Here is a 57,671-nt window from a genome sequence, read left to right as displayed (position 1 = left end):
AAAAGCAGCCATTTACGTGTTTTACTATTTCTTTTAGCATGATTTTCTACTTTATTCATGAGAATTTTTCCTTTAAAGCCTTTGCAGCCTCGCTGGGCAAGAAACTATTAAAATCACCATTAAATTGGGCAATTTCTTTAATAATACTAGATGCAACATAACTATTTTCCGGTTTAGTAAAAAGCATGACTGTACTAATATCATTTGCCATTTTTCTGTTCATTTCCGCAATCTGTTGTTCAAATAAGAAGTCTGTAGTGTTTCTGACTCCCCGCACGATAACATTTGCGTGTAAATCTCGTGCTACATTAACTGTCAGCTGATCAGGCTTTAGCAGGACTTCAACATTTGGCAGGTTTTTAACAGCAGCTTGGCATAATTTTTGCCTTTCGTTATCCTTAAAAAGATATTTTTTAGCCGTATTAACCATTACTACTACGTAAACTTTATCAAAAATTGCAGCTGCCTGCTCAATAACATCAACATGTCCATTAGTAACAGGATCAAAACTGCCCGGAAAAATTGCTACACTCATTATTATTTTTTATTCCTTTCGATAAAAACGGATAATAGTTTTACCCAGGTGCTTTTCTTTAATAAGCTCAAAACCCGCAACTGCTGCTAAATCAGTCCGATCATCTGTTTCAGCTACTATTATTGCTCCATGATGTAGCAAAGCTAAATCACGCATTTTTGCCATATCAGACGCAATTTTTTGCTTAGCATATGGTGGATCCAAAAAAACTAAGTCAAATTTCTGTCGATCTTCAGCCAATTTACTCAAGGCGGCTTTACTGGACATTTTATATACAGAGAAAAGGTTTGGCTCTTTGGTCAAGGCAACATTTTTGCGAATAATTGCTACGGCCTGGTAATTAATGTCTATTATCACAGCATGCTGACAACCCCGCGAAACGGCTTCTATTGCTAAAGCACCACTTCCACCATATAGATCAAGAACTTCACCACCAGAAAAAGATTGACCTAATGAATTAAACAGTGACTCTTTAACTTTATCACTAGTCGGTCTTGTCTTTTGACTCTTTAAAGTAAATAAATTTCTTTTAGCATATTTTCCAGAAATAATTCTCATAATAGTTGTTCTGTATTTTCCTGACGTTCTTGTAACTTTCTTTCAGCATCTGCTGCTAAAGCCGTAATTTGTTTTTCAATATGATCACTTGAAAGATCAATTTGATCCCATTTTGATTTTTCAACCCTGTCGACAAAATCAAGTGCATTCAGATTCCGCATAACTTGCTCGATTTCATTTTGATTTACATATAAAATACAATAACCTAATTTTTTAGAAAAATATACTATATCACCATAATGCCTTAGCTTATATTGATTGCTGACTGAATTTAAATAAACAATAATGCTCAGTCTTTGGCTAATATTTTTATTGGTTAAGTCTTGCTTGATGCTCATTTAAAACTTCCTTCTTTTTCGATTCGTTCATTTGCTGATATGTTCAGTACAATCCCAATAGCAGCCGATAAGATAATTAAGGAAGAGCCACCGTAGGAAATAAAAGGTAATGTGACCCCGGTTATAGGCAATAGACCAAGCACGGCCCCTACATTAAACAGAGTTTGAATAAAGATAATTGTAGTAACTCCAAAACATACCAGAGCATTGAATTGAGAACTGGCATGGATACCAACTTCCATGATACTCCATATCAGATAAAACATAAGACTTAGTATGACTAGAGCACCAATAACCCCAATTTCTTCTGCAATTATAGCTAAAATAAAGTCTGTGTATGGTTCCGGAAGATAGCCCCGTTTTTGCATGCTATTGCCCAATCCTACCCCGAGCAAACCACCATTATGAATAGCATAATACGAATTAACTAGCTGCGCACCACCCTTTTGCTCAAGTTCAAAAGGGTGCAGAAAAGACATAAAACGGTGATACTGATACTTATTTTGTAAGAAAGCAGGATTCAATTTGATAACCAGGAAGATAAACAAATATATTCCAACTGCAATACCAATTAAGCATAATACTGCATTTTTAGCAGGAACACCAGAAACAGAAAACATGATAATCACAATCATGGCTAAAATAGCAGTACCGCCAAAATCCGGTTCAAGTATAACCAAAAACATCATAAAAGCAGCTAAGATTGCTGGCCTATATAAATTATGAATAATTTGGCCTTTTTTAAAAGCTCCATCATGACGGTCTAAAAAATATGCTAAATAAATTATCAGCGAGAGTTTGGCAATTTCTAATGGTTGAATCTTTATTATCTTTAAATCAATCCAGCCAACAGAACCATTTACAGCTGCGGCAGATCCCTTAAAAATTTTCAAGAGAATTAGGTAAATGAGCAGCAAAAAACTAAGACCTAAAAACCAGATAACAAATTTGCGACTCTTAAAAATTTCTAGTTTTAAGAAAAAGCACAGAGCACAGCAGACAAAAACGGCAAAGACGGCATACAGAGCCTGGCGAATACCATATATTGCCGGGTTAAAGCCATTAACTAATAATATGTCCGAACTAGCCGAATAAACCATTACTATTCCAAAAACGACTAAGAGAATATAAGGTATGAAAATATTGTAATTTAAATGGTGAAGTTTTTGCCGCACTAGCCGACCTCTCCTTCTGTAACTTAATCTACCTTTATTATAAGCATTATAAAACAAAAAGAGCACCACTTCATCAGTGAGTGCCCTTCTAAAACATTTATTTATTTTTTATTACGTTTCTTATCAGCTTTTTGTCTTTCTGAAGTATTGAGAATTTTCTTTCTTAATCTAATTGAATCAGGAGTTACTTCACAGTATTCATCATCATTTAAAAATTCAATAGCCTCTTCTAGAGTTAAGGTCTTAGGAGTTCTAATTGCAGCGGCATGGTCTTTACCTGCAGCACGAGTGTTTGTTAAGTTCTTACCTTTAATAACGTTGACCGCAATATCACGATCACGAGAAGATTGGCCAACAATCATCCCTTCATAAACTTCTACTCCAGCACCAATAAATAATTCACCACGTTGTTCAACAGTTTGTAGAGAATATGTAGTTGATTTGCCCTGGCTAATTGACACCAAAGCACCATTTTGCCGGCCCGGTTCCCAATTTTTGACAACTGGCTTATATGAATCAAAACTGTGGTTCATAATGCCGTAGCCACCGGTTTGGGACATAAATTCATTATTGTAACCAATTAAGCCACGAGAAGGAACCAAAAAGTCTAAACGGGTTTGATTATTTCCAGTTGAAGTCATATTCTTCATCTCACCTTTTCTTTGTGAAAGAGAATCAATGACAGAGCCAACATATTCATCAGGAGTATCAACCTGGACAGCTTCAAATGGTTCACACATTTTGCCGTCAATTTCACGATAAATTACCTTTGGTCTTGATAATTGTAATTCAAAACCTTCCCGTCGCATTTCTTCAACTAAAATTGAAAGGTGCAATTCACCACGACCAGATACAGTCCAGGCATTCAATTGGTCTGTCGGCTCAACTCTTAACGACACATCGGTACGTGTTTGCTTTATTAGTCGATCCTCTAACTTCTTAGGCGTAACTTTATCACCTTCACGACCAGAAAATGGTGAGTCATTGGCAACAAAGTCCATTTGCAAAGTTGGCGGATCTATTTTAAGAAGTGGCAATGCTTCCGGATTTTCGGCAGAAGCAATAGTCTCACCAACAAAAATATCGTTAATACCGCTAATGGCAATAATATCCCCTGCTTTAGCTTCAGTAATTTCATTACGCTTCAAACCGAAGAAACCAAATAATTTGGTAACCCTAAAGTTTTGGGTAGAACCGTCACGCTTCATCACAGTGATATTATCGCCAACTTTAACTTTACCGCGATAAATACGGCCAACGCCAATTCGACCAACATAATCATCCCAGTCAAGCATTGTAATTTGGAACTGCAGAGGCTCATCAGCATTGTCAATAGGCGCAGGAATAGCCTTAATAATAGTGTCAAAAATAGGATTCATCGTTTCTTCCTGTTTAGCAGGATCTGGATCATAGGATGAGGTACCATTCAAGGCCGATGCATAAACGACTGGAAAATCAAGTTGTTCATCGTTAGCACCAAGTTCGATAAATAATTCCAAAACTTCGTCAAGAACTTCTTTCGGACGAGCACCAGGACGATCAATTTTATTGATAACCACAATGGGCTTAACTCCAGCCTCTAATGCCTTTTTTAGTACGAAACGAGTTTGCGGCATAGTTCCTTCGTAAGCATCAACCAGCAATAAAGCACCATCGACCATATGCATGATTCGTTCAACTTCACCACCAAAATCGGCATGTCCTGGAGTATCCAAAATATTGATGGTAGTGTCACCATATTTAACCGCAGTATTTTTAGATAAAATAGTAATACCACGCTCACGCTCAATATCGTTGGAGTCCATTGCCCGATCTTCCAGAGCCATATGTTCAGGGAGAGTGTCGGATTGCTTCAATAATTGGTTAACCAAAGTAGTTTTACCATGGTCAACGTGCGCTATGATAGCTATATTTCTAATATCGTTTCTTCTTTTTTCTGACAAAAGTATTCCTCCTCCACTCCTCAATAAAAAAACTGTGACGTGGTCACAGTTTCGGCGGCACGTCAAAAACATGCTGATCGAAGTGTTTCATATCTGTATATTTACGCTCATTGATTTTACCACCTAACTGTTTAAGGGTCAACGTTTATCCCTCTTTTTCAAATTAAAAATTTAGTATAGAATAAAAAGCAGACAAATTAGTTTATTTTATGTTACAAATATAACTATAAACTTTTATGAAAGAGTGAATGTAATTGATTTTAATGAAAGATATTACCCGAGATGGAAATCCGGTATTACGCAAGGTAGCCAAACCACTAACTTTTCCTTTAAGCGAACATTATCAAAATTTAGCAAAAGAAATGATGGAATATCTGATTAACTCCCAAGATCCTAAAATTGCCAAAAAGCACCAATTACGTGCTGGCGTTGGTTTAGCCGCACCTCAAGTTGGTGAGAGCGTCCAGATGGCCTCATTGTTAGTACCAAATGATCAAAATGAAATAGTTTTCAAGGAAACTTTTGTTAACCCGGAAATTTTGTCCGAATCTGTCAGACAGGCTTGTTTAAGCGAAGGTGAAGGCTGTCTGAGCGTTGATAAAGTAATTGATGGCTATGTGCTCCGTCCTGATAAATTGAAAATTCATTATTATACTGTTTCTGGTGAAGAAAAAACAGTCCGGTTAAAGGATTATCCTGCAATCGTAGCGTCACATGAAATTGAACATTTGCGGGGTCATCTTTTCTATGACCGCATCAATAAACAAGACCCATTTAAATTAGATGAAGATACCGTAGTCATTTATTAATTTTTCACAAATATTTATGTCGTCAGCTATTGTTTTGACGGCTTTTTTAATAAAGCTGGCAAAACTTGATTCTATACTTGTTTTTGCATGTATGGTAGAATTTTACTAGCTATTGGAAGCTTTAAGCTGTCCAAAATTAGAACGTTTTATTAACTGAATAAGGAGAATACAAATATGATCTACAAAGTTTTGTATCAAAAAGACAAGGTTGTCAATCCTAGACGGGAAACAACTAAAACTCTTTACCTTGAGGCAGAAAATTTGGTCGCCGCAAGGACTATGGTTGAGGAAAATACCCCCTATAATATTGAACTCATCCAAGAATTAGCCGGCAATTCACTGACTTACGAAAAGGAGCATGCTGATTTTAAGCTAACTTCTTTTGAGAGTAAGAAGTAATATCTGTGCGAATAAAAAATAATGAAGTTGCCGTCGTCGCAATCGGGGGGTTGCACGAAATAGGCAAGAATATGTACTGTGTACAGTACCAAGACGAAATTATTATTATGGATTGCGGGATTAAGTTCCCTGAAGATGATCTCCTTGGTATTAATTATGTGATTTCTGACTATTCTTATTTAATTAAAAACCGCAAAAAGATTAAAGCTCTAGTTGTTAGCCACGGACACGAAGACCACATTGGCGGAATACCATTTCTGCTTGAAAAGATTCCGGAAATTCCCGTATATGCCACCCCATTTGCCTTAGCTTTAATTAAGGGCAAACTTGAAGAGCACGGCATTTTACGAACAACAGAATTACACGAAGAGCACGAGGACACTGTACTTAAATTCAAGAAATTAACGGTTACTTTTTTTAGAACCACTCACTCTATTCCGGATACCTTAGGCATAGCTGTTCATACCCCGCTAGGTGCAGTCGTATTTACGGGAGACTTCAAATTTGATTTAACACCGGTAATGAACCAACCTGCTCCGGATTTTCAAAAGATGGCTAAATTAGGTAACGAGGGAGTTTTAGTTCTATTATCCGATTCAACTAACGCTGAAGTCACCCAATTTACTAAGTCCGAGCGTTTTGTAGCTAAATCGCTGCATGACATTATTACGGGGATCCACGGTCGCATAATTTTTGCTACATTTGCCTCTAATCTTTACCGCGTATCGACTGCTATCCAGGCAGCAATAGATACTGGACGTAAAGTTGCCATTTTTGGACGCAGTATGGAAAACGGTGTGCAAAATGGCATTGATTTAGGCTATTTGAATGTTCCTGATGGTTTGATTGTAGATGCTAATGAAATAAATCACACACCAGCTGAACAAGTGATGATTCTATGTACCGGCTCACAAGGCGAACCTTTAGCTGCTCTTTCCAGAATAGCAAATGGAACCCACAGACAAATTAGTTTACAGCCCGGCGATACAGTGATTTTTTCTTCAAACCCAATACCTGGCAACACGTTAAGTGTCAATCATTTGATTAACAAGTTAATGGAAGGTGGCGCCAGCGTGGTTCATGGCCGCATTAATAATGTCCACACCTCAGGACACGGTGGTCAAGAAGAATTAAAAATGATGGTTCGTCTAACAAAACCTAAGTACATGATTCCGGTTCACGGTGAATACCGCATGCAGGTCATTCATACTGAATTGGCACAAGCAGCAGGAGTTCCAGCCGCAAATACATTTGTTTTGGAAAATGGTGAAGTCATTTGTTTTGGACCAGAAGGCTCCCGCATAGCTGGTCATATTCCAGCTGGCGATGTCTATGTTGATACATCTGGCACAGCCGATGTAGGCAATGTCGTCGTTCATGATCGCCAGGTCTTATCCGAAGACGGTTTAGTAGTTGTAGTGGCAACAGTTGATTACAAGCACAAACGTGTCTTAGCTGGACCCGATGTCTTGAGTCGAGGCTTTGTTTATATGCGGGAATCTACTGAATTAATCAACCAGGCTCAAAAGCATATTTATCACATTATAAAGTCTGAAATGGACAAAACGGAGCATCCTAAAGACAGTGTAATTCGCAATGCCATTATTACTAACCTTTCTGATTTTCTATATTCTAAGACAAAAAGACGGCCGCTGATTTTACCAATGTTAGTTGAGAAAAAATAACGAAAAGCCCTTTTTAAGGGCTTTTTATGTAATGAATGAAATTTTATGGATAACAAATTAAAAATACATCTTTTGGTTAATGAAGTAGCTGGTAACGGGCGTGCCAAAAAAGCACTCAAGAAAACCACAGCTTTATTAATCAATGAAAACATTAACTTTGACTTGCGAAAAAGTACTTATGCTGGGGAAGCTATTTATATTGCGCAAGAATATGGTGACCAAAAGCACTCACCCACGGAAATTTTGTTAGTAATCGGTGGTGATGGTTCTCTTAATGAGGTGCTAAACGGAATTAAAAGATCCCAAAATCCGAAAACTCCTATTGCCTACCTACCTGCAGGAACAGGTAATGACTTTGCGCGCGCTGCTAACTTAACTAATGATCCGAAAGTTATTATAGATCATTTACAACAAGAATTTAAACCAGAGCGGATAGACTGCGGGACTTTTATTTTTCCTGATATTGCCCCTAATAAGAAGTATTATTTTGCCAATAGCTTTGGCATTGGCTTTGACGCATTTGTCAACCATAATAGTAATATTTCAAAATTGAAAAAGGTTCTGAATCATCTTAGTGAAGGTAAATTAATTTACGGCTGTAATGTTTTAGCAACTGTTACCAAGCAAGATACTTTTATTGTCGATATTGAAAAAAATGGTCAAAAATTCCATTTTGACGATGCTTTCATGGTTACCACAACTAATCATCCCTATTTGGGCGGAGGTCTGCCCCTTTTACCCAGTGCTAGAATTGACAGCCATAAAATATACACCGTGGTGGTTGAAAAATTTAGCTTAGCCAAATTGATTAAACTATTTATCAACCTCCTTAAAGATGGCTCACATGTCAATGACCCTCAATTTCATTATTTTGAAACTAATAAAGTTAAAGTAACAACAATAAAAAAAGAATATGCCCAAGTAGATGGGGAAGAAATTAAACGTAATATTTTTAACATTAATTTTTCTGTTTCAAGTTTTAATCTTTTACGCTAAAAAAATTAGTTTTGTCACTACCAAGAAAACACAAAAAAACCGAGCATTTGCTATGCTCGGTTTTTTTGTGTTTGACTACATTTGCCTTAATAAGATATACACTTTTTAATATCAGTCATTTAGACCGCTAGTTATTATTACCTTTTCACAATTTTATACTTATAGCAATTAAAACTCATATGATCAAGCAGTTGACTTAAACTACGCTTTTTAAAGTGTTTATCTGAAGTTAAAATCGAATAGCGACCTCCTGCGTCAACTAAATTATCTTGAGTTAGTTTGAAGCCATTATGTTTGTAAAATAATAATCTATTGATCCTTTGAGTGTAGTTTTTTGCTGTTTTAATAACTGGTTCAATGTCTAAAACAATTTCCTGACCTGGATGGTTTCTTTTCATTAGATTTAAAATCTCACTGCCATAGCCTTTGCCACGCCAGATTGGATCTACTGCCAAATAGCCAATATAAATGATTTGCTTCGCATAAGTCCAGAAAATTAAGCCTATAAAATTTTTCTGATCATAAATGGCCTGAAAATTTACTCTTTTTTGCAGATCCATTGCAAGCAAGCCAATAATTGGAAACCGCTCCTTTTTTGGAAATGCACTTAAATATAATTTTTTTACTTTAAAATAATTTTTTGTTCCCCATTTAACATTTTCAAACGTTAAAATAAATATCACCTTTCTCTAACTTAAAATGCGTCAAATGAACCGTTTTTGCGCTCTTTTTTTATACAATAATTGAAAATTAAAATGCCAAGCAAGAACCAAATTACATTTACCACTATAAATAACATCAGTTTCGACAATGAAACTCCATGGCCAAGAAATATTTGCCGCACTATTTCTATGCCGCCCACGTAAGGAATAACCTCCTGAAAAGCATTATATACTGAAAAATAAACATTTGACAACATTAGCAATAAAGCCTGCAAAATAGTAGCCCACTGTCCCATTCTTTTAAGTCTAATGGAGCCAGAAGCAAAAATCATTCCGATGCCAAACATTCCTAAGTTGGAAATTAAGGAAAAAGCAAACGTCAATAATATAGCTTTTAATAATTCCGCTACTGTAAACATTGAAAAAAACGAGGCTACAAGTCCTATAATTAAGAGATAGATCCAAACAAATAAGTTTTCTGCCAAAGTTTGAATAAAGTATAGAACCCACAAGGGAAAGACGGATTGAGTTTCACTTTCAAGCAGACCCGTTCGCTCATCAGTCTCCACCCCGTTACTACATTCACCCAATGAGGCAATACCAATACTCCAAAACAAAAAGCCAACAATGGTAAATAAAACCCCTTGTTTGGTACCATATGCCTGGCCCAACTCCCAACTGGGCAGGGTTGGTGAAAAGGATAACAACTAAGAAACCTCCGGCATATAAAACAAGCGAACTAATAGCAGAATTAACATAACGAATTTGTAGTTTTAGCTCTAAATATAATTGTATCAAAAAAATATTAAATAGCTTTTTGATTTTTTTCATTTTGTTTCCTACTTTCGCTTATAAATTCCACGGTACTCAGAAATTAGGTCATTTTCGTCCATTTTATGTTCAATATTTTTCTCTATTTGGCCATCCCTTAAAAAAAGATAATGATCAACAACTCCAGAAAGCATCTGAGTGTCATGCGATGAAATAAAAATAATATTGCCATTCTTATTTTTTAAATCAAGAATAAAAGAGGCTAAATCCTCTTGAGCAGCTATGTCCAAACCGTTTGAGGGTTCATCTAAGAGTAAAACTTCTGTTCCCATTGCTGCTCCCACCAAAATAGCAGCTTTTTTCTTTAAGCCAGTGGACAAGTTCTGAAAAAAAGTATTAAGTTCATTTGAAAAATTAAAATCTTGAGCCATCTTACGAATATTATTTTCCGTTCTTTTAGTACTAATTCCCTTAAGTGAGGAAAAGTACATTCCGTTTTCAAGTGTATTCAGTCTATACATAAGACCCCTCTCTCCGGATGCAACGAAACTTGTGTGCAAGCAGGCCCACTTAAAATAGGATCCTTTCGTTTGATCATTCCTGATCGTGCCCTCAGTTGGTTCTAGTACTCCTGCAAGTAGTCTTAACATAGTTGATTTTCCCACACCATTAGGTCCAACCAAACCAATTACTGTAGGTTCCAAAGGGATTTTAATGTTAATATCATGTAAAACTGGCTTTTTACCGTAATTTTTCTTTACCTGATCAAAAACTATTGTCATAGACTTTGCTCCCCCCAGATTAAAATAAAATAATATTACTAATTTAATCATTATATTTTAAAAAAAAGCAATGAAAACTATATTTGAAAAATATTTTTAATTAAGATATGAAATATTTACTTGTAGTTGCGCTAAACGCATTATGGTGTCGATTAAAGTTTGTCTGTCAGCTTTAGCACTAATAGCGCCATTTTGGAGATTAAAATCAAATTCCGAAGTTAACGATATATCACCAATAGTTGCGATCAAATCAACGTCACTTGCACTAGGGTCAAGCTTGAAAAGTGAACGACCGTCATCACTAACAATAAACTTTTCTTTTGCAGTTCTTTCTACAAAACAATAAACTGACTCATTAAAAGAATCACGATAAATTGTTTCAACTTCCAGAGTATTTTGATCCATTAGTAAAACATGAGTATGATTATTAACCCACAATTGCAGAGTATTTTTAAACTCATTCAAATCAGCATTTTTTCCTATCATAGCGAATTTTTACCCCGCTCTTGTTTCTAACTTGATATTTTGCATCCCAATCATAGGATCTATCTGCCCAGAGTATATCAATTCAGGTGTCAAAATATAATTCGTTTTCTCAGGATTTATTTCTTCAGAATTCGGTACAACATCTTGGTCACTTTTAGCTGGAATTTGCTTCTTAGTTTCCTTGGGCTCAACTTTTAACACCGCTTGTAATTTAGTAGTTAAGCCAGTCTTGCGATCGTTACCTGAAGTAGTCAAAGCCATTTCATAAGCACGGGGGTCACCAATTAAAACCAGATTTTTTTCTGCACGGGTAACGGCAGTATATAACAAATTACGCTTAAGCATGACATAATTTTGCATAGTCAGACTAAGGATAACTAAAGGAAATTCAGAACCCTGGGCTTTATGAATAGTAATTGCATATGCTCTAGTTAAATCGAAAAGATCCTTTTTGCTAAAAGTAACTTCCCTATCATCGAAATCAGCAACCATACACTTTTGCGAATTTTCGTTATCAATTCCTAGAACTTTACCGATTTGACCGTTATAAATATCTTTTTCCGGATTATTCTGCAGTTGTAGAATACGATCACCTATACGAAAAATCTCGTCATGTACTTCCAGAACTTTACTGTTAGGCTTAGCTGGATTCATAATTTCCTGAATTACATTATTCAAATTATTTACTCCGCCATCACCCTGATACATAGCTCCTAGGACTTGAATATCATCGGGATTGAACCCTTTTGCCAAAGCCCGCTCAACAATCTGACTAACTACGTGAGCAACTTCATGAGGTGGACAAGAAATGAAGGAATAGTTGCTGGTTTTCTGAAATAATTCTTGCACATTTTTACCCATATTAATGTCATGAGCAAGTGTTATAATGCTGGAATCATCACCTTGACGGTGGATTTGCTTGAGAACTGTAGTGGGAAAAGCTTGTGATTTGATCAAATCAGCAAACACATTTCCTGCACCAACAGAGGGTAACTGATCCTTATCTCCAACAAAAACAATATGTTTAGTTTCATTAATGCTATAAACCAATTGTTTAAACAAAAACATATCTACCATTGACATTTCATCAATGATTAAAATCTCACCATTTAACTCGTTCAAATCAGTTGCATCATTTTCTCCAATTCCTAGTCCTAATAATCGATGGATAGTTTTAGCTGTAATTCCAGTAATTTCTTCCATTCTCTTGGCTGCACGACCTGTAGGTGCTGCTAGCAAAAATGGTGGATCCGTACTATACAAAGATGAAGCAGGTATTTTAGCTAAATCACGCAATGCTAACAGAATACCGTTAATGATAGTTGTTTTACCTGTTCCTGGGCCCCCCGTTAAAATTGAAATGGGATTAGTCAGCGCATTTTTAATCGCTGCTTTTTGAGTATTATCATAATGAATTTTCAACTTGGTTTCAGCGTGAGTAATAGCAAGGTTTAGTTCTTTTTCACTGTAATTTGAACTCTTTTGCTTTTTTTCCACTAGATTTTTCATTGCGTTGGCAATATCAGTTTCAGTTTCATATATTTCTTGCAGCGCTGCATTTTCACCCATTACCACCACTTTTCCTTGATGCTGGAGATTATTAACGCAATCAGCTATAACATCAAATTGCTCAACTTGAAGCAATTTACTAGCCTCTGTTAGCAACTGTTCCAGTTTGATGTAGGTATTACCTTCTTTAGCAACTTCATCAAGTAAAATTTGAAAAATAGCGCCATTAACTCTTTTAGGATCTGCGGAACTAATTCCTAGTTTACTACCGATTCGATCGGCACTTTTAAACGCATAGCCCGTAACTTCAGCAATAGAAGCATATGGATCTTCTTGCAATTTGGTTAGAGTGTCACCATGATAAAGTTGGTAAAGTCTACCAGCTACTTTTTTATTTAAGCCAAATTGCGCTAATTTTAGTACAGTTTCAGAATAAGAATCCATTAAGCTGACACCATTTAGCAGACTATCTTTTTGTTTTTTGGTTAATGACAAAGTCGCTACTTTTTCAGGTTTTTCTTTTAAAATTGTTAGTGCATCCATTCCTAAGTCTGAAATTATTGCACTGGCTGCCTTTTTACCGATTCCCGGAAATTTACTTGAACTCAAGTAGCTGATTAAACTGCCTTTTTCATGAGGTAAAGCCAGTTTATAGTTATCTGAGCGAAATTGCAGGCCAAACTTATTATGAACAATTAGCCTGCCAGAAAAGCTATAAGTTGCACCAACTTGGACATCACCAAAATTACCGGTAACTTTAATTTCATCACGATCGTATTTTTCTAGTTTGCCAATTATGGTGACATCAAGTATCTTATATAGATCCTGGTCATTTTCAAAAACTATTCTGTTAATTTTTCCGGTAAAAGTTGTCATTTTTTCTTTCTCGCATTAGTTATTAATTTTAGTGCAGAAGCATACTTTTGCTCTTCTTGGGCAAAAACTTTGGGATCCTGCGCTTTAGCTTTGGCAAAATACTTTTCTGCTTCTAGACGGTTTTGTGTCAAACTTGTGATTCCCAGCATGAAATTGACTTTTGCCGTCCTTTGCTCTTTCCTGATTTTTTTATAACTTGACTCTGCCTGATTGATTTCCCCAAGACTAAGCCAAATATCTCCTATCAATTCACACGTCTTGGCATCTCTTTGTTTAATCGTTAAAGCATAAGCAAGTGCTTTTTGCTTTTGTCCAATTTTGAAAAAAACGAGAGCCTTTTGGTATAAAACTAAATCATCGTTGGGAATCTGGTTAAGTATATTTAAGGCCTTTTTAAATTCACCTTGCAAGTAATAGCACACTGCCAAATCATAATCTAAATCCTGCGGATGAGTAACCAGATTTTTAGCCTTTTCTAATAACTCCGTAGCTTGATCGCTGCTACCCTGTTTTATTAAATAGGTGGCCAATTTTAAATAGTTTTCACTGTTATCTGGCTTTTCATCAATGTGAGTAATTAATTCGTGTATCTTTTTTTGAACAACTTCGGAATTACTTGCTGCTTTTCTTTTCTCTATCATAATGAATCTGAATTCACCATTTTTCTACCTAAAAATCCTGTTTCGTTCCAAACTAAAGCATCAAAAGTCTTGCCTTTATCTTTTGTTTCTAAAATCGTCAGACTGGTATTGCTTAAGCCGCCGTTGCGCCTGATATCTGACAGCGGATAGCCTAATAATCCTCCCATAATTGCCCCTAAGGCCGCACCGTGACTTACGGCAATTACTTTATCATCCGCCTTAAACTTCAGCGCAATATCATGACCAAAACTTTTACCGCGAGCAATGACTTCAGAATAATTTTCTCCACCTATACTGTGACCGTCATATTTTTCGGGATGATCCCAAATATCAGTTACTTGCTTGGGGTAATTAGTTTGAGCTTCGGTGAAAGTGAGACCTTCCATTGCTCCCAAATCGAATTCGCGCAGACGATCATCTATTTTAACTGCAAGAGGACAGCTCAATGTTTTTACTAAGCCTTCCGCTGTAGCCTTAGCTCTTTTTAACGGACTTGAATATATTCCGGCAAATTTGGTGCCAGCTAAAAAACCGCCTAATTTTTGAATATCAATTAAGCTTTGGGGTAAAAGTGGTGAATCACCGTGAGCTCCTTGAAAACGTCTTTGTAAATTCCATTCTGTTTTACCATGTCTGACAAAATAAATTTGCATTCATTAATTACTCTTTTCTATAGCTGTTGCTATCTAGTTTATCATTTAATTAGTTTAAAAGAAAAACGAACACAAATAAAAAAGAAAATGCACGACACATTTTCCTTACTCATTTATATTAGACTAATTGCAGTTGCTGCTCATTCTGGTAAGCGCAGTCGATATTACCGCCGCCTAAACACTCTTCACCTTGATAAAGCACAAGTGCTTGTCCAGGAGTTACAGCGCGAGCCGGCTCATCAAAGTATACTTTGGCCCTGTTTGCTGCAGCATCATAAGAAACTGTCACGCCGACATCTGGTTGACGATAACGGAACTTGGCACTGCAATGAATTGTAAAATCATGCTTGGGCTGTCCAGTAAAAAATGACATGTCACTAGCTTCTAATTCAGTGGCATAAAGTAGCTTGCTGTCATAACCCTGCTCCACAATCAATTGATTTTTTTGCAAGTCTTTGCCGACAACAAACCAAGGGGCTGTAGATTCTTTAGTTGAACCTAAGCCTAAACCGGATCTCTGACCGATTGTATAATACATTAAGCCAGCATGATGACCAACTACTCTACCATCTGGCGTAATCATTTCACCAGACTGGGCAGGTAAAAATTCACTCAAAAACTTACGAAAGTTTCTTTCCCCAATAAAGCAAATACCAGTGGAATCTTTCTTTTTCGCTGTAGCTAAACCATTTTCTATTGCAATTTCCCGGACTTGCGGCTTTGTGAGATTGGCTAATGGAAAAATAACGCGGCTAATCTGTTTTTGATTTAACTGACTTAAAAAATAAGTTTGATCCTTATTACCATCTTTAGGACGCATCATGTGTGTGATGCCATTTTTATCAGTTATAGTTTTTGCATAATGCCCCATTGCAATATAATCTGCGTCCAGATTGAAAGCAAACTCTAAAAAGGATTTGAATTTAATCTGACTATTACACATTACATCAGGATTTGGCGTGCGCCCTTTTTTATATTCATTTAAGAAATACTCAAAAACTCGCTGCCAATACTCCTTTTCAAAATTAATTGAATAATAAGGAATACCAATTTGATCAGCAACTTTTTTAACATCTTCATAATCGTCAGTAGCTGTACAAATACCAGAATCATCGGTATCATCCCAGTTTTTCATAAAGACACCAATTACGTCATATCCTTGTTTTTTCAAAAGAAGGGCGGAAACTGAAGAGTCTACCCCGCCACTCATTCCTACAACTACTCTTTTATTTTTCTTTTCCAAATTAATCAATCCTTCACAGCGACAATAATTTTACGTTCCTCAAGATCTTTTAAGATATAATTTAAAAGTTCCACTGTGGGAGCCAATTGCTTATTTTTAAAAATATTGACCTTTTGCAAGCCATTTCTATCAGTAACGACCATTGTTAAACGGGTCATTTCCTTGTTAATGGTCATTTTTAACTTTGTTGGGGCGTTATATGGTGAATCATTATAAAGTGGATGCTCATAATTAAAATTACCCTTAACAGTTTTAACAAAACCGGCATCAATCAGTGCGTATAATTTCAAGTCGGGACTAAGCGTAAACTTGCGTGTATCACCATTAATCATAACCATATTTGCCATAATATTACCTCACTTACTTATAATAAGCATATCTTTTTAAAAAAGCAATTTTTTTATTTGTTTTGTATTTTACCCACAATTTTAACCAACTGACTTGCAAAAGCAGAAACTTCTTCCTCAGTAGTATAACGTCCAAATGATATGCGAATTGATTCAGATATTCGCGGAGAGTTTTTACCAAAACAAGCCACTAAAACATGGGAAGGCTCAAGTGTTCCTGCGGTACATGCAGAACCCCCTGAAACCGCAAACCCAGCCAAATCTAAGTTTGTTTGCAGAATAGTCGTATTGACATTAGCAAAATGCAAGTTCAAAACATGATGAGAATCAAATTTTCTAGTTCCACCATTAACTTGATACTCAATTTGAGCTTGGTCAAGTTTATTTAAAATAATTTTTTGCAATTTCTGATAATTAGCCTGGAGCTTGTTCTTATCCACAGCTGCAATTTCATTAATAGCTTCTCCAAAACCTGCAATTCCTGGAACATTCTCGGTTCCAGCCCTGCGTTTAGTTTCCTGTTCCCCACCATAAACTAAAGGTGGTAGTTTAATAGAATTTTTTTCATATAAAAATCCCAGAAACTTAGGACCATTGATTTTATGAGCAGAAGTGGATAATAAGTCGATATTCATTTTAGCAACATCAAGATTAATGTTTCCTAATCCTTGAACTGCATCTACATGAAAATAGGCATTACTTTGTCTTACCATTGCACCAATTTCAGCCAAAGGATTGATTGTTCCAACCTCATTATTAACTGCCATTACAGATACCAAAATAGTTTGCGGAGTTAAAGCCCTTTTCAAATCAGCCAATGATATCCGACCATCTGTATCTACATCAAGGTAGATAACATCATAACCCTCTTTTTCCAGTTGCTGCATTGGCTTTAAAACAGAGGGATGTTCAATTTTTGTTGTGATAATGCGTTTACCAATATTTTTGCGACTATGAGCAGTCCCAAAAATAGCAGTATTATTACTCTCAGATCCACCGGAGGTGAAAATTATCTCATTTTCGTTGGCATTGATTGCTCGGGCAGCTTCTTGCCTGGCAAGATCAATGACATGACGGGCCTTACGTCCTAATTCATAAGTACTGGAAGCATTACCAAAGTCATTTTTCATTTCTTCAGCTATCACATTAATTACTTTGGCAGACATAGGTGTCGTAGCAGCATTATCCAAGTAAATTTCTGTCATTTATGAATTCATCTTCTCTATGTAAGTACAAATAATTTTAGCCGCTTTAGCACCCACTTTTTGTGCAAACTGATCAAAGTCTTCATTTGCATCTTGATTGCCATTGTCAGAAATAGCTCGCAAAGCTATTAAAGGCTTATTAAAATGATAAGCCACCTGGGCAAAAGCAGCCCCTTCCATCTCAACTCCTAAAGCTTGAGCAAAATTTTGCTTAATATCATTTTTTTGTGCTTGTGAACCAATGAAAGAATCGCCTGTGACAATAAGTCCCTCTTTATATTCAATGTTCTCATGCTGCAAAAACTGTGCAAATTGTGTTCTAACAGTCGACTTCAAAACAAACTCTGCCGGTTCACCCGGTATTTGTCCTTCAACATAATCCCCTGCTAGAGTATTATGCGCATCGTGATAAGCAAATGAACTGGCTAAAATCAAATCGCCCTTTTGAATATTGGGCTGTAAAGATCCTGCTGTACCAGTCATAAAAACTAAATCAATATTAAGCTGGCATAGCAAACTAGCTAAATTCATAGCAGCTTGGACTTTACCAATTCCACTCAAACCAATATATAAATCATTGTGGTTAACGCAAAAATGCTCGAATGTAGTAGATCCGAACATTTCTTTGTGACCAGAGTGAAAATACTTATGATAATATTCAGCCTCAATTTCCATTGGGACAATAATTGCTATCTTCATTTTTACCCTCGTTTTTATTTATAAGTGAAATAACGCCAATAATACCAAAATAATTAAAATTGAAACGATGAGAATGGCACGATTAAGCTTACCTTTCAGTCTTAACGCTTTGTCTTGACTGGTAGTTGGTTGAGATTGTGACTTATTCTTTTCTCTTCTCGGAGACTGCCCCTGAGTCTTTGCCCTTTTATTTGAAGATTCATTTGGTTGTATAAATTCATCTTCATTACGGGTAAAATCAGGATTAACGTCAACTTCAGCATCATTATCATCAAAAGCAGATTTAATTGTATTTAAAATATTTTTGCTTTTTTTCTTTTTTAATTTTTTACGGTAGTCAGATCGCTTTTCTGTCATTTTAATCCCTTGTATTAGCACTGGTAAGCAACATATTCTCCCAAACACTCATTGCATATAATGTCTTGGCATCAACAATTTTACCTTGTGCCGCAAGCTGTTTCAACTTTTCCAAACTATACCAGTGACTGGTTAAAAATTCGTCAGGATCAAGCGCCTTTTTATCAGTTAGTTTGGTTAATGTATCACAATAAAATAAGTATAGTTTCTCATTAGTAAAGCCAGGCGATGAATAGAATTCTGTTATCTTTTCCCAGTAGTCGGCATGATAACCGCCTTCTTCATTTAATTCCCTTTTCATTGCATCTAATGGACTGGCATCAGTTTCATCTATTAAACCTGCTGGAATTTCCAAAGTCAACTCTTTAATCGGCTCACGCCACTGCTCAACCAGCAACATTTCTTGCTTATCATTTACTGCAATGGCAGCCGAAGCAGGCTGATGTTTTACAACTTCTCTTGTTGCAGTTTCACCATTAGGTAATTTGATCGTTCTAACTGAAAGATCAACTATACGCCCAGTAAAAATTTGTTTTGAGGAGATTTCAGTTTCTGTTAAATCCATTATTCACTTTCCTGTTAATCAGCTAAATATACGTTCACACATTGGAGTCCATTTTTTCCTTGAGCAAGCTGATATTTAACTTTTTGTCCCACTTGTAAGCGGCGATAACCTTCTTCTTTTATTGCTGTATAAAAAACAAAATATGATTTCTGGTTTTCATTATCAGTAATAAAACCAAAACTACTGTTACGATCGAATTGCTTTACTGTTCCGTAGCGCATTATTCTTCTAAGCCTTCCTGTACAGCTTCAGGGTAATCCTCTTTGACAATTTTAGCACATCTACCGCAAAGCATTGGAAGTTCACTATCAGCTCCGATATCAGTTCTAATCATGCGACAACGAGGACAAACTTCTCCTTTAGCATGCTCAACTATAAAAGCACCATTTGGTAATTTTTGAGCATTTGCCGGTGCCTCACCATTAGCAATTGTTAATTTGGAAACAATTAGAATTTGTCTAAAATTGGCATCAAGGTTAGCTAAAACAGTTTTCATCTCATCTGTGGGATAAACTGTGACAGCTGCTTCAAATGATTTACCAATTAATTTTTGATCACGTGCTTCTTCGAGCACCTTCAAAACATCATCACGTAAATTCATGAATTTCTGCCAATTTTCCAGAAGCTCATCATGATTATCATATTGTTCAACTTCAGGCATGTCAGCAAGCTGGACATAATCTTCTTTTTCTTTTAAGAAGGACCAAACTTCTTCCATTGTGTGAGGCAATATTGGTGTCATGACTTTAGCAAGTTTTACCGCTGCGTCATAGATTACAGTTTGCATTGATCTTCTCGCATGACTATTTTTGCTTTCAATATAAAGAACATCTTTGGCAAAGTCCAGGTAAAATGCTGATAAATCGTTTGAGATAAAGGCAAATACCTTTTTATATACATTATTAAAGTCGTAACGTTCATAACTGTCAAGGCAAGTTTTAACTAAATCGTTAAGTTTAACTTCCAGGTATTGATCAATAGAATTGAGATTTTCATAAACCACACGGTCTTTTTGCGGATCAAAGTCTGAGGTGTTAGCCAGCATGTAACGGAAAGTATTCCGAATTTTACGATAACTTTCAGAAGTTTGACGTAAAATATCTTGTGAAACGGCAACGTCAGAAGTCGTGTCAACTGAGGCAACCCATAACCGAATTATTTCTGCACCCATTTGTTTGATGACATCGTTTGGAGAAATTACATTACCTAACGATTTAGACATTTTATGTCCTTTTTCATCTAAAACAAAGCCCTGTGACAAAATACCACGATAAGGTGCCTTACCCGTGGCAGCTACAGAAGTAATCAGACTTGAATTGAACCACCCACGGTATTGGTCACTACCTTCAAGGTAAAGATCACATGGAAATTTCAAATCTGGTCTTTTGGCCATAACAGCCTGATGGGAAGACCCTGAATCAAACCAAACGTCCAAAATATCTTTTTCTTTAGTAAACTTACCATTTGGAGAATGTTCAGAAGTGAAACCTTCGGGCAATAATTCCTTAGCAGTCTTCTTATACCAAGCATTTGAGCCCTCTTTAGCAAAAATCTGGGCAATATGCTCGATAGTTTCTGGCGTCACAATTGCAGTGCCATCTTCTGCGTAAAAGATTGGCAGTGGAACACCCCAAGCACGCTGTCTGGAAATTACCCAGTCACCACGATCTTTAATCATATTGTGTAAGCGTAATTGACCCCAAGAAGGCGTAAATTTAACCTGATCAATTTGGTCAAGAATTTGCTGACGAAACTTAGCAACAGAAGCAAACCATTGTGTGGTAGCACGGTAAATTACGGGCTTCTTGGTGCGCCAATCATGTGGGTAAGAGTGGGTAAAGAAACTTAACTTGAGTAAATTCCCTGACTTCTTTAATTTTTCGCTGACAACTTTATTCGCATCATCATAAAATAAGCCAGCTAAATCAGGATCATTAATATCTGCAGTAAAGCAGCCCTTGTCATCCATAGGACTATATACAGGTAGACCATATTTTTGAGCAACATTATAGTCGTCTTCACCAAAGCCGGAAGCTGTGTGAACTAAGCCAGTACCATCACTAGCAGTAACGTGCATCGCATTCATTAAAATGGCATCACGATCATACAAAGGATGCTTAGCAACCATACGGTCCATTTCACTACCCTTAAGATGTTGCACCACTTCATAGTCATTCCAGTCCAATTCTTCAGCAACGGCTTCTAAACGATCAGTTCCAACAACGTAACGCTTATCGTTAACCTGGACTACTGAGTAATCAAACCCTGGATTGACTGTAATCCCTTGGTTAGTAGGAATAGTCCAAGGTGTAGTTGTCCAAATCAAGAAATATGTCTTCTCAGGATTCAGAATTTCTTTACCGTCTTTTACAGGAAATGAAACATAAATTGAAGGTGATTTAATATCGTGATATTCAACTTCAGCTTCGGCTAATGTTGATTCACTTGAAGGAGACCAATAAACAGGCTTTTTACCTTTATAGATATATCCTTTTTCATACATTTTACCAAAGACGCGAATTTCTTCTGCCTCATATTCTGGTTGATAAGTAATATATGGGTGGTCCCAGTCTCCCATTACGCCTAAGCGCTTAAAGTCAGTCATTTGCTTTTTAACTTCTTTACTGGCAAAATCTTGACAAAGTTGACGGTAATCCGCAAGATTCATTTTTTTGCGGTCAACGCCCTGTTTAGTCAATTGCTGTTCAATTGGCAAACCATGAGTATCCCAACCCGGAACATAAGGAGCATAATAACCGTTCATGTTTTTGAAGCGAACGATTATGTCCTTAGATACTTTATTCATCGCATGACCAATATGAATATTACCATTTGCAAAGGGAGGACCATCATGCAAGTCAAATCTTGGCTTGCCTTTGTTTAATTTTAATCTCTGTTCATATAATTTATTTTCTTCCCATTCTTTTTGCCATTGTGCTTCACGTACTGGCAAATTGCCCCGCATCTTAAATTTAGTTTTACCTAAATTAAGTGTATCTTTCACTCTCATTTTTTAATCCTTCCTATCAAAAAACCTCGTCCTAAAATTAGGGCGAGGTTAATATCGTGGTACCACCTAAATTGAGTTGCTAAACTCCACTTAATGAATTGCGTATCGTGCAACTACCGTGACAAACCATCATTAACAGCTGATCAACTTTTAAGCTCTTATATTAGACTCACACCCTCACTAATTCGCTGAATTGCTCGCAAGTTTTACTGTCAGTTTGTCATTTATGATTTTTATAGTCATCCGGAAAAATAATAGTAGTTCCGCCAGAATTATTATCGGCTGCAGCATCGTCGTCATTAACAGTTTCAATACTAGGACTGTCACCGGTCATCGGTTGAGGACTATTATTTGTTTCTTCAGAGTCTTGTTCAAAGTTTACTTCATCATCCGTATCGTTGTCAACCTCAAAATCCTCATCTTCCTCATCAGTATCATCGTCATCGTCTTCATCGACATCCTCGTCCTCATCGGTGAGCATGATTGGTTCTGCACCATCTGGAGGATAAAATCGTTCTGTATCAAAATATTGATCAAGAGCTTTTTGCCACTTTTCGTCATTCAGATTCTCAATTGCTTTTTGTAAAAGTTCTTGTATATACCTGCGATAACCGGAAGTTTCCTTTTTGACCCGTTCATAATCTAACTTAATAGTTTCCAGTTGCTGACGCTGATAATCAGTATCAATTTTAGCCTGCTCAGTTGCATTATTTGCCTGAACTGTAGCGTCATTGATAATTCTTTCTGCTTTGATCTTGGCATTATTTATGGCTTCTTTAGTAGCATTTTCATTCTGCTGATACTGTGCAACTTGCTTTTGCAAATTTGAAACTCGATCTTGTAATTGTATTATTTTATTTTTATAATCAACATTTTGATCTAATACATCACCATAATCGTTAATAATTTGATCTAAAAAACTATCAACTTCATGCCTGTCATATCCACTTAATCCTCTTTTTTTAAATTCTTTATTGTGAATTTTTATCGGAGTCAGCTTCTGCGTATCTTTCTTTTCGTCTGCCATAGCTTATATACCACCTTATAATTGCCTTTTTTTGTCGTTGAATTACTCATAATCTTACATCTGCCAAAATGTCTTAGGCTAAGAACATCATCTTCTTCAATTATTATATTAAAATCTTTAATAGTATGCCAATTTAATTTAACTAAATTATTCTTAATATTTGCTTTAATTTGGCTTCTACTCTGTTTAGCTATCGCTGCTAAAACTGCATCCAATCGTAATGAAGAAGCAATTACAGTTAAGTGTTTACTTTCATCTTCAACTGCTAATATTTTTTCACTTGAAATAGGCCTTAATTTAACTTTTGTGTGGCCTATATGAGTAATTTCATATTGGAAAAAATCAGTTAGTTCACTTTTGCCAAAAAATTGCCAGCGCCCATTCCCATCCGTAATAATATCACCAAATGTAGACGTTTCTATTCCAGCATTTGCTATACTTCCTAATACATCACTATGTGTCAAAGAAACAAATTTTTGAGGATATTCAATTTCAAAAAGAGAGATTTGATATGACAGAGGTGAAACAGTAGCCCAATCTTCTGTTATAACAACTCTCTTTTTTTCAGCGTTTAAATAGCCACCAAAGCTTTGCAGGCAAACTTCATTTCCAGCCAGCTTTTTTAAAATATCTCTTTCCCCTGGGTCTAAAAATTCAGTTAAAACTTTTTGATGTTTATAAATGACATCATTTATAAGCCCATTCATTCTATCAACTGTTTTTTGGTCAGATAAATTTCCCTTAAAGACCACATTTTTAATATAAAAACTACGTTTTGAGATATTAGATACTTTCAAGAACTGCCCCCTAATAGTGAAGGTGAAATTACTACTCTGTCACTTCGTAAATTATTATAGCATGAACTGTGATTTTCTTTTATTTTAGGAAATAATTAAGCCAACTGATAAATAAAGAGCTAGTAACTCCGTCAAAGTTAAAACGAAATTTACCAGCTCTTTATTAAGATTGGAGGTTAAACAAATAAATGAAATAAAATATTTGCAATCCAATTTAAAACATAATCTTGGACAAAATAAAGTAAAAGCAAACCGATTAAAAATGAAATGTCTAATCCAGTGGCATTAGACAGTCTGGCAATTGGCCCCTTCCGAAAAATATTCAAATAAGGATCAATTACGCGATTAATTATGCGACCCACAGCTGAATCGCGTAAAGAGGGAACCCAACTTAAAATTGCATCAATTACCATGACTATACTATAAATCCATATTACATAGTCAATAATATTAATGCCGTAATATATGATATTTGCTGCCATTAACTTAAAGAATCTTTCTTATCAACTAGATCACTAATTTTGCCATTCGTGACAAACTTCGGCGGAGTCGCTAAAAAAATTTTATCGCCGATACGTTGAATTTCACCATTTAAAGCGTACACTGTACCTGTAATAAAATCAACGATTCTTCTGGCTGATGCATCTTCCATTCTACTGAAGTTAATTATTACCGCTTTATTATTCAATAAATTCTGTGCAACTTCTTTAGCATCTGAATAAACACGTGGTTCATAAAGCACAATTTTGCTTTTGGCAGCATTCATACCAGATTTAATGGAAACAACTTTGTCACGGTTAACAGTACCAGCAGGAAAATTATCTTCATCACTTAACTGCTGCTCTTCTGCATAATCGTCATCTAACATTTCATCTTCATCATTTGCCACGCCGAAAAATTTGCCTATTTTACTAAAAGCCATTTCTCTTGCCTCCTATTAGTTTTCACCACGATGCCTGAAAAATGGAATATCATCAGTATCGTCATCATCAAAAGCATTAGTTTCGATTTGTGAAATGCTACTTTGATCGTCTTCATCAAATGAACTAGATCTATCATCTTGATTTGCTGTAAAAGGAGTTGACCGACGGTTGCCCTCATCATCGTTATCCAAACCCCAAACACTTGTTGGATCAACCATTGGCTTATGTTTGGGCGCACTTTGAACTGCACCGGAATTTTCACTTACTGCCGTATTTTGCTCCATAGGTCTTTTAACTGAGTTAATTTTTCTTTCTGGAGATGTATTAGCTTGACCTGATTGAGATTTAATCTGGTGACTATGACCCGGGAGCTGCTTTGATGCTTCCTCCTCTGCTTGAGAGTTGATTCCTGTCGCAATAACAGTAACTACAACCTCATCTCCCAAATTAGGATTAATAGAAGTACCAAAAATTATGTTAACATCGTCACCTGCAGCCTTAGAAACGATTTCTGAGGCATCCTGCGCTTCAAACAAAGTTAAGTCAGGACCACCAGTTATATTTAGCAGTACCTGCTTAGCACCATCGATCGATACTTCGAGCAGAGGGGAAGAAATTGCCAGTTTTGTAGCTTCAACAGTGCGATTTTCGCCACTTGCACGGCCAATACCCATTAAAGCAGCGCCTTGATTAGCCATCACAGTTTTAACGTCAGCAAAATCCAAGTTGACATAGTCAGTTGAAGTAATTAAGTCAGAAATACCCTGAACACCTTGTTTTAAAACATTGTCAGCTTCTTTGAAGGCATCCATCATTGGTGTCTTTTTGTCAACCATTTCCAACAAACGGTTATTGGCAATAATAACAAGAGTATCAACGTACTGCTTTAACTGTGCAATACCCTCAGCGGCATTTTTTGATCTTTTTGGACCTTCAAAAGTAAAAGGACGAGTTACAACGCCAACAGTTAAAGCACCTGTTTCGCGGGCAATCTTAGCTACAATTGGTGCAGCACCAGTTCCAGTACCACCACCCATTCCAGCAGTAATGAAGATCATATCCGCGCCCTTTAAAGCATCCTCAATTGTCTGTTCACTTTCTTCTGCAGCCTTTTGGCCAACTTCAGGGTGAGAGCCTGCTCCAAGTCCTCTTGTCAACTTAGGGCCTAACTGAATTTTATTTTCTGCTTTATTACTATTTAATGCTTGTACATCAGTGTTAGCAGCAACGAAGGAAACTCCCTGCACACCGTCATCAATCATTCGATTAACAGCATTACCACCAGCACCACCGACACCAATAACTTTGATGACAGCATTTTTATTGTCGTCTGAATCGAACGTGAAATCCATCTAATTAACCACCTTTAATCAAAGAACTTTTTGAAGAAGTTCTTAAAGCCTTTATCTTTATTTTGCACATTATTTTTTGTTTTACTATGCGGAGATTGCTCTCGCTTTAGTAACTCATGTCTATTATATTCTTCTTTTCTTTTAGTTTCATTAACAGTAACTGTTCTTTTAGAAGTTTTTGGCTTTTCTTGAGTAGACTGCTCCCCTTGACTGAGAGCACCTCTGCCATAAATAGCACTAATTACTAAGAAATCAATATCTGACATCTTATATGCATAGTTAACTACTCCGTAAGCCGCTGAGTAAATTGGATTACGCATTCCAATTTGGTCAGGCTGATAAATTCGCGCCTTGACATTCAAAGTATTAGCTATAATACTATCATAACCTTGCAAAAGACTACTTCCGCCAGTAATAATAATGCCACCTGGTAACTTCAAGGCGTCATGTTTAACCAAGCCTTTTTCAATTCTGTCAATAGTCTGGATAACCCTGGCGTTAATAATTTCACTTAAATATTTTTCGTCAACCATTTGCTGGCCATTTGAACCAACGCTGTTAACGGCAAATTTATTTTTAGCAGATGCCAAGCTAGGATCAGCATAACCATAATCAAGTTTTATTTGTTCTGCATCCTTGTTAGAAGTACTTAAAACAACCGAAATGTCATTACTAATATCACTGCCGCCTTCAAAATCGATATTAGCATATTTAATTTGATTATTATGAATTACCGTAGCCGTCGTAACTCCTCCACCTAAGTCGAGGATAATTGAACCAAAATGGCGTTCACTTTCATTTAAAGCCACGCTGGCAATAGCAAGTGGAGTTGGAATAAAAAAGTTATTGGAATAGCCAGCACGCTCAATAGCCTTTTTTATATTATGCAAAGGACTGGCCGGTGCTGTTAACATGATGCCTTGCACCGACAAAGAATGTGCAATCATTTTTCGAGGATCATCGACTTCGGTTTTACCATCAATTAGAAAACGGCTTGGCAAAAAAGAAATAGGCTCCCGTTCGTTTTTCACAGCAGACCTGATAGCAGCACGAACTACTCGCCTGACATCATGGTTACCTACTTCTTGACCATTATCGCTGACATTAACTAGATCACTTGCAGTTTCAAGTTGGAGCATACCTACAGGTATACCTGTTACTACTCGATAAATATTTGCATTTGTCTTTTTGGCTATTTCTTTTAGTGCCCTATTAATCGCAGCAGCAGTTTCATCAATATCAACTATATTACCATGTCGCATCCCTTTATTAGGAACTGCAACAGCTCCAATAACTTTACCAGAATCAGCTACAACCGCTTTCACACTTGTAGTACCAATATCTAAGCCCACTAATAAATTCGAATTGTCCAAAATTATCCCCCCGTCAGTGCTACCTAAAAAAATTTTACCATAAAACCAGCCTAAAATCAGTTTATATTAAACCGTAAGCACGCTTTTCATTTGGTGTAAGCGGCCTGCTAAACGCCCCTACTTCCAAATCAATCAGCGTATTTTTTCCCACTTTAGTTTTTATTTTATTATAGTACTTTATTTTACTTTTTAGGGTTGAAACGTTGCCAATAACTACATTCCCGTTTTTCATTAGAAAAATCACTTGTGATTTTCTTCGGGTATTACCACTTAATAATTTAATTTGATCCTGAAAATCAGGTGGTAAACTATTGAATAAATGAAGAATTTTTTTGAGAGATACTTCATGATTGTAGCCTACAAAAACTGGTTTATCTGGATATACTTTTGACCAAGGAATAAACTGAGACCCTAATTTTCCCTGAGTAAGTATTTTACGATATCCTTTAGAAGTCTTAATGTAGCCTTTTGTAGGATATTCATCAATTTCAATTATTAAATGATTAAAACCTTTAACTCGAACATTGATGTTTTTTATTTCTGAGTATTTTGCAGAAAGTTTACGGGATACGCTTTTTTTATTAAAAAGATAATCGACTACTTTGTCACTAGCTTTAATATCTGTTGCTTTTACAACTTCTTTTACTGGTAAATCATTTTCCCCGTTAATTTGAATACTTTGAACATTTGCCAGAGGAGAAATATAATAGCCAAGTCCCAAAAGTGCTATTACCGAAACACCTATTATTAGTCCCAGTCTCTTAAATAGTGCGGATTTACGTTCATTATGTAATTTAGAAAGAGAGGCAGAGATTTTGGTATTAGTTCTGGAATTTTTCTTTTTCTTACTTGATTGATGACTTAAATATGGCGATAGCTTTTCTTTAGGATCAATTTTAGTTACTCGCTTTTTGGTCAACTGCCTCACCTTCTTTTTATTTAGCTAAATCCTGCATTACTTTAATTACTTCATCAGACGCATCAGAAACTCCCAGTTTTTTGGATGCCTTACTCATTTCTGTATAGTATTTACGATCCAACACGATATGATCAATTGAAGAAATAAAGTTATTAATATTAAGTTCATTTTCCGCAATCACTGTCGCTGCGCCGGCTTTTTCAAGATCAAGAGCATTTTTCATTTGGTGATTATTAGTTACATTTGGACTAGGAATCAAAATAGCTGGAACACCTAAAGCGGTAAATTCCGCAATACTAGTGGCTCCTGAACGCGAAACCACACAAATCATTTTTGGTAAGAGTGCTGGCATATCCTTAACATACGGTAAGATTTTGATACTTTCACCATAATTAACATTGGTTAGTTTTTCTGCAATTTTTTGATAATAATAAGTTCCTGTCACCCAAATGACTTGGTATGGCTTAGTTTCAAGCCGAGTCAGTGATTTTAACATTATCCGGTTGATAGCCAAAGCACCACGAGAGCCGCCAAAAACTAATACTGTAGGTATTTGAGGATTAAGACCCCATTTGCTTTGCAAATCAATCTTGGTTGATGACAGATTTAGTACTTGCTGAGAACGTGGATTTCCAGTTTTTACCAACTTTTTCTTTTCCGAAAATTGCTTGGCAGCATCATCAAACGTATAACAAATTTTGTTTACATAGTGTCCTAAAAACTTATTAGCAACGCCAACTACTGAATTAGATTCATGAATCATAGTTGGAATCTTCATTTTTGCTGCTTCGTACACTAGGGCACCACTGACATAGCCACCAGTTCCCATCACAATATCAGGCTTAAAATCATTAATAATTTTTTGAGCTTTTTTTGTGGCCTTAAGAAACAAACTAATTGTAGCAAAATTACTCATTATATGTTTACGGGAAAACCCGCGCATTTCAATTGTTTTAAAATTTACTCCTGCTGCTGGAACTATTTTGGCTTCGAGACCATTTTTGGTGCCGACAAACAGTATTTCATCACTTGTCGCCAAGTTGCGCTCTTTTAATCGTTCAATAATTGCCATAATAGGATAAATATGGCCGCCAGTTCCTCCACCTGTAAATATTATTCTCATTTTATTTAGTCTTCAATTCCTTTATAAAATTAACAAAATAGTCTCCACGTTCTTCAAAGGTTCGAAATTGATCCCATGACGCACAAGCTGGTGAAAATAACAATACATCACCAGGATTTGTCAATTCATATGCTCTTGGTACTGCTTCCTGTAAGGTATTTTCAATGACAATATTTTTAATGCCAGCTTTGCGCGCGGCATCAGCCAATAAATAACGGGTTTCGCCATATAAAACAACGGCTTTAACATGTTTTTTTAAAAGTGGAACCAAGGAGTCAAATGTAAAACCGCGATCTAGCCCACCAGCGATCCAAACTTCAGGATCTTCAAAAGAGGGAATAGCTACTGAAGCCGCCTCTATATTCGTTGATTTGGAGTCATTATATATCTTGCGACCTTCCAAGGTCATAACATATTGTAAGCGGTGCTTTGCCCCAGCAAAACTAGTTAACACTGCTTGGATATCGCTGATAGTCGCTCCCATAATTTGTGCAATTGCGCTAGCAACTAACGCATTCTGCTGGTTATGGATACCGGGTAATTTCATGTCGGCAATCTTAATGATTTTTTCATGTTGATTCTGTAAATAGCCATCAGCAATAAAATAGTCGGCAGTTCGATCATTTTCGGAAAAAGTTATTAGTTTTGCTTTTGTAACTTTCTTTTCTTCTTCAAAAATATTTTTTTGATCTAAGTTTGCTAAAAAATAGTGATCTGAAGTTTGCGTCCTGGTAACGTTTAGTTTGGCATTAACATAATTAGCAAAAGTCTTGTGATAATCTAAATGGACATTGTGATAAATATCAATAATCGCAGCTACTTTAGGATCAATATCTGTTACGCCAAGCAGTTGAAAACTAGAAGTTTCGCAAACCAAGATATCATCTTTGGTAGCTTTTTTCACTACTTCAGAAATTGGAACACCAATGTTACCAACTGCATAGGCATGATGGCCATTTTTAGCCAGATGATGATCCAGAATTTTCTGTGCTAGCATTACCGTAGTAGTTTTGCCATTTGATCCTGTAACACAAATATATGGAGCTTCACTAACACTCAGTGCAATTTCAGGTTCGGTAATAATTGGCAAATTTAATTTTATTGCCTCTTGCACCATTGGGTTTTCATAAGGAATTCCCGGATTTTTTACTAAATAAGCAAAAGATTCTTGGTGTAATAATTCTACTGGATGCATGCCACCTATTATTTGCACGCCCATTTTTTTCAATTCTTGTGCTTTTGGATTTTTACTTAAATCAGCCTTGTCGTTTAAAGTTAGCTTTGCACCAAGTTCAAGCAGTAATTTACTTACTGCAAAACCACTTTTGCCGAGGCCTAAAACTAAAATATTTTTACCTTGATAAGTCTTAACTTGCCTCATTGAACTATTTTATCCCCATATTACTAAATACAAGATACTTCCCAGTAAGCCAACAATCCAGAAAATAATGTCTACTTTCCATTCAGAGTAACCCAGCATTTCAAAATGATGATGTATCGGTGTCATTTTGAAAATCCGTTTACCAGTTGTTTGAAAAGAGATAACCTGCAAAATTACGCTTGCTGTTTCACATACAAATACGATTCCAACTAACAAAAGTGACCAGGGCCTATTTAGAAAGATACTAACAGCAGCCAGTCCTCCTCCTAAAGCTAGAGACCCAGCATCACCCATAAAAATTTTAGCAGGCTTATGATTAAAAATAAAAAATGAAATCAAACCTCCTATGACACTCATACAAAAAATTAAAACGGCAAAGTTTTTTTGTTTAAGTGCGATATAAGAGTATGTGGCATAAGCAATAATTGACAGTCCAGTTGCCAAACCATCTAAACCGTCTGACAGATTAACTGCGTTGGAATAACCTACCAACCAGAAAATTACAAAAATTGTGAATAAAACAACACTGTTAACTACACCAAAAAACGGTATGAAAAGTTTGAATTGAAAATGGTCCGTTGCTGCGATGATAATAATCAGAACAGCAACTAAAATTTGTAAAGAAAATTTTTGCCATGCACGAAGACCCAAATTACGCTTATAAAACAATTTTATACTATCATCTAAGAAGCCTATAATACCGTAACCCAGCAAACTGATTAATAAAATCCAGATCATTTTCGTGACTCCGTGTTGCCATACACCAACCCAGATTGTAGAAACTGTGGCTGCTAAAACAAAAACCACACCACCCATTGTAGGTGTACCAGACTTTTTTTCATGCCATTTAGGACCTTCATCCCGAATTTCCTGTCCTTCATGGTGTGACCTCATGAAAATAATCACCCAGGGTAAAATAATCCCCGTTAACGCCAATGAACTTACTAATGCAATAATGCTAATGATCAGCATAAAATGCTACTCCTTTAATTGTATTTTTATTTTTGTCCCGGATTTGACAGTTTCACCAACAGCTACACTTTGTTTAGATACTACACCTGTACCCTGAATGCTTAATTTAGCCCCAGTCAAATCTGCAAACTGCTGCAGCTCATCTTTTGACCAACCTTTCATAGCAGGACACTTTATAATGCCGGCTGTCCGCACCAGCATTAATTTACCTGACTGCTGTTTTTGACCTGCTTGATAAGACTGCTTGGTTATTTTATCACCTGAACCAATCCTGACAAGTCTGAAACCAACCCGTTGAGCGATTGCTTCAGCCTCCTTATATCTTAGCCCCATTAGGTCAGGTATTTTAATCATTGTTGAACTGCTTAAGCCATTTTTAGACATAAGAATTGTTCTATTCATTACAGGTTTAAAAATTGAAGAAAGAATTACTTCAGCCGGTTTACTCATTCTTTGAGGCTGCTTGACAGTGATGTAAATGCAATAACGCGGATGCTTAGCCGGTGTAACTCCAACTACAGAAAAGATGTAATTATTGTTACCTTTAAGATAGCCCCCACCTTTAAGGTTAGCTATTTGCGCAGTACCTGTTTTAACAGCAATACTTTGATTTTTCATCCGGTATGCAGCTCCGGTACCAATTCTTTTGTTTAAAACTTGGCGCATATTTTCAAGAACTATGTTTGCTGTTTCTTTACTATAAACTGGTCTGCCAACATTTTTTATTTGATAACCCGTTATTGTGTGATCATCTGCATCGGTAATTTTTTCAACGAATTGGGGTTTTACCATTTGACCATTATTCGCCAAACTGCTAAAAGCTTGCATCATTTGCATGACGTTCACATCAACGCCCTGCCCAAAACTAGTGACAGCCTGATCAACGGGTGAGTTAAACGCGATCAATCCTGGTTGCTCACCTGGGAGCGTTACGCCAGTTTTCTGACCAATATGGAATTTCTTTAAATACTTTTTCCAAGTCTTAGCACCCATTTGTTGCTCAATATGAACGAATCCGGTATTGCTCGACCGTGGAAATGCTTGTGAAAAAGGTATGCTTCCCCAGCCATGCGGCTTCCAATCGTGAATTACTGAGCCATTCACAGAAACTGATCCTGAATTGTAATATTGATTTGGATGGTAGTTTCCGCTATTAACAGCGGAGGATAATGTCAGGACTTTAAAAACAGATCCGGGTTCATATGTATCTTGCACCAAAATATTGCGATAGGAATTTTTCAGTCCTTTTTTGGTCTGCGGATTGAAACTTGGTCTTTGCGAAGCAGCTAATACTTTTCCCGTCTTCATATCTTCAACTACGGCTGTCATAGAAACGGGATTAAAGGTATCTTGAACATAAGATAACCTGCTTTCAAGGCATTCCTGCAACTGCGAGTCAATAGTTAGATATATATTATTACCGTCTACAGGGGCTTTATAAGTATGGGTACTATTTGGCGTCTGGAAATTTGAGGCATCAACAGCTGAAACCTGATAGCCGTTTTTTCCGGTAAGAACGTCGTCATACCAAGCTTCCAGTCCCATGGTACCCTCTAAATTTTGTTGCCTGGTTTTTTTATCATAAACTGGTGTAGCCAGACCAATTATGTGAGCTGCAAAATTACCATTTGGGTATAACCGTGACTGAGTTTCAAAAAATTTAATTCCCGGCAAATTCATTTTTTCAATTCGGTCTTTTTGCTTTTTGGTCAAATTAGAACCTGCAGTACCAAATTGTACCTGAAAAACCGGCTGCGAAGGATTAAGATACTTTAAAATTTTATTTGCTTTAAGAGGTAAAACTTGTGCTAACTTTTCAGCAGTTTTACTTTTGTTAACAACATATTCTGGCTTATTTTTATAATTAATGGATGATTTATCTAGAATGGCATAAATTGTATACAAATGGGAATCCTGCGCTACAGCTAAACCGTTACGGTCATAAATATTTCCCCGATTGGCCTTTAATACTTGATTACGCATATACAATTGCTCGGTCTTAGCGGTTAAATCTTGTCCATTAACGGTTTTTGAAATTCCCAGATATAAAAATCTGCCTATAAATACAAGAAAAACCAAAGCAACAGCTACCTCGAGAAATCTCCCGACTGTAAAACGGTATCCGTGGGCTTTGGAATTTAAGTTATATTTTTTACTAATGTGCTTATTCATTAGCGTATAGTCCTAATATTTTTTTCATTCAAAGCCAACCCCTTGCTGCGAGCAATTTTATTCATTCTTGAGCTTGAGGTCAACTCACCTAATTCTTGATGCAAATCTCCAACTTGACTTTGCTCTTTTGCAACCGAGCGCTGCAAACTAGTAAGTTCATGTTGAGCTGAAGTAGCAGAAATACTAGAAGAAACGAGCATTGTCATTAAGCCAATTGTGATCATTGTTCCCAATATAAGCAAGGACTTTTCGAAGCCGGTCCAAGCAACGTTGTGATGATTGAGAACTTGACGTTGTCTCTTCTCTGGATCTCTTTGCTCATTAGGATTAAACTCTATTTTTCTTGCTAAATTATCAGCCATTGTTTTTCCTCTTTACAATTTTTCTGCAACCCGCAACTTGGCACTGTGTGAGCGATTATTATTTTTAAGCTCTTCAGCCGAAGCAACAATGGGCTTACGATTTACTAATCGAAGCGTTGGCTTCAAGTCATCGGGAATAGCAGGCATTCCCCTAGGTACCTCAACGTCGGAGTATTTTTTAAAAATATTTTTTACTATTTTGTCTTCATCAGACTGAAAAGTAATCACACTAATGCGACCGCCTGGTTTGAGTAATTTGATCGCTTCCTCAAGTGATGTACTTAAAGCATCAAGCTCGTGGTTTACAGCAACACGCAAAGCCTGAAAAGTCTTTTTTGCTGGATGCCCTCCAGTCCTTCTTGCAAACGCAGGAATTGCTTCCTTAATAACATCAACCAGTTCAAAGGTTGTCGCAATTGGCTTTTTTTGTCTTTTAAGGACAATTTTATGAGCAATCTGGCGAGAATACTTTTCTCCACCAAATTTATACAAAATATTAGCCAATTCTTTTTGACTTGAGTCATTAACCAATTGATACGCATCAAGACTTTGATCCTGATCCATTCTCATATCCAATTTGGCATCGAAGCGGTAAGAAAAGCCTCTTTTTGCCTGATCAAATTGGGGGGAGGAAACGCCTAAATCATAATAGATACCGTCAATGCCATCTTGATAACCCAGCTTAACCAAGTTAATTTTTAAATGACTAAAGTTGTCGTGTACTAATTGTAATTTAGGATCAGCCTCAGATTTAAGTAAATCGGCAAAGTTTAACTTAGCCGAATTTATTGCATATTCATCCTGATCAAAACCAATCACGGTACCACTAGCAAGTTTGCTCAGTAAATATTTTGCATGACCGCCGCCGCCAAAAGTTGCGTCTACATAAAGACCACCATTTTTGGGTTTTAAATTATCGATTGTTTGGTGTAAGAGTACACTGGTGTGTTTGAATTCCATGTTTATAGTTCCAAATCATCTAAATTTTCTGCGATATCATCATAGTTTTCGTTGGCTTCATCACTAAAGCTTTCCCAACGCTCTTTCGACCAAATCTCAATTCGATCAGAAACTCCTATAATGACACATTCTTTAACAAGACAAGCGTGCTTCTTCAACGTTGTGGTCAGATTCACACGTCCCTGCTTATCAAATTCGCATTCCATTGCACCAGAGTAAAATAAACGCGTAAAACTGCGTGCATTTCTCTTAGTCAAAGGAAGGTGGGCTAGCTTGGCTTCAATTTTCTGCCATGCCTCTGTAGTATAGCCAAAAATGCAACCTTCCATTCCACGAGTAAATATCATTTTTTCGCCAATCTGACTACGCAAACGAGCAGGTATAATTAAACGCCCTTTGCTGTCGAGATTGTGATGATATTCACCCATGAACATGGCATTACCCCCTTCCACTAATTAATTTACCACAATTCACCACTTCCTACCACTTTTTAGTTATAAAGTTTAACATTTATTTTTTATGAGCCAAAAAGTAAAAAACGCAGACCATTGCAGGTTTGCGTTTAACTTGAAAAATAAATTTTTTTACTCAAAAAGTTTGACTATATCATTAAAAATAATAACCCTAAATACCAAAAAATAGTATTAACAGTTAAATAGTCCCATATTTTGCGGAAAGTTTTACTTAAGGACAAGTTCTTATTTTTAATTGCTTCCGTTATAGCTATTATTATAACTAAAATGAAGAAGACAAAAAACCCATATGGCAAAAACTCAGGCCTTTTCTGATTCAGGGTAATCAGGTGGCATGCATATATAAAAAAGAATGGTAATAAATCATATCCGCGAAATTGCGCCTTGGGAAACATCTTATTAATAAGAAAAGCTAAAACAAGACCAACAATAGGTATCAAAAAAATTAAAAACATTGGCTATATTCCTCTATTATCTAATCTCTATTTTATCTTACTCTCTAATTGAAAAAAACTTTTAAGTAGCATAAAATATTGTTCAAATAGGGAGGTCTATCAATGACGAGAAGACATAAGAAAAAGAGATCTAAATTTCAAAAGCTAACAATTGCTATGGCCTGGCTAATGGCAATAATAACTTTAGCTGCTGTAGTAATGCAAGTTGTTGGTGCATTATCCAGCTTTGGCTTTTTCGAATAAAAAAACGTGAGATCATTGTCTCACGTTTTTTATTGTTGATAATTATCTAAATTTACCATAAAAGGATAGTTAACGGCTAAATTCCACCATAATTTATAAGTAACGCAAGCAAAAATAAATGCCCAACATAAGGTTGGCAAAATACTTTTTAACAATTTCATTGAACTAATACTCGTCAGGCCTGTCATATTCATAAAAAGCCAAGTATAGCCCTCAACCAGAATAGAAGAGATTAAAATCGCTAAAATTCGGGCCCAAAAAACTTCTGGTAAAAATCTGGCAGCTTTTTGCAACAGCCAGCAAATTATAGGTAAACTAATGGCATAAACACCAATAATACCAAAAAAATAAATATCACTTACTATACCAGTACCAAAAGCTAACCAAATCTCTTTATGATTAGTGTCATCAAAAAGTGCTATTAACATCATGCTAACGGGTACCAATAAGTTTGTAGCATTACCTATTAAAAAAAACCGGTGAAAGAATAAAGACAAACTGCCGCTGATAGCTAAAACTATATATAAAGCTAAAACAAGACTAAATTTTCGCAGAGACTTCATTAGTCGTTCACTTTCCTTTTAATAACTGAAACTACAGAAGGATCATTTAATTCACCTGCTGGATTAATTTTAATTAAATCAGATAAGCCAAATGTATCATGGGTAGTAGTAGAAACTGTTCCTACCAATAATCCTTTGGGTGAATTACCACCTAATCCGCTAGTGTAAATTTTTGCACCACGCTTTAGTTTTTTACTGTCGACCGCCTGAGTAAATGCTAGTGTCTTGTTACCTATTACCGTAATAATTCCATGAACTTTTTTTCCGTTTACGGCTTGTGCTTCAACTGCGAAACGATTGGCTGATTTATCACTAGTTGTTATTAATTCAACTTTTGCAGTAGCAGCATTGACTTCTATTAGGCGACCAATAATACCACCACCGGACATTACCGCCATATTTTTACGCAAGCCAGATGTAGATCCTTTATTAATAACCAACAGGTCTGTCCAACTGTCCGGTGAACGAGAAATGACAGATGCTTGAATAATATTATAGTCAGTAAGCGTATTTTTTACTTTTAATGCTGATTTAAGTTGTTTGTTTTCAGCTTCCAAGCTAGCATTACGAGCTTTTGTTTGTTCTAAGTCAGTAACTTTGCTCTTGAGGTAGTTATTTTCATCTTGAGTATTCAACAAATCGTGAACATTATTTAAACTGCCAGAAACAAAACTTAATGGAAAATCAATTATTCTTGATCCCACTGCGACCACATCATTGCCAAAACTCTGAATAATCAGGGGGGTATCACGTCTATTACGTAAACTGACACTGCCTCCTATAACAGTAAAAGCCAAAATAACTGCTATACATGCCGATAATAATTTTTTGTTTTGTAGAAATTTCTTCATTTGGAAACAGTCCCTAAAGAAAAGCCGGCGAAAACAGCCGACTTTTAGTATTATCTGCGATTTTTGCGCATTACTTCAATATTTTTCAGAGACTCACCTGTACCAACTGCAACACAATCTAGTGGATCTTGGGCTATAAATACTGGCACTTTAGTAGCTTCGGAAATAATCTCAGGTAAGTTTTTTAGTAAAGCTCCACCGCCTGTCAATACAATTCCGTGATCAATGACGTCTGCTGCTATTTCAGGAGAGGTCTGTTCAAGCGTTTCCTTAATTGCAACGATAATGTCCTGAACAACATCTTGAATAGCATGAGCTACATCGACTGCTTTTACATCAACTGATTTTGGTAAACCAGTAACTAAATCACGGCCACGAATATTGACTGCTTCAATGTCTTTAGCCTTTTCAACTGAAGCAGAACCAATCTGAATTTTAATATCTTCAGCAGTTCTCTCACCAATTAGCAAATTAAAATTAGAGTGAACATAATTCACAATTGCCGTATTGAACTTATCACCGGCTTGGCGGATTGAGGTAGAAGAAACTATTCCCCCTAAAGAAATAGTGGCAACATCGGTAGTTCCCCCACCAATATCTACAACCATTGAGCCAGTGGGATCCATTACTGGCAATCCTGCCCCAATAGCAGCTGCAAATGGTTCTTCTATTACAAAAGCTTCACGTGCTCCAGCTACACGAGCAGCATCAATCACTGCCCGCTTTTCAACCTCAGTAACACCAGAAGGTACACAAATCATAGCTGAAGGTTTGGAATTGCCAACAGTCTTTTCGATAAAATACTTAAGCATTGAGGCAGTTGTATCATAATCAGCAATTACGCCATCTTTCATTGGCCTAATAGCCACTATACTTTCTGGTGTTCTGCCGATCATTTCTCTTGCTTCTGACCCTACCGCAATTACCTTGCCGGTATGGGTGTTTTTTGCCACCACAGAAGGCTCTCTTAAAACAATCCCTTTACCTTCCATATAAACAAGAGTATTGGCAGTTCCTAAGTCAATGCCAATATTTTTTGCTCCTAATCCAAACACGTAAATCTCTCCTTATTATTGCAGTCTCTAAATCTTGAATAATTATAGCATAAAGTGCAACTTAAAAAAGAAAATGGAACGTAACTTTAAGATGATTTTAAAATAATTGCCGTTCACAGAAACTAAAGTAATTTCCTTTGCCCACAATAAAATGATCAAGAAATTCAATCCGAAATAGTTTTGCTGCCTCATGAAGCATCTCAGTGAGTTCAATATCACTTTTTGAAGGTAACAAATTACCGCTGGGATGATTATGCACTACAAAGAAGCCGGCACAGGCATAAATAACTGCCCAACGAAAAACCTCTCGTGGATGCGCTATTGACTTATCCAAAGTACCTTGAAACAACTTCTTTTCAGCAATTATATGATTACTGTTATCTATGTAGATTGCCCATAGCTCTTCTTGTTTATGTCCTGCAAATTTATCTAATAAATAAGTACCGACTTCATCGCTTGAAGTCATAATAAGTTCCCGGTCTGATACTGCGGAGCGCAATCTTTCAAGTAATCCCTCACCTAAAATTGCTAAACTGTCACAGCATTGGTCACCAGAAACATATTTAAGCAGATCATTGGCATTTCTTATTTTTAATTCTTCCAACTTAACAAGAAGTTCATCAAAATTTTTAATTCCATGTTCTTTCAGTTCATCAAAAAAACTGTTCAGCATTTCCCAGTCAGTTTTAATTAAATAGTGATGAGACCTTATTAATTCCATAAAATCATTCCTTTCACTATTTATATACGCCAAAACTAACTAACTTTTTGTAAAAATTCAAAGAAATCCTGACAAACAAAAGCCGCATTCTGATGATCTTCGGCGGTAGCTGGAATTAAATCCGGCACCATTACACATTTTAAGCCGGCATTAACAGCAGCTAGCAAGCCAGGAGAAGAATCTTCGAATGCTAAAATATTATTTTTGGCAACATGTAATTTTTGGGCTGCCAAAAGATAAATATCTGGTGCAGGCTTAGGCTTGACATTATTATTTTTTACATCGTCATAATTTAAGTGAAATTGGAAATAGTTACGCGTACCTGTGGCCCATAAATTATGCTCCACCACATTTTCAGAATTGCTGGTTACCACAGCCATAGGCAATCCGGCAGCCTGAAACCGATCAAGAGCTTTTTGCACTCCCGGTCTTAACTTTAATTTACCTTGTTCAGTCCACTGCCATACTAGTTCATCAGTACGTTTAATAAATTGGTCACGTTGTTCTTTATTCTTAAAGTATTGCTGGTAAAAATCGTTCATATCAGTTGTTGTCGAGCCAACTAATTTGAGATAAATATCATCGGGCGTACCAAGATTTGCCTCCTTAGCTGCCTGAATATTGGCTTCCCAGTATAAATTTTCGGAATTAACCAGCAAGCCATCCATATCAAACAAAATGCCTTTGATATCATCCTTAATGCCTTGAACACGCATCTTTTATCTCCATTTGTAAAATATCCCCAACTAAGTAAAATGATCCTGTTACTAGCAGTATATCATTTGTTTGACTCTTCTGCTTTAATTCTTGATAAGAAGTTCGCCAGTCAACGTGATAATGATATTTTTTTTGAATCCAAACCGGATAGTCTTCTTTTTTAGCTGCACGCGGATAATCAATTGTAGTTAAGTGAACTTCATCTGCCGGTTTAAACAGTTTAAAAACTTGCTCAATATCCTTATCTTTCATCATCATCATCAATACTCTAATTTTGCCTTGCTTTTTTTTCTGCTTAAAATGAGCAAAATTTAGCAGGTTTTGCATTGCCTGAATATTGTGCGCTCCATCAAGGATAATTAAAGGATTATTTTGCAAGATTTGATAACGTCCAGGTACAGTTGTTTGGTTTATTGCATCTTCTATCTCTGAAGCAGAAAGTGATAGATTTAATAAGCTAAAGGCTTGAATTGCAATACCAATATCATAGCCTTCAACTAGTGGCCTGGGTATAAAAGCAAGCTTTTGAAATTGATCTTGATACTCCAAGTTTTCTTGAAGTAAAACATTAAAGTCAGAACCAAGTTTTTTAACCAGAGCATTTTCTTTTTGAGCCTTTTGCTGAATAATAGGCAACACCTCTTTTGGAATATTACCTAAAACAACTGGCCGATTTTCCTTTATTATTCCACTTTTTTCACGGGCAATATCTGCTAGAGTTGGTCCGATAACTTGCTCATGATCTAGTCCAACTGTAGTAATCACACTGACTTCAGGTGTAATAACATTAGTTTTATCATGCTCACCACCTATGCCAACTTCAATCACAGCATAGTCACATTTTTCCTGGGCAAAATAAAGAAATGCCAATACTACTTCATATTCAAACGTCACTAATGAAAAAGCAGGATTGTTTTTACGAATTTTTGTCAAAACTGACTCTATTTTATTAGCTACTCCAACCAAATTTTGGTTACTGATATTTTGACCATTTAGCTGAATCCGCTCGTTAAATTCAAAAACATAGGGCGAAACAAAAAGGCCAGTCCTTTGACCAGCCTTTTGCAACAAATTACTTAAATAGTAAGAAGTTGAGCCTTTACCATTCGTGCCCGTAACATGGATTGTTTTTATCTGATCTTGCGGATTACCTAACATAGCCAAAATTGTCTTAATATATGTTAAATCTGCTTTTTCATGTAATTTAGGAAGTGAGTATAAATAATTAATCACATCTTGAGCTTTGGTAAAAGTCACGTTATTCACTCTTCTTTAATTCTTGAATTCTTTCCTGAACGCTTTGAAGTTGATTTTCGTAATCAGCTTTTTTCGCTTTTTCTTTATTTATCACAGCTTCAGGAGCATGTGCGACAAAGCCTTGATTACTTAGTTTCTTAGTTGACCGTTCAACTTCAGCTTGCAGATCTTTTTCTTCTTTGGTCATGCGCTTGATCTCGTCTTCAATATTGACTAAATCAGCTAACGGAACAAAGATCTGTGCACCTGAAATCACGGCAGTCTTAGCAAGTTTTGGTGCATCAATTTGAGTTGAAATGGTTAATTCTTTTGGATGCAAAAAGTTCTTAACGTAATCTTCATTGTCAGTTAAAATTCTTTCATTCTTTGCGTCTTCTAACTGAATCATGATGTCGATTGAGGAAGATAAAGGAGCATTCACTTCCATGCGAATGTTACGTACCGCCTTAATAATTTCAATCAAGAAAGCCATGTCATGACGAGCTTGTTCGTTTTCAAACTCATCATGTACTACGGGATACTTGGCCACCATAATTGACTCACCATCGTGTGGCATGGAGAGCCAAAGTTTTTCCGTTACAAATGGCATAATTGGATGTAATAAACGCAAGATTTGGTCAAGAATCCAAATTAAATTATCTTGTTTTCTTGCTTTTAATTCTTGATCATTACCATTCAAAGCTACTTTGGCCATTTCAATGTACCAATCGCAGAAATCGTTCCAAATGAAGTTGTATAATTCACGACCAGCTTCACCAAACTGATAATTGTCAAATAAGCGAATAACCTCACTCACAGTGTGATTTAGGCGGTCAAAGATCCAACCATCTGCTAAATCAAATTTAGCTGTATCTGGCATATGAGCAGGTTGTGCATCTTCTGGTAAATTCATAATTACGAATCTGGCGGCATTCCAAATCTTATTGATAAAGTTCCAAGCAGATGCAAGTTGCTTTGGATTGTAACGCGTGTCTTGGCCAGGAGCTGTACCGTTAAGCAAGAACCAGCGTAAAGCATCGGCACCATACTGGTCAATAACATCCATTGGATCGACCCCGTTACCCAAAGATTTACTCATTTTACGTCCTTGTTCATCACGAATCAAGCCATGAAGTACCACGTCATTAAACGGTCTTTCATGTGTAAAATGCAAGCTCTGGAATATCATCCGTGAAACCCAGAAAAAGATAATATCATAGCCAGTAACTAAGGCATTAGTTGGGAAATAACGCTTAAAATCAGCAGAATTTTCATCAGGCCAGCCTAAAGTTGAGAATGGCCATAAAGCACTGGAGAACCAGGTATCTAGTACATCTGGATCTTGTTTCCAGTTTTCAATGTCCTTTGGCGCATTTTCGCCAACATACATTTCACCGGTCTTTTTATTGTACCAAGCAGGAATTCGGTGTCCCCACCATAATTGACGTGAAATTACCCAGTCATGAACATCCTCCATCCAGTGATCTAAAGTTTGTTCAAATCTTTTTGGTACAAAATTAACCTTACCCGCAGTTTTTTGATTTTCTAAAACTTTATCAGCTAATGGCTTCATCTTAACAAACCATTGCGTTGATAGACGAGGTTCTACTTGAACGCCAGAACGCTCCGAGTGTCCAACTGAGTGCACAATCGGCTTAACTTTAAGCAAATAGCCCTGTTCCTTTAGGTCTTTAACTAATGCTTCGCGGCACTCAAAACGATCCATGCCTTCATACTTACCAGCATTCCCATTCATTGTACCGTCATCGTTCATTACGTTGATTCGTTCTAAATTATGACGATTACCTACAGCAAAGTCATTAGGATCATGAGCCGGAGTAATCTTTACTAAACCAGTACCAAATTCTGGATCAACATGTTGATCTTCAATAATTGGAATGTGACGTCCCACTAGCGGTAAAATTAATTCTTTGCCGACCAAGTCTTTATAGCGTTCATCCCCCGGTGCCACAGCAACAGCAGTATCACCAAACATAGTTTCAGGACGAGTAGTTGCAATTTCAACAAAGCCGGAACCGTCAGCAAACGGATATTTAATATGATAAAAAGCGCCTTTATCGTCTTGGTGAATAACTTCGATATCGCTTAGAGCTGTTTGCAGCTCAGGATCCCAATTGATAATGTATTCCCCGCGATAAATTAATCCTTCATTATAAAGTTGAACAAAGACGCGGCGAACAGCTTTAGACAAACCCTTATCTAATGTAAATCTTTCACGTGAATAATCTAGTGACAGGCCCAATTTTGCCCACTGACTCTTGATAATAGCAGCGTACTCATCTTTCCAGTCCCAAACTTGTTTAACAAAAGCTTCACGTCCCATTTCATGACGGTCTTTACCCTGTTTGCGTAATTTAGCCTCAACTTTAGCCTGAGTTGCAATTCCGGCATGATCCATTCCCGGAAGATACAAGGTATCATAACCCTGCATTCTTTTAAATCTAATTAATGTATCCTGAATTGCTGTATCCCAAGCATGACCTAAATGAAGCTTACCAGTAACATTTGGTGGCGGAATAACAATTGCATACGGATGTGCCTTTTTATCTCCAGATGGCTTAAATAAATCTTGATCAAGCCACTTTTGATATCTACCCTGTTCAACCTCGCGTGGGTCATATTTTGGTGCTAAATCTGTCATAGTTCTCCTCCCAATAAAAAAGTCCTAGACAAAATGTCTAGGACGATGTGATTAACCGCGGTACCACCTAAAGTTAAGCAGAAAAAATTCTGCCTCTCTTAATAATGATAACGGCGAATTTGCCGGATCAGCCTACTGTTAGTTCAGCCAATCAGTCCAATTGAGCTACCAATTAACCTTCATTCGGCCTTTCACCACTATCAGCCTTTCTCTATCTATAAGGTTAATACCTCTCAATTATTGCTTTGGGCGTATTATAACACGTTTTTTACAGTAGTGCAGCATCTTCTGCCGCTTTATCTGCTAAAAACTTATCATTAGGATAGATTGAAGTTACTTGTATACCGGCTAGAGCGCGGTCAATTAATCCTTCAACATCCAAACGATTTTCAAATTCCCGTGCTTTATCGATTTTGGGCTTAGTTTTGGGACGAGGCGGTGCGAAGATAGTACAACAATCTTCAAATGGCTGGATAGACAAATCAAAAGTACCAATTTTTTCAGCCAAATTAATAATTTCAGTTTTATCCATCGTGGCAACTGGCCTGACAACTGGTGTGGTCGTCACATCATTAATTGCAGCCATTGATTCCAAAGTTTGCGAAGCCACTTGACCAACGGATTCACCGTTAAAAATAGCCAGGCCTCTTCTTTTAGCTCTTATTTTATCTGCCAACTGCAACATGAACCTTCTTTGCAAAGTCATTAAATAACCCTCAGGAATTTTTTCCTTAATGGTTTCCTGAATTTCAGCAAAAGGCACGGCAATAAAATTGATCTTCCCTGCATAATTAGCAAGAATCCCAGTTAATTCTTTAGCCTTATTTAGCGCTTTTTCAGTAGTATATGGCGGACTGTAAAAATGAACCATTTCAATATCGACACCACGCTTTAGAGCTAAATATGAAGCTACAGGCGAATCAATTCCGCCAGAAAGCATCATAACTGCCCTACCACCAGTTCCAACTGGCATTCCCCCTGCACCGCGAAGTAACTGATTCGAAATATAGACAGCATCCTTGCGTACTTCAATTCTCAGGACAATGTCAGGGTGTTTCATTTCTACCTTTAAATCCTCCATATTATCAAAGAGATAATCACCCACCATTTTATTCAACTCATTGGTATCGTATAAAAATTGATGATCACTGCGTTTAGTGTTGACTTTAAAAGTCATGCCCTTTTTAAAAGTTTCTTTCATTAAAGCTAGAGCAGTTTCTTCAATTTTTGCCAAAGTTTTTTCAACTTTGATAGTTGGTGAATAAGTTTGAATACCAAAAACCCTTTTTAAACGTTTATCGACTTTTGCAAAAGGTGCATCATTTAAAACTATGTGCATGCGGTCATGCCGCGGGTGTATTTCGACTTGCGGAAAATCGCGCAATACTTTAGTCACGTTACCAGCTAAGCGGCCAATGAAATCTTTACGATTTTTCCCTTTAGTTGACAGCTCACCATAACGTACCATTATTTCAGTATATTTCATAAAAAATTATTCTCCTAAATGATTAATTCTGGCAAAATGATGGTAAATTTTATCAAAGACCTTAATAAATTCATCTGCCTCGGCAAGAGTATTAGTTTCATCAAAACTAAGACGAATCGCACTTGTTGCTACTTTATCATTAACATGCATTGCCACTAATGTGCTGGCTTGATCAGTCTTAGTGGAAGAACAGGCCGAAGTAGTTGAAGTATAAATGTCATACTCTTCGAGTGTATGAACAAGAGTCTCTCCCCTAATACCTTCAAGGGCAAAACATAAAATATGAGGGGCAAAGTTATCATTCAATGGTGAAAATATAGTGATTCCTGGCTTATCTTGGAGATACTTCACTATTTTAGCTTTAATAGCAATCTCACGTTGAACTTTTTCACGTTCATTTTCTAAAAGCAAGCGCACTGCTTTAGCCATCCCTGCTATTGCCGGTAAGTTTTCAGTACCTGAACGCAAACCTTTTTCCTGACCGCCACCATCATGCAAGGGAGCAAGCATCTTGCCCTCTTTTTTATAAAGGATTCCGATACCTCGAGGTGCATGAAATTTATGCGCTGACAGACTGGAAAAATCAACACGAGGAGTAAAAACACGAGACCAAATATTTTTACCTAATGCTTGCACATTATCTACATGAAAACTCACGGTCGGGTAGTTAGTTAATAAATCACTAATTTCATCAATTGGCTGAATAGCACCAATTTCATTATTAACGCCCATTATTGAAACTAAAGTTGTATCAGAATCTAAGGCATTACGTAAATCGTTTACGCTAACACGCCCTTCTTTATCAACAGGTAAATGGGTTACACGAAAGCCAATATACTCTAGAGCGTTAAAAGCATTGGCAACAGAAGCATGTTCAACGCTTGAGGTAATGAGATGCTTGCCAAATTCCCGTTTTTGCAAAGCGGTTCCTTTTATCGCCCAGTTATTTGACTCAGTGCCACCAGAGGTAAAGAAAATTTCATCCTGTTTTGTGCCTAAAAGATTGGCAATTTGCTTACGTGAACTTTCTAAAAGTTGAAATGCACGGTCTCCCAGTTTATGTAAACTGGACGGATTGCCCCAAATAGTTTGAGCTACTTTATCATATGTGGCTAAAACAGCAGGATCAATCTTAGTCGTGGCGCTGTTGTCAAAGTAAATCACGGAATTTCTCCCCTCCAAAAACACTACATGGTCAGCTATTAACTTATAAATTGTAACTTAAATTCTTGTCAGCTTCAATTATTTATTCATGAGCACTAAAAAAGCTTTAAAATTATTGTTTTAATTTTAAAGCTAAATATTTTTCAGCAGAATTATAATATCCATCAGCTATTTTTCTTATCAGAATAGTACAAATTTTCTAAGCGTTGATATGAACCTGGCTCAACTTTTTCAATAGCTGTTGCAATGGTGTCCAAAGCATCTTTATAGTTATAATCCTGTTCATAAAGTTGCATTGCCTTTTTCTGAGCGCTTTTGATGGAACCATTATTGGAATATTTATTAGAATATTGCAAAGTTAGCTGAACTAAATCAGCAGAATTAATAATGTCATCTGCTTCTCGTTTTAACCTTTCGACATCATCAGAAATTTGAATTAATTCCTGAGAAATCTTTTCCATGTTTAGCCTTACCTGACTCAATTCTTTTGCCACATGACCAATCTCGTTGACAACCAAAGTATACATTTGCACAAAAGTATCCGGATTACCAGGGATTTTTTTACGTTCCAAACGGCGATAAACTAGAGAAACTTCCTGCTTAAAGCGGTTGATTGAATCATTGGCTACATTCTCAGAATCATAAAGACCATCAACGTCTTGGGACATTTTCTTTTGCTCTGCACTAATTTCACGCAATCGTTCCAGCATACTCAACCACGATGACTTAATTTTGGAATAAACTCCCTTACCATCAGCAACATTCTGGGTATCAACCGTATATTGCCGCTCCATATCATTGACTTCCTGTTCCAACTTCCTACTAGTGGCAAGTTCATTGTGAGTAAGCTCATAACTCTCATCAATATGGCGCAATTTTGCTACTAGTTTTTTTGATTCCACTTGTTCGTGAGCAAGCAGACGCTGGATTTTATCTTGATTCTCTTCTACAAATGGTCTTGCTTTGTACTCTTTAGCTAAAATATCATAAAGAGCAGAAATCTCTTTTTTAATTTCCGCATTTTTTTCTTTTAACTCGGAAACTTTAAGCTCTTTTAGCAAACTATTTGCATCGGCTACTTGTCCTCTGATTTTTTTAATCTCAGCTAAAACGTCTACCTGAGTTATGTAATACTTAGAAGACATCATCTTCTTATAACTGTCGGACAATTCACTCAACTGATCTTGAAAAACTTTATTGAGTTGGTGACGAGCATTCCTAATTTCGGGCAGGATAGAACTAATGTTAGTCAAAGCAGCTTTAATTTTTGACAAAATACGTTTTGCTTCAACTTGATCTCCTTGAGCAGTCAAACTCTTGGCTTCTGAAAAGTCATTTTCAATATTTGTCAATTCATTTTCAATCTGATCCAGAGCAGCACCATAATCATATGAATTTGCCAGAATGTCTTTACGCATTTCTTTAAAGCCATTGAACAAGTCATTATATTTTTTTTGATTCTCACGGTTTGATTCAAGTAATTCTGTGAATACTTCCTTAGTGTTCTTGGCATCTTTATAAGTTGGATCCATGATTTCACGGGCTTGTTTAATATTTTTATGAGCTTTAAATAAGTGATAGTGTGTATTTTGCTCAGCAGCCTGTTCAAGAAAGTTCTGCGCTGCAGGAATCTTTTTAGCCAATGCCTGCTCGTAGTTTTTACGCCAAGTAGTTAATGTTGTCAAACTTTCACCGGCTAAATCCATTTTATCCAGATTGACAATATCTGTTTCTAAATGCATTTTATCAATTTTGGTAATCAAATCGTCTAATTCAAGAATTTGCCTTAATTGGCGGCGATTGATTATTAACATAGCGGCTATAATTATAATGATGATTAAAATTGCAATGATTACAACTATGGATTGAGTTGGTGACATAATTTTCCTCCAAAACTACCCCAATTATACCAAACTTCTACATTATTGTGGTCAAGAGTTTTTTCAAGCCAATAAAATTCGTTATTTAAATAAAATCGTGCGATCAGATATTTATAAATATCTCTTTAATTAAAAGCAGTATACTAGTATTAACAAGTTGCTACCACCTTTTTATTTTTTCTAGTTAAATTATTAAATATTAAAGCAATTGCTATTTTCCTTGCTTTAATAAGGTAATACAACTATAATATAGAACGTGTAAAATATTTGCAGCTATAAGTGGCAAGAACGTCAACATCTTAATACGTTTTAGTGAACGAGTAACCGACGCTGCAATAGGCGAAAATGAAAATTAAGATGCACGAATGTTAAACTTATACGTAATTATTTTACTCCAAAAACTGTTATCAGATTTTATTGGAGGATTTTATGTCAAGATATACAGGTCCAAGTTGGAAACGTTCCAGAAGATTAGGAATTTCACTTTCAGGTACTGGCAAGGAGCTTAGTCGTAGAAACTACGCCCCTGGTCAACACGGCCCTAATTCACGTGGTCGTTTATCAGAATATGGCGAACAATTGCATGAAAAGCAAAAGTTACGTTGGATGTACGGTTTAAATGAGCGTCAATTTAGAACTTTGTTCAAACGTGCCGGTAAGATCCGTGAAGGTGAACACGGTACTAACTTTATGGTTCTGCTTGAATGCCGTTTAGACAGTATTGTTTACCGTTTAGGTTTGGCTACTACTAGAGAGCAAGCTAGACAATTAGTTAACCACGGTCACATCACTGTTGACGGCAAGCGTGTTGATATTCCTTCCTATGAAGTCAAGGTTGGTCAAACCATTGGTCTTAAGGAAAAGTCAAAGAACCTGCAACAAGTTAAGGATGCACTTGAAGCAGTTGTATCCCGCCCATCCTTTGTTTCATTCGATGACAACAAGGTAGAAGGTTCACTTGTTCGCCTTCCAGAACGTGATGAAATGGAACCAGAAATTAACGAAGCTCTAGTTGTTGAATACTACAACAAGTTACTTTGATTTCCATGTTTTTACAAACCCCTTTCCTTCTTGGAGAGGGGTTTTTGTTACCCGAAAGGAGTACCAATCAATGACGGAGGATTTAAATACCAGAGTTTCAAATGCTGCTCAAGGCATCACACCCCAAACAAAGCCGGATGAACGCAGAAGATTTTTAGGGTCTCTTCGCGAGCGGGTATTAGTTAGAATGACCAATGCTGAAGTGCAAGATCCTAAATTAATCAACCTATTTTTACGCCATTTTAAAGATTATATTGGTTACAATATCCTGATTAATGGCAATTTACACGATAAGTTTGTTGATCAAGTGGAAACTAGTTGTGGCAAATACGAGATCTCTTTTACTATCGTTAACAATGAAACGGCAAAAACGGGTCCGAATGACTCGGCAATCTTAGTAGTAGCTGCAAATGCAATTAACAAAATGCGCATTGAAATAAGTCAAGTGTATCCGCCCGAGATGCCCCAAGAATTGCTTACTAGTGGCAAAACTAAAAAAGCTGGTTTCTGGCAGCGACTTTTTCATGGAGACAATTAAATGAAACCATTAGCTTACAGAATGAGACCAAAAACCTTAGATGAGGTAGTCGGTCAGGAGCATTTAATTGGCCCTGGAAAAATTATTCGCCGGATGGTTGAAGCCAAAATGTTGTCCTCGATGATTCTTTACGGTCCTCCGGGAATAGGCAAAACAAGTATTGCCAGTGCCATAGCTGGTTCCACCAAATACGCTTTTCGCCAGCTTAACGCTGCAACAGACAGTAAAAAACAGCTGGAACAAGTAGCTGCGGAAGGAAAATTGAGTGGTACGGTGATATTGCTCCTAGACGAAATTCACCGCTTGGATAAAACCAAGCAGGACTTTTTATTACCTCTTTTAGAATCCGGACAAATTATTTTGATCGGTGCCACAACTGAAAATCCGTATATAGCAATTTCCCCCGCTATTCGTTCCCGCTGCCAGATTTTTGAATTAAAGCCTTTGGCAAAAAATGATGTTAATAAAGCAATTGACCGGGCGCTTAAAGATTGTGAACTTGGTTTAGGTAAGTACAACGTTAAATTGACTTCAAGCGCCAGAGAATTATTAGTGCAAAAAGGCAACGGTGACTTACGTTCGACACTGAACGGACTCGAACTTGCAGTCCGCTCAACGAAACAGGAAATGATAGCTGCCGGTAAAAATGATGAAACTGAATTAATCATTGATCAAGATGAAATGGCCAATTCTATCCAGCTGCGTAATCAAAACTTTGATGCTAAGGGCGATGGGCATTATGATCTGGTTTCTGCTTTTCAAAAATCAATTCGCGGTTCTGATACAGATGCAGCCTTGCATTATTTAGCTCGACTAATTGAGTCTGGTGATTTAATAGCAATTTGTAGGCGTTTAAGTGTAATTGCCTATGAAGACATCGGCCTTGCAAATCCCGCAGCCGTTCAGCATGCTCAAATAGCTATTCAGTCTGCTAAGAGTCTGGGTTTCCCTGAAGCGCGGATACCTTTAGCTAACGCGGTGATTGAACTGGCTTTATCACCTAAAAGTAACAGTGCTATCAGTGCTATTGATCAGGCTTTAGCTGATGTAAAAAATAAGGACTATGGCAATATCCCTTCTACTTTAAAAGATGCACACTATAGTGGTGCTGCAAAATTAGGTCACGGTAATGGTTATATTTATCCTCATTCTTATGTGAATGATTGGATACCACAGCAATATTTACCAGATAAACTCGTTGGCACGCGATATTTTCAGCCTAAAGGCAATTCTAAAATAGAAAAAGGGTTTAAAAAGCAATACGAAACTTTGCATGAATTGCAAAAACAGGGTCTAAAATAATTAGTTTTGCATAGAAGGAAAATATTTTAGTAGATGCTGGCCGAAGATTTATTTTGCAATCAGCCCTTTTATTTTGGTCATGCACAAAGTAAGCCGGTATATTGATAACCTTAGTTCGTTCAGGAGCTTAAAAGCTCTTCTAAAAAGTACCCAATAATTTTTCTGCCTTGACAAAACTCGTGATGCTTAGTAGTATAATAGTTGATCTGAGTTGATCGACTAGCTCAATTGTATAAGGTTGACCGGTCAAACATAAGACATGCGAGATAGTAAATAACTTTCGAATCGGAAAACTATCTTCAAAGATAGGATCCATATTCGTTGCGATACATCTCATTTTTTGAACACTGCGGGTTCAACAAGCATTGTTTTGCTATGTTTCGACGACTCGGATTTCTTGAGAAATTTAGAAAGCGGTCTGCGGACCGTTTTTTGTTTGGAGAATTTATGGCTATTAAAATTGTTATTCTAATTTACCTGGCAGTATTGCTATTGACTGCCTTTTACTTATGGCATAATCGGCACCGTCATTTCCTAATATACAACAGTAAAAATATTTCTAATTTTAGTTCTCTAATGTCTTGGACAGCTATTATTTTAATTATAGAGACCATTTTGGGTTTATTTTTAGTTTTCCAGAAGAATAAATACTTAAATCTTATTACTTTAATTCTCAGCAGCATTACTATCCTAATTTTTAGTCTTTTACTTAATCAAAAGGATGATTAACTGGACTAAAATTTGGTAAAATAATGGTAAGAGAGGTGTTTTAAATGATGAAACAATATCACCGTATTCAAGTCGCAGTTGATGGTTCAAAAGAAGCTGATTTAGCTTTTAAAAAAGCTGTCGCTGCGGCTAAGCGAAATGAAGCTGCTTTGGAAATTTTACATGTCATTGACACCAGATCCTTCCAAAATGTTTCTAGCTTTGATTCAGAAATGGTTGAACAAGTATCAAACGATGCTAAAGAAAAATTGCAAAATTACTATCAACAGGCTACAGAAGCTGGAGTAAGTGAGGTTCACTATTCAATTGAATTTGGGGCTCCTAAAGCAATTATCGCCCACCAATTCCCTAAAAAGCACCAGATTGATTTAATCGTATTAGGAGCTACAGGTCTCAACGCTGTTGAACGCATATTAATCGGCAGTGTTACCGAATATGTTACTAGAACTGCAGATTGTGACGTGCTAGTTTGTCGTTCTAACGAAAATTTGAGTAATTAAAAAAGAGCATTTCATTTGAAATGCTCTTTTTATGTATAGATAAATTAGAAATCTCCTGCTTGACTGAACATATAATCTTTATTATGAAATTTCATGGACAAAATCATACCAATACCAATCATATTACCAATTAAGGCTGATCCACCTTGAGAAATAAAAGGCAACGGGATACCGGTCAGAGGTAGCAGATCAATACTCATACCAATATTTTCAAATACATGGAAGAGTATCATCATGATAACGCCAGTAGAAACGTAAGAATAAAATGCGTTTTTGGTATCAAAAGTAATCCGTACCATTTGCACTATCAAGTATAAGTAAAGCAAAATGATTGCTACACTTCCAATGAAGCCAAATGATTCTCCTATCACTGAATAAACCATGTCGGAGCCTCGGACCGGCACATAAACACTTAGTTTACCAAAGCCGTTGCCGAATATTTGCCCAGAACCAATCGCTTGCATACTTTGCCACAATTGATACGCAGCTTTTGAAGTGTCATTAGATGGATTCAGCCATGACATAATACGTCTAAATTGATAAGGCTGAAAGAAATGACTTAGAAATGATTGACCACTTGGTGTGGTAACCATATAAATAACTACGACCCCCAGCACAAAGACAGCGACAAACATTGGCGCAATTATTTTCCACGAAATACCAGATACTAGCACTACGCCACCAACAATTGCAATGAAGACCAGCATCGTACCAAAGTCATTTTGCAGTTTTAAAAGCACAGCAATCGGTAGAAGCCAAGCCAGCATTTTACCAATTAAAATCCAGTCGTTTTTAATTGTGTGAGCAAATTTATTGTTATGCTCACGCACAACCCGGGCCAGCATCAATATAAAAGCAGGTTTCATGACTTCTGATGGCTGAAAAGAAATTGGCCCCAGCTTAAACCAGCTTTTGGCACCAGCATCTGCAGCTATACTGCGATTATAAAAGAACAAAACCGCAATTAAAAGCACTATCCCCAGACCATATACATAAGGTGCAATGCGGTAGAGCTGTTCAGCATCAAATTGGATTACAAAAGCAACTGCGGCAATCGAGATAACATACCATAATCCTTGCATTGCCACTGCCCTAACTGGACTTCCCATATGACTGGGATCATCAATTGCGGCAAAATAAATGGAATAAAGGCCCACAGCTGCCAATATGAGCACAGGGACAACAATATTCCAGGCAATTCGATCAAACAGATTGGTTTTATTTTGTACTTTGACCATTAATTAATCACAACCTATTATTTTTCATGCAAAGCGAAGTATGAAAGCAAATCATTAATACTGCTTTCCAAACTTTTTGCATACAAGACGCTGTTGGTTTTGCCGGTTGTAGCCCGATAACGGCCAGCAATTTTTTCAATCACGCCAATAGATTTTTTCTGGGGAATTACTACTTCCCAGGTGGGGTTTTGCTTACCCTTAATTTCATTAATTTCCACATTAATATTTTCTGGTTTTTTTGACATAAATACTCCTATTTCGTATTAGGATGGAATTTCTTTGCAATAATCTCATCTTCATATCGTTCTGGATGAGGATTACGAAAAATTGTAAATTTATCTGGTACCGGATCAACACCACCACGCACAAAAGGATTGCAGCGTAATATACGTGATATTCCCATAATAAGTCCTAAAAGAGTACCAAATTTGGTCAATGCGTCAACCATATAGGTCGAACATGTTGGATAATAACGGCATGATTTTGGTAAAGCAGGAGAAATAAACTTCTGGTAGATTTTAACCAAATAAATCAAAATTTTACGCAAATTTAGCCTCCCAAGATTAGTGACGCTGATGTTTTTCAATATTCTTAAGCAAAATTCCCGTCCCAAGTGCCACAGCTTCAAGTGGATGATCGGCCGTTAATACTGGTACCTTAAGGTAATAAGAAATTAGCTTATCAATATTCTTAAGCAATGCTCCACCACCTGTCAGCATAATTCCACGGTCAATAATATCTGCAGAAAGCTCCGGTGGGGTCTTTTCCAAAACCTCTTTAGTAGCAGCAATAATAGTCATCAAGCCATCATGAAGAGCTTCTTGAATTTCAGGCGCAGTAACAGTAGCCTGTTTTGGCAGACCGTCAACCACATCGCGACCGCGAACAGTGATAGTTTCGTTCTTATCAGGTTCAAAAGCACTACCAATTTCGATTTTAATCTGTTCCGCAGTGCGTGAGCCAATTAGCAAGTTATGTTTGTTCTTAATGTAAGAAACAACAGCTTGATTCATATGATCCCCAGCATAACGCAATGATTGACTTGTAACAATTTCACCCATTGATAAAACGGCAATATCAGTAGTACCACCACCAATATCGATTACGATGTTGCCTTGAGGTTTGAAAATATCAAGCCCTGCACCTACAGCAGCAACTTTAGGCTCAAAATCAAGGTAAACTTTGCCACCACCCGATTTTTCCGCAGCCTGAATGATTGCCTTCTGTTCAATTGATGTTACTCCAGTAGGAGCACAAATTAAAATATTTGGCTTAGACATAAAGCCTTTAACGTTTAATTTTTCAATAAAGTAAGACAGCATTGCTTCTGTGATATCAAAATCAGCGATAACACCATTTTTTAAAGGACGGATTACACGGATGTTCCCCGGAGTCCTTCCTACCATCTTGTAGGCTTCTGTACCAACTGCTACTACTTTATTTGTACTTGTATTGACAGCAACAACAGAAGGCTCATTTAAGACAATTCCTTTACCAGAAACATTAATGAGCACATTTGCTGTTCCTAAATCTATTCCTATATCTCGTGCCACGATAATCCTCCATCATATTCAATGTATATTTTACCATAAAGATTTTAAGTTTGTCGGCGACTTTATCCGCTTTACCAAGTCTTAAAAGAAATTACTTAACTGCAATGAAGTATCAATTAATGTAATAAAGAAATTACCCACTAGAAAGCCTAAAGCAATTGCAGCAAAGATAAGTAGCAGTTGTGCTTCAAATATCCTGTTTTTACGAATTATCTTTTCAATGCGAACACTTTTCATAATCTGAAAGGACAAACCAATCGTAATTAAATAAATTACTATACTAATTAAAGCATGAACGCCAAGTTGAAACATATTCTTTTCCACTTTTCCTAAGTTACAATAAAAGCGGACACACAAAAGCAGTGCATCCGCTTAAAACTTTAAATCTATTTAACTGAATTGTAAACACTTATTCGGTTAACGGCTCTTCTAAGTGCAACCTGTGCCCGCTCAAGTGATCGTTGATCATGGGCAGCCTGAGCCTTTTTCAGTGCATTTTGAGCACGTTCTCTAGCTGCTTTAGCCCGGGAAACATCAATATTATTTGCCCGCTCAGCGCTGTCAGCAATAATGGTAGCCACATTATTTGAAAATTCAAAATAGCCGCCACTAACAGCAATATGGTTGACAATATTGTTCATTTCCCGACTTCTTTTAACTTTAATCTCACCTATTGCTAGCGGAGTCAAAATCGGTAAGTGATTATACATCACTGAACGTTGACCATCAATTGCACGCATTTCAACAATACTAGAATGATGAGAAAATATTAGACCATCTGGAGTTACAACATTTACCATAAAAAGTTTTTCTGGATCTGCCATTTGACATCACCTTACTTTTCTAATAATGCTTTAGCTTCAGGATCACTCGGAGTTACGCCCATTTGCTTTGCTTTTTTCAAAACATCTTCAATTGGGCCTACACTACGGAATGCATCTTCTGGAAGATCATCTAAATGACCATCTAAAATCATCTTAAAGCCCTTAATAGTTTCTTTAATTGGAACATAAGAACCAGGCACACCAGTAAACTGTTCAGCCACAAAGAAGTTTTGCGATAAGAAGAATTGAACTTTACGAGCACGGCTAACTATCACCTTTTCCTCGTCAGATAATTCATCCATTCCCAAAACAGAAATGATGTCTTGCAATTCATGATATCTTTGCAAAATATGCTGGACGCCAGTTGCGACTTCATAGTGCTCTTGGCCAACAATTTCAGGGTCCAATGCACTAGAAGTAGATTGCAGCGGGTCAACAGCCGGGTATATACCTTGCTCAACTAAACTACGTTCCAAATTGGTAGTAGCATCAAGGTGAGCAAAAGTAGTAGCTGGAGCCGGGTCAGTATAGTCATCAGCAGGAACATAGACCGCTTGAATTGAGGTAATAGAACCCTTCTTGGTAGAAGTAATTCTTTCCTGCAATTGGCCCATTTCTGTTGCCAAGGTTGGCTGATAACCAACGGCACTGGGCATGCGTCCCAGCAAAGCTGAAACTTCCGAACCAGCTTGAGTAAATCTGAAAATGTTGTCGATAAAGAGCAAAACGTCTTGGCCTTCAACATCTCTAAAGTACTCTGCCAGCGTTAATCCTGTCAGTGCTACCCGCATTCTGGCACCAGGCGGCTCGTTCATTTGACCAAAGACCATGGCAG

The 57,671-nt window shown here is 36.8% G+C and carries 63 protein-coding genes (2 of these 63 running past the window's edge); 10 read left to right on the top strand and 53 right to left on the bottom strand.

What is annotated here, in order from left to right; translation table 11 throughout:
- The 6 genes from H3R29_RS02065 to typA all read right to left on the bottom strand — a co-directional run.
- On the bottom strand, window positions 1–59 hold the 5' portion of the coding sequence (locus H3R29_RS02065; protein ID WP_198202442.1) for a SepM family pheromone-processing serine protease. 991 nt of this gene lie to the left of the window's left edge; the window shows 59 of its 1,050 coding nt (coding positions 1–59); it begins with the start codon at window positions 57–59; its stop codon lies off the left edge, out of view.
- On the bottom strand, window positions 56–535 hold the full coding sequence (coaD, locus tag H3R29_RS02060; RefSeq protein ID WP_198202441.1) for a pantetheine-phosphate adenylyltransferase: 480 nt from the start codon (window positions 533–535) through the stop codon (window positions 56–58). The genes H3R29_RS02065 and coaD overlap by 4 nt, the downstream gene beginning before the upstream one ends.
- A 9-nt stretch (window positions 536–544) precedes the next feature.
- Complete coding sequence (rsmD, locus tag H3R29_RS02055) at window positions 545–1,093, bottom strand: 16S rRNA (guanine(966)-N(2))-methyltransferase RsmD (RefSeq protein WP_198202440.1); 549 nt, start codon at window positions 1,091–1,093, stop codon at window positions 545–547.
- Window positions 1,090–1,431 (bottom strand): YlbG family protein, encoded by a 342-nt coding sequence (locus H3R29_RS02050; RefSeq protein WP_198202439.1) that lies wholly within the window; start codon window positions 1,429–1,431, stop codon window positions 1,090–1,092. Before H3R29_RS02050 ends, rsmD begins: the two co-directional genes overlap by 4 nt.
- Window positions 1,428–2,606 (bottom strand): FtsW/RodA/SpoVE family cell cycle protein, encoded by a 1,179-nt coding sequence (locus tag H3R29_RS02045; protein ID WP_198202437.1) that lies wholly within the window; start codon window positions 2,604–2,606, stop codon window positions 1,428–1,430. Before H3R29_RS02045 ends, H3R29_RS02050 begins: the two co-directional genes overlap by 4 nt.
- Before the next feature lie 101 nt (window positions 2,607–2,707).
- Window positions 2,708–4,549 carry a translational GTPase TypA gene (gene typA, locus H3R29_RS02040; RefSeq protein ID WP_174794419.1) on the bottom strand — a complete coding sequence of 614 codons (1,842 nt, stop codon included), beginning with the start codon at window positions 4,547–4,549 and terminating at the stop codon, window positions 2,708–2,710.
- 254 nt (window positions 4,550–4,803) lie between these two features.
- Between typA and def the strand changes: the two genes are divergently transcribed.
- The 4 genes from def (at window position 4,804) to H3R29_RS02020 (ending at window position 8,438) form a co-directional block, all read left to right on the top strand.
- Window positions 4,804–5,358 carry a peptide deformylase gene (gene def, locus H3R29_RS02035; protein WP_198202436.1) on the top strand — a complete coding sequence of 185 codons (555 nt, stop codon included), beginning with the start codon at window positions 4,804–4,806 and terminating at the stop codon, window positions 5,356–5,358.
- 174 nt (window positions 5,359–5,532) lie between these two features.
- The gene (locus H3R29_RS02030) at window positions 5,533–5,757 is read left to right on the top strand and encodes a DNA-dependent RNA polymerase subunit epsilon (protein WP_046324764.1); all 225 of its coding nucleotides are present in this window, start codon (window positions 5,533–5,535) and stop codon (window positions 5,755–5,757) included.
- A 5-nt stretch (window positions 5,758–5,762) separates the two neighbouring features.
- Entirely contained in the window at window positions 5,763–7,442 is a 1,680-nt protein-coding gene (gene rnjA, locus H3R29_RS02025) for a ribonuclease J1 (RefSeq protein WP_198202435.1), read from the top strand.
- 45 nt (window positions 7,443–7,487) lie between these two features.
- Window positions 7,488–8,438: a diacylglycerol kinase family protein gene (locus tag H3R29_RS02020; protein WP_198202434.1), complete on the top strand. Its 951-nt coding sequence runs from the start codon at window positions 7,488–7,490 to the stop codon at window positions 8,436–8,438.
- Between the two features lie 137 nt (window positions 8,439–8,575).
- On the opposite strand, the gene H3R29_RS02015 is transcribed toward H3R29_RS02020, so the two are convergent.
- The 30 genes from H3R29_RS02015 to H3R29_RS01870 form a co-directional block, all read right to left on the bottom strand.
- Window positions 8,576–9,121 carry a GNAT family N-acetyltransferase gene (locus H3R29_RS02015; RefSeq protein WP_198202433.1) on the bottom strand — a complete coding sequence of 182 codons (546 nt, stop codon included), beginning with the start codon at window positions 9,119–9,121 and terminating at the stop codon, window positions 8,576–8,578.
- Between the two features lie 11 nt (window positions 9,122–9,132).
- Complete coding sequence (locus H3R29_RS02010; RefSeq protein ID WP_198202431.1) at window positions 9,133–9,807, bottom strand: ABC transporter permease; 675 nt, start codon at window positions 9,805–9,807, stop codon at window positions 9,133–9,135.
- 132 nt (window positions 9,808–9,939) lie between these two features.
- Window positions 9,940–10,653 carry an ABC transporter ATP-binding protein gene (locus H3R29_RS02005; protein ID WP_198202429.1) on the bottom strand — a complete coding sequence of 238 codons (714 nt, stop codon included), beginning with the start codon at window positions 10,651–10,653 and terminating at the stop codon, window positions 9,940–9,942.
- A 96-nt stretch (window positions 10,654–10,749) separates the two neighbouring features.
- Complete coding sequence (locus H3R29_RS02000) at window positions 10,750–11,139, bottom strand: DUF1828 domain-containing protein (protein WP_198202427.1); 390 nt, start codon at window positions 11,137–11,139, stop codon at window positions 10,750–10,752.
- Window positions 11,140–11,148: 9 nt separating this feature from the next.
- Window positions 11,149–13,524 carry an ATP-dependent RecD-like DNA helicase gene (locus H3R29_RS01995; RefSeq protein WP_198202425.1) on the bottom strand — a complete coding sequence of 792 codons (2,376 nt, stop codon included), beginning with the start codon at window positions 13,522–13,524 and terminating at the stop codon, window positions 11,149–11,151.
- Entirely contained in the window at window positions 13,521–14,165 is a 645-nt protein-coding gene (locus tag H3R29_RS01990) for a tetratricopeptide repeat protein (RefSeq protein WP_198202423.1), read from the bottom strand. Before H3R29_RS01990 ends, H3R29_RS01995 begins: the two co-directional genes overlap by 4 nt.
- Window positions 14,162–14,818: a histidine phosphatase family protein gene (locus H3R29_RS01985; RefSeq protein ID WP_198202421.1), complete on the bottom strand. Its 657-nt coding sequence runs from the start codon at window positions 14,816–14,818 to the stop codon at window positions 14,162–14,164. Before H3R29_RS01985 ends, H3R29_RS01990 begins: the two co-directional genes overlap by 4 nt.
- 118 nt (window positions 14,819–14,936) lie before the next feature.
- A complete protein-coding gene (gene mnmA / locus H3R29_RS01980) occupies window positions 14,937–16,061 on the bottom strand; it encodes a tRNA 2-thiouridine(34) synthase MnmA (RefSeq protein WP_198202419.1) in 1,125 nt (374 codons plus the stop codon).
- A gap of 5 nt (window positions 16,062–16,066) precedes the next feature.
- A complete protein-coding gene (locus H3R29_RS01975) occupies window positions 16,067–16,408 on the bottom strand; it encodes a DUF1831 domain-containing protein (protein ID WP_046324756.1) in 342 nt (113 codons plus the stop codon).
- Between the two features lie 53 nt (window positions 16,409–16,461).
- On the bottom strand, window positions 16,462–17,613 hold the full coding sequence (locus H3R29_RS01970; RefSeq protein WP_198202417.1) for a cysteine desulfurase family protein: 1,152 nt from the start codon (window positions 17,611–17,613) through the stop codon (window positions 16,462–16,464).
- Entirely contained in the window at window positions 17,614–18,312 is a 699-nt protein-coding gene (locus tag H3R29_RS01965; protein WP_198202415.1) for a 5'-methylthioadenosine/adenosylhomocysteine nucleosidase, read from the bottom strand.
- Window positions 18,313–18,330: 18 nt separating this feature from the next.
- Window positions 18,331–18,669 (bottom strand): hypothetical protein, encoded by a 339-nt coding sequence (locus tag H3R29_RS01960; protein ID WP_187156580.1) that lies wholly within the window; start codon window positions 18,667–18,669, stop codon window positions 18,331–18,333.
- Window position 18,670: 1 nt separating this feature from the next.
- Complete coding sequence (locus H3R29_RS01955; protein ID WP_046324752.1) at window positions 18,671–19,234, bottom strand: NUDIX hydrolase; 564 nt, start codon at window positions 19,232–19,234, stop codon at window positions 18,671–18,673.
- Between the two features lie 14 nt (window positions 19,235–19,248).
- Window positions 19,249–19,455: a cold-shock protein gene (locus tag H3R29_RS01950; protein ID WP_122025989.1), complete on the bottom strand. Its 207-nt coding sequence runs from the start codon at window positions 19,453–19,455 to the stop codon at window positions 19,249–19,251.
- Complete coding sequence (gene ileS / locus H3R29_RS01945) at window positions 19,455–22,244, bottom strand: isoleucine--tRNA ligase (protein ID WP_198202413.1); 2,790 nt, start codon at window positions 22,242–22,244, stop codon at window positions 19,455–19,457. Before ileS ends, H3R29_RS01950 begins: the two co-directional genes overlap by 1 nt.
- A gap of 220 nt (window positions 22,245–22,464) precedes the next feature.
- A complete protein-coding gene (locus tag H3R29_RS01940) occupies window positions 22,465–23,271 on the bottom strand; it encodes a DivIVA domain-containing protein (RefSeq protein WP_198202411.1) in 807 nt (268 codons plus the stop codon).
- Window positions 23,238–24,068, bottom strand: a complete 831-nt coding sequence (locus tag H3R29_RS01935) for an RNA-binding protein (RefSeq protein WP_232352195.1) — start codon at window positions 24,066–24,068, stop codon at window positions 23,238–23,240. The genes H3R29_RS01940 and H3R29_RS01935 overlap by 34 nt, the downstream gene beginning before the upstream one ends.
- A 176-nt stretch (window positions 24,069–24,244) precedes the next feature.
- Window positions 24,245–24,550, bottom strand: a complete 306-nt coding sequence (locus tag H3R29_RS01930) for a YggT family protein (RefSeq protein WP_110446024.1) — start codon at window positions 24,548–24,550, stop codon at window positions 24,245–24,247.
- On the bottom strand, window positions 24,550–24,990 hold the full coding sequence (locus H3R29_RS01925) for a cell division protein SepF (protein WP_122025985.1): 441 nt from the start codon (window positions 24,988–24,990) through the stop codon (window positions 24,550–24,552). The genes H3R29_RS01930 and H3R29_RS01925 overlap by 1 nt, the downstream gene beginning before the upstream one ends.
- A gap of 15 nt (window positions 24,991–25,005) precedes the next feature.
- Window positions 25,006–26,343, bottom strand: coding sequence for a cell division protein FtsZ (gene ftsZ / locus H3R29_RS01920; RefSeq protein WP_187156577.1), 1,338 nt, complete (start codon window positions 26,341–26,343; stop codon window positions 25,006–25,008).
- Between the two features lie 14 nt (window positions 26,344–26,357).
- The gene (gene ftsA, locus H3R29_RS01915; protein ID WP_198202409.1) at window positions 26,358–27,716 is read right to left on the bottom strand and encodes a cell division protein FtsA; all 1,359 of its coding nucleotides are present in this window, start codon (window positions 27,714–27,716) and stop codon (window positions 26,358–26,360) included.
- Window positions 27,717–27,777: 61 nt separating this feature from the next.
- Complete coding sequence (locus H3R29_RS01910; RefSeq protein WP_198202407.1) at window positions 27,778–28,635, bottom strand: cell division protein FtsQ/DivIB; 858 nt, start codon at window positions 28,633–28,635, stop codon at window positions 27,778–27,780.
- Between the two features lie 16 nt (window positions 28,636–28,651).
- Window positions 28,652–29,758 carry an undecaprenyldiphospho-muramoylpentapeptide beta-N-acetylglucosaminyltransferase gene (murG, locus tag H3R29_RS01905; protein ID WP_198202405.1) on the bottom strand — a complete coding sequence of 369 codons (1,107 nt, stop codon included), beginning with the start codon at window positions 29,756–29,758 and terminating at the stop codon, window positions 28,652–28,654.
- Window position 29,759: 1 nt separating this feature from the next.
- Entirely contained in the window at window positions 29,760–31,139 is a 1,380-nt protein-coding gene (gene murD / locus H3R29_RS01900) for a UDP-N-acetylmuramoyl-L-alanine--D-glutamate ligase (protein ID WP_198202404.1), read from the bottom strand.
- A 9-nt stretch (window positions 31,140–31,148) separates the two neighbouring features.
- Window positions 31,149–32,111 carry a phospho-N-acetylmuramoyl-pentapeptide-transferase gene (gene mraY / locus H3R29_RS01895; protein WP_198202403.1) on the bottom strand — a complete coding sequence of 321 codons (963 nt, stop codon included), beginning with the start codon at window positions 32,109–32,111 and terminating at the stop codon, window positions 31,149–31,151.
- A gap of 6 nt (window positions 32,112–32,117) precedes the next feature.
- Window positions 32,118–34,283, bottom strand: a complete 2,166-nt coding sequence (locus tag H3R29_RS01890; RefSeq protein ID WP_198202402.1) for a penicillin-binding protein — start codon at window positions 34,281–34,283, stop codon at window positions 32,118–32,120.
- Window positions 34,283–34,645: a cell division protein FtsL gene (gene ftsL / locus H3R29_RS01885; RefSeq protein ID WP_046324739.1), complete on the bottom strand. Its 363-nt coding sequence runs from the start codon at window positions 34,643–34,645 to the stop codon at window positions 34,283–34,285. Before ftsL ends, H3R29_RS01890 begins: the two co-directional genes overlap by 1 nt.
- 12 nt (window positions 34,646–34,657) lie before the next feature.
- On the bottom strand, window positions 34,658–35,605 hold the full coding sequence (gene rsmH, locus H3R29_RS01880; RefSeq protein WP_187156572.1) for a 16S rRNA (cytosine(1402)-N(4))-methyltransferase RsmH: 948 nt from the start codon (window positions 35,603–35,605) through the stop codon (window positions 34,658–34,660).
- A 2-nt stretch (window positions 35,606–35,607) separates the two neighbouring features.
- Window positions 35,608–36,039 carry a division/cell wall cluster transcriptional repressor MraZ gene (gene mraZ, locus H3R29_RS01875; RefSeq protein ID WP_046324737.1) on the bottom strand — a complete coding sequence of 144 codons (432 nt, stop codon included), beginning with the start codon at window positions 36,037–36,039 and terminating at the stop codon, window positions 35,608–35,610.
- Window positions 36,040–36,206: 167 nt separating this feature from the next.
- A complete protein-coding gene (locus H3R29_RS01870) occupies window positions 36,207–36,533 on the bottom strand; it encodes a DUF3397 domain-containing protein (protein WP_187156571.1) in 327 nt (108 codons plus the stop codon).
- 102 nt (window positions 36,534–36,635) lie between these two features.
- On the opposite strand from H3R29_RS01870, the gene H3R29_RS01865 reads away from it, so the two are divergent.
- Window positions 36,636–36,776 (top strand): DUF4044 domain-containing protein, encoded by a 141-nt coding sequence (locus H3R29_RS01865; RefSeq protein ID WP_084619544.1) that lies wholly within the window; start codon window positions 36,636–36,638, stop codon window positions 36,774–36,776.
- Window positions 36,777–36,805: 29 nt separating this feature from the next.
- On the opposite strand, the gene mreD is transcribed toward H3R29_RS01865, so the two are convergent.
- From mreD to ezrA, 10 genes are all read right to left on the bottom strand, one after another.
- Window positions 36,806–37,339: a rod shape-determining protein MreD gene (mreD, locus tag H3R29_RS01860; RefSeq protein ID WP_198202401.1), complete on the bottom strand. Its 534-nt coding sequence runs from the start codon at window positions 37,337–37,339 to the stop codon at window positions 36,806–36,808.
- Complete coding sequence (gene mreC / locus H3R29_RS01855) at window positions 37,339–38,190, bottom strand: rod shape-determining protein MreC (protein ID WP_046324734.1); 852 nt, start codon at window positions 38,188–38,190, stop codon at window positions 37,339–37,341. Before mreC ends, mreD begins: the two co-directional genes overlap by 1 nt.
- 50 nt (window positions 38,191–38,240) lie before the next feature.
- Window positions 38,241–39,245, bottom strand: coding sequence for a rod shape-determining protein (locus H3R29_RS01850; RefSeq protein WP_046324733.1), 1,005 nt, complete (start codon window positions 39,243–39,245; stop codon window positions 38,241–38,243).
- 97 nt (window positions 39,246–39,342) lie between these two features.
- The gene (locus H3R29_RS01845) at window positions 39,343–39,966 is read right to left on the bottom strand and encodes a JAB domain-containing protein (protein WP_198202400.1); all 624 of its coding nucleotides are present in this window, start codon (window positions 39,964–39,966) and stop codon (window positions 39,343–39,345) included.
- Window positions 39,967–40,001: 35 nt separating this feature from the next.
- A complete protein-coding gene (locus tag H3R29_RS01840; protein WP_198202399.1) occupies window positions 40,002–40,682 on the bottom strand; it encodes an HAD family phosphatase in 681 nt (226 codons plus the stop codon).
- A complete protein-coding gene (locus H3R29_RS01835) occupies window positions 40,663–41,940 on the bottom strand; it encodes a folylpolyglutamate synthase/dihydrofolate synthase family protein (protein WP_198202398.1) in 1,278 nt (425 codons plus the stop codon). Before H3R29_RS01835 ends, H3R29_RS01840 begins: the two co-directional genes overlap by 20 nt.
- A 1-nt stretch (window position 41,941) precedes the next feature.
- Entirely contained in the window at window positions 41,942–44,581 is a 2,640-nt protein-coding gene (locus tag H3R29_RS01830) for a valine--tRNA ligase (protein WP_198202396.1), read from the bottom strand.
- Between the two features lie 268 nt (window positions 44,582–44,849).
- Complete coding sequence (gene thiI / locus H3R29_RS01825; RefSeq protein ID WP_198202394.1) at window positions 44,850–46,067, bottom strand: tRNA uracil 4-sulfurtransferase ThiI; 1,218 nt, start codon at window positions 46,065–46,067, stop codon at window positions 44,850–44,852.
- Between the two features lie 6 nt (window positions 46,068–46,073).
- Window positions 46,074–47,231 carry a cysteine desulfurase family protein gene (locus tag H3R29_RS01820; protein ID WP_198202392.1) on the bottom strand — a complete coding sequence of 386 codons (1,158 nt, stop codon included), beginning with the start codon at window positions 47,229–47,231 and terminating at the stop codon, window positions 46,074–46,076.
- 164 nt (window positions 47,232–47,395) lie between these two features.
- Entirely contained in the window at window positions 47,396–49,111 is a 1,716-nt protein-coding gene (gene ezrA, locus H3R29_RS01815; protein WP_198202390.1) for a septation ring formation regulator EzrA, read from the bottom strand.
- Between the two features lie 429 nt (window positions 49,112–49,540).
- On the opposite strand from ezrA, the gene rpsD reads away from it, so the two are divergent.
- From rpsD to H3R29_RS01790, 5 genes are all read left to right on the top strand, one after another.
- Window positions 49,541–50,152, top strand: coding sequence for a 30S ribosomal protein S4 (gene rpsD, locus H3R29_RS01810; protein WP_046324725.1), 612 nt, complete (start codon window positions 49,541–49,543; stop codon window positions 50,150–50,152).
- Window positions 50,153–50,222: 70 nt separating this feature from the next.
- Window positions 50,223–50,690: a YueI family protein gene (locus H3R29_RS01805; protein ID WP_198202389.1), complete on the top strand. Its 468-nt coding sequence runs from the start codon at window positions 50,223–50,225 to the stop codon at window positions 50,688–50,690.
- Complete coding sequence (locus H3R29_RS01800; protein WP_198202388.1) at window positions 50,691–51,992, top strand: replication-associated recombination protein A; 1,302 nt, start codon at window positions 50,691–50,693, stop codon at window positions 51,990–51,992.
- A 447-nt stretch (window positions 51,993–52,439) separates the two neighbouring features.
- Window positions 52,440–52,721, top strand: coding sequence for a hypothetical protein (locus H3R29_RS01795; protein ID WP_046324722.1), 282 nt, complete (start codon window positions 52,440–52,442; stop codon window positions 52,719–52,721).
- 44 nt (window positions 52,722–52,765) lie between these two features.
- Window positions 52,766–53,221, top strand: coding sequence for a universal stress protein (locus tag H3R29_RS01790; protein ID WP_046324721.1), 456 nt, complete (start codon window positions 52,766–52,768; stop codon window positions 53,219–53,221).
- A 44-nt stretch (window positions 53,222–53,265) separates the two neighbouring features.
- On the opposite strand, the gene H3R29_RS01785 is transcribed toward H3R29_RS01790, so the two are convergent.
- From H3R29_RS01785 to atpD, 7 genes are all read right to left on the bottom strand, one after another.
- Entirely contained in the window at window positions 53,266–54,459 is a 1,194-nt protein-coding gene (locus H3R29_RS01785; protein WP_198202387.1) for an FtsW/RodA/SpoVE family cell cycle protein, read from the bottom strand.
- Between the two features lie 17 nt (window positions 54,460–54,476).
- Window positions 54,477–54,704: a DUF2969 domain-containing protein gene (locus tag H3R29_RS01780; RefSeq protein WP_110445998.1), complete on the bottom strand. Its 228-nt coding sequence runs from the start codon at window positions 54,702–54,704 to the stop codon at window positions 54,477–54,479.
- A gap of 8 nt (window positions 54,705–54,712) precedes the next feature.
- Window positions 54,713–55,006 (bottom strand): membrane protein insertion efficiency factor YidD, encoded by a 294-nt coding sequence (gene yidD, locus H3R29_RS01775; RefSeq protein WP_198202386.1) that lies wholly within the window; start codon window positions 55,004–55,006, stop codon window positions 54,713–54,715.
- 16 nt (window positions 55,007–55,022) lie between these two features.
- Window positions 55,023–56,012: a rod shape-determining protein gene (locus tag H3R29_RS01770; protein WP_046324716.1), complete on the bottom strand. Its 990-nt coding sequence runs from the start codon at window positions 56,010–56,012 to the stop codon at window positions 55,023–55,025.
- An 81-nt stretch (window positions 56,013–56,093) separates the two neighbouring features.
- Window positions 56,094–56,324 (bottom strand): DUF1146 family protein, encoded by a 231-nt coding sequence (locus H3R29_RS01765; RefSeq protein ID WP_034981184.1) that lies wholly within the window; start codon window positions 56,322–56,324, stop codon window positions 56,094–56,096.
- Window positions 56,325–56,398: 74 nt separating this feature from the next.
- Complete coding sequence (locus H3R29_RS01760; protein WP_046324715.1) at window positions 56,399–56,836, bottom strand: F0F1 ATP synthase subunit epsilon; 438 nt, start codon at window positions 56,834–56,836, stop codon at window positions 56,399–56,401.
- Between the two features lie 11 nt (window positions 56,837–56,847).
- Window positions 56,848–57,671 carry the 3' portion of a F0F1 ATP synthase subunit beta gene (gene atpD / locus H3R29_RS01755; protein WP_046324714.1) on the bottom strand. Its footprint extends 616 nt past the window's final position, so the window shows 824 of its 1,440 coding nt (coding positions 617–1,440); the start codon falls outside the window, past its right edge — the gene reads right to left on this strand; its stop codon occupies window positions 56,848–56,850.

Origin of the sequence: Lactobacillus sp. M0393 (genome assembly GCF_016102025.1) — a bacterium.
GTDB lineage: Bacteria > Bacillota > Bacilli > Lactobacillales > Lactobacillaceae > Lactobacillus > Lactobacillus melliventris.
This window is presented reverse-complemented; position numbering and strand designations above follow the sequence as displayed.

Excerpts from the sequence above, each read along its gene's own strand:
- coaD (WP_198202441.1), bottom strand. The coding sequence starts at position 535 with ATGAGTGTAGCAATTTTTCCGGGCAGTTTTGATCCTGTTACTAATGGA.
- rsmD (WP_198202440.1), bottom strand. The coding sequence starts at position 1,093 with ATGAGAATTATTTCTGGAAAATATGCTAAAAGAAATTTATTTACTTTA.
- H3R29_RS02050 (WP_198202439.1), bottom strand. The coding sequence starts at position 1,431 with ATGAGCATCAAGCAAGACTTAACCAATAAAAATATTAGCCAAAGACTG.
- H3R29_RS02030 (WP_046324764.1), top strand. The coding sequence starts at position 5,533 with ATGATCTACAAAGTTTTGTATCAAAAAGACAAGGTTGTCAATCCTAGA.
- H3R29_RS02020 (WP_198202434.1), top strand. The coding sequence starts at position 7,488 with ATGGATAACAAATTAAAAATACATCTTTTGGTTAATGAAGTAGCTGGT.
- H3R29_RS02005 (WP_198202429.1), bottom strand. The coding sequence starts at position 10,653 with ATGACAATAGTTTTTGATCAGGTAAAGAAAAATTACGGTAAAAAGCCA.
- H3R29_RS02000 (WP_198202427.1), bottom strand. The coding sequence starts at position 11,139 with ATGATAGGAAAAAATGCTGATTTGAATGAGTTTAAAAATACTCTGCAA.
- H3R29_RS01995 (WP_198202425.1), bottom strand. The coding sequence starts at position 13,524 with ATGACAACTTTTACCGGAAAAATTAACAGAATAGTTTTTGAAAATGAC.
- H3R29_RS01990 (WP_198202423.1), bottom strand. The coding sequence starts at position 14,165 with ATGATAGAGAAAAGAAAAGCAGCAAGTAATTCCGAAGTTGTTCAAAAA.
- H3R29_RS01985 (WP_198202421.1), bottom strand. The coding sequence starts at position 14,818 with ATGCAAATTTATTTTGTCAGACATGGTAAAACAGAATGGAATTTACAA.
- H3R29_RS01975 (WP_046324756.1), bottom strand. The coding sequence starts at position 16,408 with ATGGCAAATATGGTTATGATTAATGGTGATACACGCAAGTTTACGCTT.
- H3R29_RS01970 (WP_198202417.1), bottom strand. The coding sequence starts at position 17,613 with ATGACAGAAATTTACTTGGATAATGCTGCTACGACACCTATGTCTGCC.
- H3R29_RS01965 (WP_198202415.1), bottom strand. The coding sequence starts at position 18,312 with ATGAAGATAGCAATTATTGTCCCAATGGAAATTGAGGCTGAATATTAT.
- H3R29_RS01960 (WP_187156580.1), bottom strand. The coding sequence starts at position 18,669 with ATGACAGAAAAGCGATCTGACTACCGTAAAAAATTAAAAAAGAAAAAA.
- H3R29_RS01955 (WP_046324752.1), bottom strand. The coding sequence starts at position 19,234 with ATGGATTTAACAGAAACTGAAATCTCCTCAAAACAAATTTTTACTGGG.
- H3R29_RS01950 (WP_122025989.1), bottom strand. The coding sequence starts at position 19,455 with ATGCGCTACGGAACAGTAAAGCAATTCGATCGTAACAGTAGTTTTGGT.
- ileS (WP_198202413.1), bottom strand. The coding sequence starts at position 22,244 with ATGAGAGTGAAAGATACACTTAATTTAGGTAAAACTAAATTTAAGATG.
- H3R29_RS01940 (WP_198202411.1), bottom strand. The coding sequence starts at position 23,271 with ATGGCAGACGAAAAGAAAGATACGCAGAAGCTGACTCCGATAAAAATT.
- H3R29_RS01930 (WP_110446024.1), bottom strand. The coding sequence starts at position 24,550 with ATGGCAGCAAATATCATATATTACGGCATTAATATTATTGACTATGTA.
- H3R29_RS01925 (WP_122025985.1), bottom strand. The coding sequence starts at position 24,990 with ATGGCTTTTAGTAAAATAGGCAAATTTTTCGGCGTGGCAAATGATGAA.
- ftsZ (WP_187156577.1), bottom strand. The coding sequence starts at position 26,343 with ATGGATTTCACGTTCGATTCAGACGACAATAAAAATGCTGTCATCAAA.
- murG (WP_198202405.1), bottom strand. The coding sequence starts at position 29,758 with ATGAGAATAATATTTACAGGTGGAGGAACTGGCGGCCATATTTATCCT.
- murD (WP_198202404.1), bottom strand. The coding sequence starts at position 31,139 with ATGAGGCAAGTTAAGACTTATCAAGGTAAAAATATTTTAGTTTTAGGC.
- mraY (WP_198202403.1), bottom strand. The coding sequence starts at position 32,111 with ATGCTGATCATTAGCATTATTGCATTAGTAAGTTCATTGGCGTTAACG.
- H3R29_RS01890 (WP_198202402.1), bottom strand. The coding sequence starts at position 34,283 with ATGAATAAGCACATTAGTAAAAAATATAACTTAAATTCCAAAGCCCAC.
- ftsL (WP_046324739.1), bottom strand. The coding sequence starts at position 34,645 with ATGGCTGATAATTTAGCAAGAAAAATAGAGTTTAATCCTAATGAGCAA.
- rsmH (WP_187156572.1), bottom strand. The coding sequence starts at position 35,605 with ATGGAATTCAAACACACCAGTGTACTCTTACACCAAACAATCGATAAT.
- mraZ (WP_046324737.1), bottom strand. The coding sequence starts at position 36,039 with ATGTTCATGGGTGAATATCATCACAATCTCGACAGCAAAGGGCGTTTA.
- H3R29_RS01870 (WP_187156571.1), bottom strand. The coding sequence starts at position 36,533 with ATGTTTTTAATTTTTTTGATACCTATTGTTGGTCTTGTTTTAGCTTTT.
- H3R29_RS01865 (WP_084619544.1), top strand. The coding sequence starts at position 36,636 with ATGACGAGAAGACATAAGAAAAAGAGATCTAAATTTCAAAAGCTAACA.
- mreD (WP_198202401.1), bottom strand. The coding sequence starts at position 37,339 with ATGAAGTCTCTGCGAAAATTTAGTCTTGTTTTAGCTTTATATATAGTT.
- mreC (WP_046324734.1), bottom strand. The coding sequence starts at position 38,190 with ATGAAGAAATTTCTACAAAACAAAAAATTATTATCGGCATGTATAGCA.
- H3R29_RS01845 (WP_198202400.1), bottom strand. The coding sequence starts at position 39,966 with ATGGAATTAATAAGGTCTCATCACTATTTAATTAAAACTGACTGGGAA.
- H3R29_RS01840 (WP_198202399.1), bottom strand. The coding sequence starts at position 40,682 with ATGCGTGTTCAAGGCATTAAGGATGATATCAAAGGCATTTTGTTTGAT.
- H3R29_RS01830 (WP_198202396.1), bottom strand. The coding sequence starts at position 44,581 with ATGACAGATTTAGCACCAAAATATGACCCACGCGAGGTTGAACAGGGT.
- thiI (WP_198202394.1), bottom strand. The coding sequence starts at position 46,067 with ATGAAATATACTGAAATAATGGTACGTTATGGTGAGCTGTCAACTAAA.
- ezrA (WP_198202390.1), bottom strand. The coding sequence starts at position 49,111 with ATGTCACCAACTCAATCCATAGTTGTAATCATTGCAATTTTAATCATC.
- rpsD (WP_046324725.1), top strand. The coding sequence starts at position 49,541 with ATGTCAAGATATACAGGTCCAAGTTGGAAACGTTCCAGAAGATTAGGA.
- H3R29_RS01805 (WP_198202389.1), top strand. The coding sequence starts at position 50,223 with ATGACGGAGGATTTAAATACCAGAGTTTCAAATGCTGCTCAAGGCATC.
- H3R29_RS01800 (WP_198202388.1), top strand. The coding sequence starts at position 50,691 with ATGAAACCATTAGCTTACAGAATGAGACCAAAAACCTTAGATGAGGTA.
- H3R29_RS01795 (WP_046324722.1), top strand. The coding sequence starts at position 52,440 with ATGGCTATTAAAATTGTTATTCTAATTTACCTGGCAGTATTGCTATTG.
- H3R29_RS01790 (WP_046324721.1), top strand. The coding sequence starts at position 52,766 with ATGATGAAACAATATCACCGTATTCAAGTCGCAGTTGATGGTTCAAAA.
- H3R29_RS01785 (WP_198202387.1), bottom strand. The coding sequence starts at position 54,459 with ATGGTCAAAGTACAAAATAAAACCAATCTGTTTGATCGAATTGCCTGG.
- H3R29_RS01780 (WP_110445998.1), bottom strand. The coding sequence starts at position 54,704 with ATGTCAAAAAAACCAGAAAATATTAATGTGGAAATTAATGAAATTAAG.
- H3R29_RS01765 (WP_034981184.1), bottom strand. The coding sequence starts at position 56,324 with ATGTTTCAACTTGGCGTTCATGCTTTAATTAGTATAGTAATTTATTTA.
- H3R29_RS01760 (WP_046324715.1), bottom strand. The coding sequence starts at position 56,836 with ATGGCAGATCCAGAAAAACTTTTTATGGTAAATGTTGTAACTCCAGAT.